Origin of the sequence: Stenotrophomonas sp. S49, from assembly GCF_016624905.1 — a bacterium.
Classification (GTDB): Bacteria; Pseudomonadota; Gammaproteobacteria; order Xanthomonadales; family Xanthomonadaceae; genus Stenotrophomonas.
The window spans coordinates 1-57,043 of record NZ_JACVUD010000009.1 but is presented as its reverse complement, the minus strand read 5'-3'; the positions used below and the strand labels follow the sequence as shown (position 1 = coordinate 57,043).

The window sequence follows — 57,043 nt, the reverse complement described above, 5'->3', positions numbered from 1 at the left end:
CGCCGTTTCCCCGACCTGCACGTGACCGGCGTGGACCTGAGCGAGGCCCAGCTGGCCACGGCGCGCGAGAACCTGGCGCGCACGCCCTGGTGCAGCGACCGCTACACCCTGCAGCAGGCCGATGCCGGTGAACTGCCGTTCGAGGCGCGCAGCTTCGATTCGGCCTTCCTGTGCTGGGTGCTGGAGCACGTGCCTTCGCCGGCCCGCGTACTGAGCGAAGTCCGCCGCGTGCTGGCGCCGGGTTCGCCGGTGTACATCACCGAAGTGATGAATGCCTCGTTCCTGCTCGATCCGTATTCGCCGCACATCTGGCGTTACTGGATGGCCTTCAACGACTTCCAGTACGACCACGGCGGCGACCCGTTCGTCGGCGCCAAGCTGGGCAACCTGCTGCTGGCCGGCGGCTTCCGCGACGTGCATACCGAAATCAAGACCATCCACCTGGACAACCGCGAACCGGCGCGCCGCAAGACCATGATCGCGTTCTGGGAACAGCTGCTGCTGTCGGCGGCCGACCAGCTGCTGCAGGCCGGTGCGGTGGATGAGGAGACCGTGGAAGGCATGCGCCGCGAGTTCCGGCTGGTGCAGAACGATCCCAACGCGGTGTTCTTCTATTCGTTCGTGCAGGGCCGCGCCACAGTGTATTGAGAACCCATCCACGCATGGCGTGGATCTACGGGGTGTGCCAGATGCGCTGCCACATCACTGCCAACCGACTCTTCATCGCGGCCCGCGCCTGCGGGCTGCTGTAATCGGTGCGGCGCTGCTCGGGCACGATCGGCTGCCACTGTCCGTCGGCCTGGCGGGCCACGGCGAAGTTGAAGGTGTAGTCCGGCTCCAGGCCCATGCGCAGATCGCTCAGCACCAGCGTGCCATCCACCACCTGCGCGCGCATGAAACCGCGATTGAACCACTGCAGGCGCTGCACCGCAGGCAGGTGTGCGGCCTGGCGCAGCGCCTGCACGTTCGAGGCATGCCCTTCGAACTGCATTGGGCCGCTGTCGGCCAACAACGAACGGTCGCCCACGACGTAGCCATTGGGCGTCATCGCCACTACCCGCCACAGCAGGGTGTTGAACGGCATCGGCACCGAGAAGCGCGGCGCGTCGCCCAGGCCCATCGCGGCCAGGCTCTGCTGCGCGGCCTTGTCCACCTGCGCCTTGGCCACCAGCCCCCAGCCCAGGTAAGCATTGCTGACCAGCAGCGCCACGCCCAGCACCTTGCCGGCCCACGGCCGCGCGCGACCGAACCAGGCCAGCACGCAGCCCAGCAGCAGCCACACCGTGTAGGCCGGATCGATGATGAAGACACTGGAGCCCATCGCAGGATGCGGCTGCAGCGGCCACCACAACTGCGTGCCGTAGACAGTGAACGCATCCAGCAGCGGATGGGTCACCAGCGCCAGCTGGATGGCCCAGAACCAGCGCACTGGCGACTCTGCCACGCGCCCATGGCCGAAGCGTTTGAACAGCCACCAGATCGCGGCGGCCACCCAGGGCAGCACCAGCAGCGAGTGGCTGAAGCTGCGGTGCTCGACCATGTTCGCCACCGGGTCGCTGGCGGTGAAGCCAAGCCAGAGCGCGTCCAGGTCCGGCAGAGTGCCCAGCGCCGCGCCAGCCGACAGGGCCGCGCGGCGATGGCCGGGCGGCGCGATGGCAGCAGCTACCGCGCCACCAAGTACGATCTGGGTCAATGAGTCCATGTCGCGATGCTAGCGCGAAGGCGCGCGCAGGGTCGACGTACGGCGGAACGGCGGAACGGCGGTAGAGTCGACTGTCAGTCGACTATCGCGCGCAGCGCGGGATTTTCGCGATGTGACGGAAGAGCAGTCGACTGACAGTCGACTCTACCCCTCGCGCGGCATCAGGCGGCCTGTCGAATGCGTGCGCCTGGCAGCTCGACCAGGGTCCGGCCGGTGTGGTCGAGCAGGCGCAAGGCGCCGTCATGGTCTTCGGCCAGCGCACTCAGGCTTTCCACCCAGTCACCATCGTTGGCATAGACCAGGCCATCGCGTTCGATCAGCGCCGCGCGATGGATGTGCCCGCAGACAATCCCGTCCAGCCCCCGCCGGCGCACGTCGTCCAGGCCGGCCTGCACGAAGCGCTGGATGTAGCGCTCGGCGGCACTGCTGCGCCGCTTCAGGAACTCGGACAACGACCAGTAACGCAGTCCCAACGGGCGACGTACCGCGTTGAACAGGCGGTTGCCGGTCAGGATGCGGTAGTACAGCCAATCACCGAAGCGCTCCTGCAGGCCGCCGAAGTGGGTCACGCCGTCGTAGTCGTCACCGTGCACCACCAGCAGGCGACGGCCGTCCGCGGTCACATGGATGGCACGCCGGCGCACCTGCATGGCCGGCAGCATCATGCCGCAGACCTGGCGCAGCGTGGCATCGTGGTTGCCCGGAATGTAGATGATGTCGGTGCCTGCCCTGCGCAGCGCGTGCAATGCCTGCACCACATCGCTGTGTGACTGCCGCCAGCGCGCGCTGCGGTGAGCCATCCACCACAGGTCGATGATGTCGCCCACCAGATACAGCTTCTCGCAGCGCAACCGGCCCAGGAAGCGCGCAAGTTCTGCGGCGTGGCAATGCGGCGAGCCCAGGTGCACGTCAGACACGAACACGGCCCGATGGCGCGGCGGCAGCGGCGCCACCCCGCTCATGCCACCACCCCGGCATCGCGCAGGTAGCGCTTGCGCTTGTGCGGCCGGATCGCCTGCAGGTCCACCTCGATCAAGCCGTCGATGGAATCGCTGAAATCCGGATCGACGCCGAAGGCCAGGAAGCGGGCACCACCGGGTTCGCACAGCTCGGTGTATTGCCGGTACAACGTCGGCACCGCCGTTCCCAGCGCGGCCAGGTTGGCCTTCAGCACGTCGAAGGCTGCAGCTGCGTCCAGTTCACCGTAGCTGGGCGGTGCGGCGAAATACTGGAACGGACGATGCGATTCGACAAGACCCTGCGCGCCACCGTGGTAGCGCTGGTAGTAGGCCACCAGCTGCTCGCGTGCATCGCGCGGCAATGCCGCACTGATGGACACCGCGCCGAACAGGTAGCGGATTCCCGGCTGGCACTGCAGGTAGGCACCAATGCCCTGCCACAGATAATCCAGGCTGCGGCTGCCCCAGTACTCGGGCACCACGAAGCTGCGGCCCAGCTCCAGCCCTTCGGCGATGCGTGGAATGGCATCGTCGGAATAGCGGAACAGCGAAGCGCTGTAGAGGCCGCCCAGACCGCGACGGGCCAGCGCCTGGGCCCCGCGCATGATGCGGTAGGCACCGGCGATGCGCTGCGCCACCGCATCCCAGATCACGATGTGCTGGTAGTCCAGGTCGAACGCGTCCAGATCACGCGCGCGACCGGTGCCCTCGCCCACGCGGCGGAAGGTCAGTTCGCGCAGGCGCCCCAGTTCCAGCAGCAGCGGGCAACCCGCTGCGCAGCGCGCCAGCAGGATCTGCTTGCCGTCACCGGTCTGGCCCAGCAGCTGGGCCGTCGCCACGGCCCGGGCCACCTCGGCCGGCGGCAGCGGCGCGGCCAGCGGTTCCTGCGCCGGCGCGGCCGCGTCGCTGCAGCGCAGTGCATACAGCGCGCGCCGCACGGCCAGCAGCTGGGCGCTGGCATCACCGTGGGCGAGCTGCATCGGCTGGCCGATCTGCAGCCGCAATGGGCGTCCGCGGCGGGCGAACATCTCGCGCGCCAGCAAGGCGGTGCCGGCCGGCTTGAACAAGGCCGAGGCGCTGTAGAACAGCAGTGAATTGCGCGCCTGCACCCGCACCGGCAGCACCGGCGCCGACGATGCGCGGGCGAAACGGACGAAGCCACGCTGCCAGCGCCCATCGCGGATGCCATGCACCGACAGCCGCGACACTTCACCGGCGGGGAACACGATCACACACTGTTCGGCGCCCAGCGCCTGTTCCACCGCCAGCAGACTGGCGCGCTGCACCTTGCCGCCCAGCATGCGCACCGGCAGCAGCAGCTCCTGCAGCGGCGCCAGCGCGCCCAGCAGGTCGTTGGCCACGATGCGGACATCGCGCCGCACCCGGCCCACCGCATCCAGCAGGGCTAGCGCGTCCAGCGCCCCGGACGGGTGGTTGGCCACGACCAGCAGCCGCCCCTGCGCCGGAATGCGATCCAGCGCGCCGGCTTCCAGCTGGTAGGGGCTGCCCAGGAAATCCAGGCTGGCGGCGACGAAGTCGAAGCCACGCAGGCCCTGGCTGCGCTGCAGGAAGGCCTCGATGCGGTCCAGCCGCGACCAGCGACCGATACCGCGCAGCAGGGGCCGGGCAAGCTGCCCCCGGCGGCCATGGAACCATTCGGGGAAGCGTTGCTGGAGGCGCTGCTGCAGTTCCTGCATGGCGTGCTCGCGGGTGCCCGGCGGCCGGATTGGCGCAGAGCCTGCGCCCCGGCCAAGGCAGGCAGATGGCGGTTTGGCGGCAGAAAAATGACGGCCCCGCCCCGCGCATCCCCCCGCCAGAGCGGCCCGCCAATGGTCACGCAGATGGAACACTGGCCCTGCAACATCAGGCACTTGCGCCCCGCAGGGCCCGTGAAGACGGGCACACCGCCTTAACCACCGGCAACCTGTCTGGGTTCACAATGCACAGGCGGCGCACCCCGTGTATCATGCGCGCCCATCTTTCCATCCGAATCAAGGGATATACCGCCTGATGTCCAGCTATCTCTTCACCTCCGAGTCGGTCTCCGAAGGCCATCCGGACAAGGTTGCCGACCAGATCTCCGATGCGGTGCTGGACGCGATCCTGACCCAGGACCAGCGCGCCCGCGTGGCCTGCGAAACCATGGTCAAGACCGGTGTTGCCATCGTCGCCGGTGAAATCACCACCAGCGCGTGGATCGACCTGGAAGCGCTGACCCGCAAGGTCATCACGGACATCGGCTATGACAGCTCGGACGTCGGCTTCGACGGCGCCACCTGCGGCGTGCTGAACCTGATCGGCAAGCAGTCGCCGCACATCGCCCAGGGCGTGGACCGCAAGAAGCCCGAAGAAATGGGCGCTGGCGACCAGGGCCTGATGTTCGGCTACGCCACCAACGAAACCGACAGCTACATGCCGGCGGCCATCCACCTGTCGCACCGCCTGGTGGAACAGCAGGCCAAGATCCGCAAGAAGCGCAACTCGCCGCTGTCCTGGCTGCGCCCGGATGCCAAGAGCCAGGTCACCCTGCGCTATGAAAACGGCGAAGTCTCGGCCATCGATGCGGTCGTGCTGTCGACCCAGCATGCCCCGGGCATCAAGCAGAAGGACCTGATCGAGGCCGTCCGCGAAGAGATCATCAAGCCGGTGCTGCCGGCCAAGTGGCTGCACAAGGGCACCAAGTTCCACATCAACCCGACCGGCAAGTTCGAGATCGGTGGCCCGGTGGGCGACTGCGGCCTGACCGGCCGCAAGATCATCGTCGACACCTACGGCGGCTGGGCCCGTCACGGTGGTGGCGCGTTCTCCGGCAAGGATCCGTCCAAGGTCGACCGTTCGGCTGCCTACGCGGCCCGCTACGTCGCCAAGAACGTGGTTGCCGCCGGCCTGGCCGACCGTTGCGAAGTGCAGGTCTCCTACGCCATCGGCGTGGCTGAGCCGACCTCGATTTCGGTCACCACCTTCGGCACCGGCAAGATCAGCGACGACAAGATCGAGAAGCTGATCCGCAAGCACTTCGACCTGCGCCCGTACGGCATCATCAAGATGCTGGACCTGATCCACCCGATGTACCAGCAGACCGCGGCCTACGGCCACTTCGGCCGCAAGCCGAAGGAGTTCAGCTACCTCAACGGCGAAGGCGAGACCGTCAACGCCACGGCCTTCTCCTGGGAGAAGACCGACCGCGCCGCCGCCCTGCGCGCCGACGCCAAGCTGAAGTAAAGCCGGCCGGTAGAGCCGACGGGTAGAGCCGACTGTTAGTCGGCTGACCTTGCAGAAGGGCCGCGCAAGCGGCCCTTCTGCTTTCTGTAGAGTCGAGCTTGCTCGACTGCTCCTGGCATCGGCAGTCGAGCAAGCTCGACGCTACGCGGTCCATGCCCGATACAATCAGGCCATGTCGACCGAACTCAAATCCCACCAGCTGTCCATGACCGTGTTGATGTCGCCGGACATGGCCAATTTTTCCGGCAAGGTACACGGCGGTGCGATCCTGCGCCTGCTCGACCAGGTGGCCTACGCCTGCGCCAGCCGCTACGCCGGCAGCTACGTGGTTACCCTGTCGGTGGACCAGGTGATGTTCCGCCAGCCCATCGCGGTGGGTGAACTGGTCACCTTCCTGGCCTCGGTGAACTACACCGGCACCTCGTCGATGGAAATCGGCGTGAAGGTGGTGGCCGAGGACATCCTCAAGCGCAGCGTGCGCCACGCCAACAGCTGCTTCTTCACCATGGTGGCCGTGGACGAGGCCGGCAAGCCCACCGCCGTGCCGCCGCTGCAGTTGGAGAACAGCGACGAGCGCCGCCGCCACGCCGCTGCTCTCATCCGCCGCCAACTGCGCCAGGAAATGGAACAGCGGCACCTGGAACTGCTGGCATCGAACCCGCCCTCTCCAGAGTAGAGTCGAGCTTGCTCGACTGTGTTCTGCGTCAGTCGAGCAAGTTCGACTCTACCGTTGCTAACCCGCCGTCGCCGCAAGATTGAGGCGGGCGCGGCAAGCCCCGAACCCGCCGGGGCCGGTAGCGCCGGGCCACACCCGGCGGATGCAGACGATCAACCGGTGTTCTGCACGCCCTGCGAAACGCCGTTCACGCACGCCACCAGCGCGCGCAGCAGATCGTCATCCTCGCGCCCGCTGGCCCGCCAGCGCTGCAGCAGGTCGACCTGCAGCACGCTGATCGGATCCACGTAGGGGTTGCGCAGGCGGATCGACAGCGCCAGCCGCGCATCGTGGTCCAGCAGCGTCTTCTGGCCCAGCAGCGCCAGCAGCCAGTGCCGGGTCAGTTCAAGCTCGCGCTGCACCTGCGGGAAGAACCGCCCGTGCAGATCGCCGGACAGCAGCGAGAACTGCTCGGCAATGGTGATATCGCCCTTGGACAACACCATGGCGATGTCATCCAGGAAGGTGCGGAAGAATGGCCAGTCGCGCGCCATGTCCCGCAGCGTCTGCTCATGGCCGGCATCCACAGCCGCCTGCAGGCCACTGCCCACGCCATACCAGCCGGGAATGACCGCCCGCGCCTGGCTCCAGGCGAACACCCAGGGAATCGCCCGCAGGTTGCCCAGCGCTGCGTCCTGGCCGAGCCGCCGCGAGGGCCGCGAGCCCAGCGTCATCCGCTCGATCACATCGATCGGCGTGGCGGTGCGGAAGTAGTCCATGAACTGCGGTTGGCCCACGAATGCCCGATAGACCTCACTGCTGGCGGCAGCCACCTGGTCCATCACCGGCCGCCAATCGTCTTCGCGCGGCTCGGCCGCACGCGGGCGCAGGCTGGCGCGCAGCACCGCGCCGGTGGACTGCTCCAGTGAGCGCAAGGCCAGCGCGCGGATGCCGTACTTGCGATGGATCACCTCGCCCTGCTCGGTCACCCGCAGGCGGCCATCGATGCTGCCACGCGGCGAAGCATCCACCGCATGGGTCGTCTTGCCACCGCCGCGGCTGATCGAGCCGCCACGGCCGTGGAAGAAGGTCAGCCCGATGGACTGCTCGGCGGCCACTTCCAGCAGTTCCACCTGGGCACGCTGCAGGCCCCAGCGCGATGCCGCGATGCCGCCGTCCTTGCTGCTGTCCGAATAGCCCAGCATCACCATCTGCACATCGCCCCGTGCGCGCAGGTGTGCGCGATACACCGGGTCGGCCAGCAGGTCCCGCAGGGTGGCAGTACCGCGCTTCAGATCGTCCACTGTTTCAAACAGCGGGGCGATATCCAGTGGCACCGCGCCCTCGTCATCAACCAGGCCGCCGCGCCGCGCCAGCGCCAGCACCGCCAGCACGTCGCTGCGGTCATGCGCCATGGAGATGATGTAGCTGCCCAAGGCATCGGCACCGTGGCGTGTACGGGCATCGGCCAGCGCCGCGAACACGGCATCCAGGCGCGCGTTGCCTTCATCGCTGCCGGCCGGCAACGGTGTTTCGCCGCTGGCGTGCGGGCCCAGCAACCGTGCCCGGCCCAGCGCGTCCAGCGCCTGCCATGCATCCTCACCGCCCAGCACCGCCGCCAGCGCGCGCGCATGCACGCTCGATTCCTGGCGCACGTCCAGCCGCGCCAGATGGAAGCCAAAAGTCTTCACCCGCCACAGCAGTCGCTGCACCGCAAAGCCACCGGCATGCTCGCCGCGGTTGCCACGCAGGCTGTCCAGGATCAGCTGCAGATCGTCGATCAGTTCATCCGGGCCGGCATAGGCACCGTGCGCATCGTCCAGCGTGGCCTGCAGGCGCGCACGCATGCGGTCGTTGAGCAGACGGTACGGCATGTCGGCATGGCGTGGCCGCGACTGCACCTGCGGCAACTGCTGCTGGTACTGCGCCACGCGCGCCTGCAGCGCCTCGCTCACCCCCACCCGCTCGGTGGACTGGCTGAGCAGGCTGGCCAGCTGCAGCAGTTCCTTCTGGTAACGGCCCAGCACCGCCTGGCGCTGCGCATCCAGGGTGTTGCGGATGGTGCCGGCATCCACGTTGGGGTTGCCGTCCATGTCGCCGCCTACCCAGGTGCCGAAGCGCAGCAGGCGTGGCAGCGGCAGTTCCTGTCCATAGGTATCGCGCAGCGCCTGCTGCAGCGATTCGTACAGCACCGGGATCACCCGGTACAGCACCTGCACCAGATAGAAACCCACGTGTTCGCGTTCATCATCCACGGTGGGCCGCACCGGCGATGAATCGGTGGTCTGCCATGAAGCGGTCAGCGCCATGCGGAAGCGCGCGGCGTCGGCGGCGGCTTCACCGGGCGTGCGCTGGCCATCCAGGTTGTCCACCAGGCTGGCCACCATCAACTGTTCCTTTTCCAGCAGCGCGCGGCGCACCGCTTCGGTGGGATGGGCGGTGAACACCGGTTCGATGTCGATACGCGGCAACCACTGTGCCAGTTCGTCCAGGCTCACGCCCTGCGCTTTCAGGTGCTGCAGCGCGTCCTGCAGACCGTCAGGCTGCGGCGCGGCGGTACCGGCACGCTGGTAATCGCGGCGGCGGCGGATGCGGTGCACGCGCTCGGCAATGTTCACCACCTGGAAGTAGGTACTGAACGCACGCACCATGGTTTCGGCCTGCTGCGGCGTGCGCCCGGCCAGGCCCTGCGCCAGTTCGGCCAGCGGCGCCTGGTTTTCGCGGCGGGCGATGGCGCGGGTGCGCACATCCTCCACATCATCGAGGAACGCGGCGGAGACTTGTTCCACCAGCAGATCGCCAACCAGTGCGCCCAGCCGGCGCACATCATCGCGAAGCGGAAGATCGGGGGAAGCGAATTCGATGCTGCTGCGGTACTCGTTCATCGGCGACGCACGAACCTCTGGGCATGATCCGTCGCCAAGCCTACCCCAGTTCGCCGCCGTTGCTGCGGCGCGAAAATGGTTTCATCTGCACGTATCGTCCGGCTACGGATACACCAATCGCGGAAATACCGACGGGGTAGAGTCGACCGTTGGTCGACTGCCGAAATCCCGCGCTGCGCGCGATAGTCGACCAACGGTCGACTCTACCCGCGGCGGGGCCCCGGGGGGGGGGGGCCCCCCCCCCCCCCCCCCCGCGGCGGCCCCCATTGCAGGGGCCGCCATCACACACGCCTCAGCGCTTCTTCTTCGCCTTGCCCTGCGGCACCGGGCCCAGGGTCTGTTCCAGCCAGCGCTCGCTTTCGGCCAGCATGGTCATGATCGATTCGCGTGCGCGGTAGGCATGCGATTCGTTGGGCAGCATCACCAGCCGCGCGGTGCCGCCCAGGCCCTTCACCGCTGCGAACATGCGCTCGCTCTGGATCGGGAACGTGCCAGAGTTGTTGTCGTCCACGCCATGGATGAACAGGATCGGGTCCTTGATGTCGCCGGCGTAATTGAACGGCGACATCTTCTGGTAGACGTCCTGCGCCTGCCAGTAGTTGCGTTCCTCGGCCTGGAAACCAAACGGAGTGAGCGTGCGGTTGTAGGCGCCGCTGCGGGCGATGCCGGCCTTGAACAGCCGCGTATGGGCCAGCAGGTTGGCGGTCATGAACGCACCGTAGGAATGGCCACCGATGGCGATGTGGTCACGATCGGTCACGCCACGGCGCACCACCTCGTCCACCGCGGCCTGCGCGTTGGCCACCAGCTGTTCGATGTAGGTGTCGTTGGGTTCCTTGTCGCCCTCGCCGATGATCGGCATGGTCGGGCTGGCCAGCACCACGTAGCCCTTGGCCAGGAACGCCTGCGGGCCCCAGTAGCTGACCGCGTTGAAGCGGTACGGCGAATCGGTCACCTGGCTGGCCGCGGCGGCACTCTTGAACTCACCCGGGTAGGCCCACATCAGCAGCGGGCGCGGGCCATCGCGCTTGGGGTCGTAGCCCGGCGGCAGCAGCAGCGTGGCGGTCAGGTCCACGCCGTCGGCACGCTTGTAGCGGATCTGCTCCTTCTGCACGCCCTTCAGCTGCGGCAGCGGGTGGGCGAAGTGGGTCAGCGCGCGCGGCGCGGCACTGGTATCGGCCAGCGACTGCACCTGGTAGTTGGCCGGCTCGTCGGGGCTTTCGCGGGTCAGCAGCAGCGAGGTGCCTTCCTGGTCCAGCAGCGCAACCGGCAACGAATAGGCCGGCGCCTGCGAATGGAACAGGCGCGTGGCCTGGCGGCTTTCGATATCGAAGCGGTCCACGAACGGACGGTCACCTTCCGGCGAAGCGCCCTGCCCGTACAGGAAGATGCTGCGGCCATCGGCGGTGGTCTGCAGGCGTGCGCGACCATTCACATCGCGCACCACGCCGGCACGGCCCGGATCGTTGTAGCGGTCCTGCGCATCGCGGTCCCACAACAGCTGCGGCGCCTGCGCAGCATCGTCCGGGGCGATGCGCCAGGTCTTGCTGTTGCGGGTCTTCCACCACGACTCATTGAGCAGGGCCAGGTCGCCGCGGCCCCAGGTGATGCCGGCGAAACGGCTGCCCAGCTGGGCCAGGGTCACCGGCGGCTTGTCGAACGGCGCGGCCTGCATGAACACCGCATCGCGCACCTTCGCTTCGCGGTTCGGATCGCCACCGTCCTGCGCCTCGGCCCAGACCAGGGTGGCGCCGGCGTCGGCGCGCCAGCTGATGTCACGCACGCCGGTCACTTCGGCATCGTTGCCGGTCGGCAGGCCTTCCACCAGCGGCCGAATAGCCACGGTGTGGGCCAGCTGGCCGTTGCGGTCCAGCACTTCGATGCGGCGTGGGAAGCTGCCTACCGGCACCACATAGGAATACGGACGCTGCACGCGCTGGCTGAGCAGGTAGTTGCCGTCGGGCGATACGCTGAAATCCAGATAGATGCCCGCCGCACCCAGCGCGCGGGTCTGCCCGTCCAGGCCGACCTGCATCGGCTGGGCCTTGGCGTAGTAGTCGAACAGGCGCGCGTCGGCCTCGTTCTTCAGCAGGTCCTGGTAGGTGCGGATGGACACCACGCCGCTGCTCTTGCCGGTCTGCTGCACGGCCGGGCCGGTGGGCACGCCGTCGGCCGGCGGCGGATCACCTGCGCCTGCCACGCGGGTCATGACGATCAGCCCACGGCTGTCAGGCAGCCACTGGTAGCCCTCGCCAAACACCGTGTTCAGACCGGCCTGTAGGCGGCGGGCGCTGCCAGCGGCCACGTCCACCAGCCACAGTTCGTTGGCACCGCTGGCCGCGTCCACCTGGTTGAAGGCCAGCCACTTCTGGTCCGGCGACCAGGCCAGACCGGCAATCGACAGCTGTGCCGGCAGGCCACTGATCTGCCGCTCCTTGCCATCGGCCACGTTCATCAGCCACAGCTTCTGGCCGAAGCTGAAACGGCTGTCGGAGAAGGTGCGCGGATTGATGCGCACGCCGGCCAGCTTCAGTTCCGGCTGTGCCACCACCTGGATCGACGGCAGCGACGGCATCTGCATCAGCGCGGCCACGTCGCGGCGCGGCGACAGTGACAGCGTGGGCGCACGCGGCGCGTCCACCACCGCCTGCAGCGCGGCCGACGGCAGTTCGTAGCCGGCGGCGGCCTGGGCGGTGGCGGCCGGCGCGGTACCGGCCGACCAGGCCAGCGGCGCTACGGTCAGCAGGGCCATCGACAGGACCAGACCGGTCCAGCGCCGCTGGCGGCGCGCGTGCTTGCTCATCGTTCTTCCTGTTTCGGTGCGTGAAGACCCCGACCTTAACAGGCAGCGCCACGGCCCCCATCTGCCGATGGTTGGGGGCCGCGATATACTGGGCGTTCTCCCCTGCCGAGGGGCGCTGCGACCGGAACCCATGAGGCCCGGCCAGGCTCGGTAAGGTGGTTTTGTAACAACGGCGCCCGGCTAGATGCGAGCACCCGCTCGTCCACAACCGGAGCTACTGCATGAACGCTGTTGCCAAGACCTTCTCCACCGAAGGCGACTACAAGATCCGCGACATCACCCTGGCCGACTGGGGCCGCAAGGAACTGGACATCGCCGAGCACGAAATGCCGGGCCTGATGTCGATCCGCCGCAAGCACGCCACCAGCCTGCCCCTGAAGGGCGTGCGCGTGACCGGTTCGCTGCACATGACCATCCAGACCGCGGTGCTGATCGAAACCCTGAAGGACATCGGCGCCGACGTGCGCTGGGCCTCGTGCAACATCTTCTCCACCCAGGACCACGCCGCCGCGGCCATCGCCGCCACCGGCACCCCGGTGTTCGCCTGGAAGGGCGAAACCCTGGAAGAGTACTGGGACTGCACCCTGGACGCGCTGACCTTCACCCTGGCCGACGGCACCCTGACCGGCCCGGAGTTGGTGGTGGACGACGGCGGTGACGTGACCCTGCTGATCCACAAGGGCTACGAGCTGGAAAACGGCAGCGACTGGGTCAACACCGCCTCGTCCTCGCACGAAGAACAGGTCATCAAGAACCTGCTCAAGCGCGTTGCCACCGAGCGCCCGGGTTACTGGGGCCGCGTGGTGAAGGACTGGAAGGGCGTCTCCGAAGAGACCACCACCGGCGTGCACCGCCTGTACCAGCTGGCCCAGGCCGGCACCCTGCTGATCCCGGCGATCAACGTCAACGACTCGGTCACCAAGAGCAAGTTCGACAACCTGTACGGCTGCCGCGAGTCGCTGGCCGACGGCCTGAAGCGCGCGATGGACGTGATGCTGGCCGGCAAGGTTGCCGTGGTCTGCGGCTACGGCGACGTGGGCAAGGGCTGCGCCGCCTCGCTGCGTGCCTACGGTGCGCGCGTGATCGTCACCGAGATCGACCCGATCTGCGCCCTGCAGGCGGCGATGGAAGGCTACGAAGTCAACACCATCGAATCGACCCTGGGCCGTGCCGACCTGTACGTCACCACCACCGGCAACAAGGACATCATCCGCATCGAGCACCTGAGCGCGATGAAGGACCAGGCCATCGTCTGCAACATCGGCCACTTCGACAACGAAATCCAGGTCGATGCGCTGGTGGCGTTCCCGGGCGTGAAGCACGTGAACATCAAGCCGCAGGTGGACAAGTACATCTTCCCCAACGGCAATGCGATCTTCCTGCTGGCCGAAGGCCGCCTGGTGAACCTGGGCTGCGCCACCGGCCACCCGAGCTTCGTCATGTCCAACTCGTTCGCCAACCAGACCCTGGCCCAGATCGACCTGTGGGCCAACAAGGACAGCTACGAGAAGAAGGTCTACCTGCTGCCCAAGCACCTGGACGAAGAAGTGGCCCGCCTGCACCTGGAAAAGATCGGCGTGAAGCTGACCACCCTGACCCAGGAACAGGCCGACTACATCGGCGTGCCGGTGCAGGGCCCGTTCAAGCCGGACCACTACCGCTACTGATCGTGCCGGGGTCGGATCCCTTTCCGCAGGAAAGGGCTCTGACCCCCGCAACGGATACACACGGAACGGGCGCCTTCGGGCGCCCGTTTTGTGTTCCGCGCGCCCTGTCACAGAGCCCTACGAAGTCGCTTGCTACGCTTTCCCCCCCTGCGGCCCCCGCCGCAGGTGTTCCAGTGCCCAGCCCGCTCCGTGCGGCCGCCACGGCGCCCCCGTTCCATGGTTCGCCCCATGCCTGCCGCCCGCAGGCCATGCGCCAGGACGCAGACATCAAAGGATCGACATGCAGCGCAGCAGTGAACGTATGACCCGGGCCCTGAAGCCCCTGATGACCCTGTGCTGGGTGGCCCTGCTGGCCGCCTGCACCCCGCCGTCCAGCGACGCCCAGGCCACCGCCCCGGCGGCGGCCAGCGAAGCGGCCGGTGCCGACGGCAAGGGCGCCACCGCCCCGGCTGCCGCCCCCGCAGGCAGCACCGCCTGTGCCGATGGCGCATCGCCGGCGCAGACCCTGATCTGCAAGGACCCGGCCCTGACCGGCCTGGACGCGGACCTGGGCAAGGCCCTGGCCACCGCACAGGCCACCCTGGACAGTGCAGGCCAGACCAGGCTGCAGGCCGAGCAGCAGCGCTGGATCCAGCACACGCGCGACCTGTGCGGCGACGCACAGTGCCTGCAGCAGGTGTTCGCCGACCGCATCAAGGTGCTGACCGCCACCCGTGACGGCCTGGTCGACCAGGACGCCTGCGAAACGCCCGACGGCCAGAAGCAGTGCGTGGACACGCTGGTCCTGCGCGACCCCAACAGCCAGCTGGCAGCCTTCAACACGCTGCTGGGCGAAAACGGTCAGGAAGGCCGGCTGCTGGGCTGCAGCGCCGCCACCAACATGGGCGGCGGCCCCAACGCCCTGCTGGCGGCCAACTGCACGCAGGAAACCACCGCCGGCAAGCGCAACGTGCAGCTGTGCAGCAACCAGATGGTGGGCCAGTTCGCGCTGGAGCCGGCACCGGCCGCCTACGGCATCCAGGCCACCCGCCAGCTGCTCGGCTTCACCCAGCAGCACTGCGCCGGCTGAGATCCGCCGGGCGCGCCCGGCTCTTTTTCCCTCTTTGAAGGACCATGACCATGGCAACGGATTCCACACTTACCCGCGAACAGCTGTCCACGCTGTTCCTCAACACCGAGCTGGGCGGCAATACCCGCCACCTGGACCACTTCGCATACGCGCAGAAGGGCGCCAGCACCTACTCGTTCGGGCTGGTGCAGTTCGACGTCGGCGGCAACCCGCAGGCCCGGCGCTTCCTGCGCGACAACGGCTTTACCGCCGGTGACATCGAACTGCTGTCGCAGCAGGGTGGGCTCAGCACCCAGCAGCTGGCGGCGCTCGACGCCAAGCTGCAGGCCATTCCGCAGGCGAAGATGGACGAGCTCACCAACGCCAAGCTGGACAGCGCCATCGAGCGCGTCGACGACGCCATCGCCAAGGTGCGTGCCACCAACCCGGCCGCCGCCGATGCCATCGCGGCCAACCCGGAACTGCAGCTGGCCATGGCCGACTACGACAACCAGTTCGGCAGCATGGGCCCGCAGTTCATCAACTATCTGGCCGGCAACGCGGAAAAGCTGCAGGGCGGCACCATCCAGGCCGGCAATCCGCCGACCCGCGGCGACGTGCAGAACTTCGTCGATGCCACCAAGTACGGCATCCAGGCGCCGGGCGCCGTGGCCAGCCGCGATGAGCGCTTCGACCGGGCCATGACCCAGCTCGGCATCACTCCCACCCATGCCCCCTCGCACGGTTCGCCCGGCACGCCTGCCGGCAACGGCGTGCTGGTCAACGGCAGCAAGGGCGATGAGGTGCAGGCCATGCAGCAGAAGCTGTCGGACCTGGGCTACCTGGGCAAGGACGGCAAGCCGCTGGTAGCCGATGGCGATTTCGGCCCCGGCACCCTGGAAGCGGTCAAGCAGTTCCAGCGGGACCACCAGCTGACTGTCGACGGCAAGGCCGGCGGCGGCACCCTGGGCGCGCTGGATGCAGCCACCCAGCAGCACGCGCAGGCGGTCGAACAGGAACGCGCAGCGGCCGAACCGACCATGGCCACCCCGGGCCACGCCGACAACCCGCGTTACCAGCAGGTCGTGGAAAAGCTGGAAGCGCTGGAAGACCAGCGCCGCCAAGGCGGCCTGTCGCCGCTGTTCAATGACCGCAACCAGCTCGAGAACGCTGCTGGCCAGGTGGCTTACGAGTCCAAGGTGGCCGGCATGAGCCAGGTCGACACCGTGCTGGCGCGGCCGGACAACCAGGGCGTGTTCGCGGTGCAGGGCCAGCTCGGCGATCCCGCCATGCACCGCACCTACGTCGACCTGTCGCAGGCGGTGAACCAGAACCTGCAGGACAGCACGCGGCAGAGCCAGGCGCTGGACAACGAACTGTCGCAGCGGCAGACCCAGGAACAGATGCAGACCCAGCAGTCGATGTCGCGCTGATTCCGCGTAACGGGGTCGGATCCCTTCCCAGCGGAAAGGGCTCCGACCCCGTGGCCTGGATCTACATGCGCTGCCGGTCATCGTGCAGCGCAGTCTGGCACCGTGCGGCGAAGTCGCGCCGCCAGGCCGCCAGGTCGAAGCCTTCGCGCTGCTGGAAGGAAACAGTCTCGCTGCTCAACACGTAGCAGCGGTTCTGGCTCACACGCAGTGCCGCCAGCGTGTCGCCAGCCTGCCAGCACTGATCAATGCACGCCTGCATCAGCGCATAGTCCGGGTTGGTCTTGGCGCCACCGAAGCCGAATCCCATCTGCTGGGCCATCACCAGCACGGGATCGCCGCTGGCATCGGCTGTCCGCAGGATACGCAGCACACCGGGCTCGGGAATGCCGAACGCCCAGTTCGCCAGAATGGCAAAACGTGCCGCCGCCACCGCCTCCGCATGCTGACCCAGGCGCATCTGCTGCCCTGCCAGCATGGCCCACGCGCGCTGCAGTTCCGGAAAGCGGCTGCAGGCATCTTCCAGCAGCGCGATTGCCTGGGCCGGCTCAGCGGCCTGCACATGCTGCTGCGCGCGATCGATCAAGGGCAACGGCGATTCCGCATCCGGGACCGCGTGCTCATGTGGCGCCCCGCCCTCATCGTCGTCTTCCTCCGCGCCACCGGCATCCAGCCACTGCGCGAAGACATCCAGCGAGGAATGGCGGAAGACCATGCGCCCTTCGTCATGGAACATTTCGCAGACCACGGGCGGCTCAGCCTCGCGACCCAATGGCCAGTACAGACCGAACTGATCACCGTTGCCCAGCGCAGCTTCGGCGATCGGCCAGAAGCCCTGCGGTGGGTAGGGCCCCGCGCACGGCTCGCTATCCAGGGTCAGGCCATGAAGCAGGTGCGGTGCGCGCATGATGAGATTCCAGACGGTGTGCAGCGCGCATTATCGCAGGGGCCCGCCAGTAGCCTCGGTCAAGGCAAGCCCATCCCTGCGCGCTACGATGCGTGCATGACCCCCGCCATCAATCTGCTCAAGCGCGAGAAGATCGCCCACACCGTGCGCAGCTACGTGCACGATGCCCACGCCGCCTCCTATGGCGGCGAAGCCGTGGAAAAGCTCGGCCTGGACCCGGCGCAGGTGTTCAAGACCCTGCTGGCCAGCAGCGAAACCCACGAGCTGCTGGTGGCCATCGTGCCGGTGGCCGGCCAGCTGGACCTGAAAGCGCTGGCCGAAGCCGCGGGTTGCAAGAAGTGCGACATGGCTACCGCCGATGCCGCGCAGCGCGCGACCGGCTATCTGGTCGGTGGCATCAGCCCGCTGGGCCAGAAGAAGCGCCTGCGTACCTTCCTCGATGCCAGTGCGCAATCACTGCACACACTGCACGTCAGCGCCGGCCGTCGTGGCCTGGAAGTGGAACTGGCCCCGACCGATCTGCTGCAGCTCACCGGCGGACACTTCGCCGCCATCGGCAGGGCGCGTTGATGCGTTGGCCGTGGTCTGCGGCGCCGGCACCCGGTCTCGACCATGCGCAGGCGCAGATGCTGCTGCAGGATCTGTTGTCAGGCGACGGCGAGCGCATCACCGACGCCGCGCGTACGCTCGCCCGACTGTTCGATGCCGCGCCGCTGGATGCACTGGCACCGCATGCGGCGTTGATCGAGCAGCGCAGCGCGGGCATTGCGCAGGGCGGCATGCTGGTCAGCAACCAGGCGCACCTGAAGGCGGCGCTGCAGCGGCTGCGCTACTGGCAGGCGGGCACCGGCTGCCTGTGTGCACTCAACCCCGGCTATCCGTTCTTCGACCCTCGTCGCCTGATCGAACACGGGCAGATGCAGCTGCTGTCGTTCGACGCAGCGGAGGATGGCTGGGGCGACTGCCATAGCGTCGCCTGCACCCACTGCGGTCAGCACTGGCAGGCCATCGACCGCGAGTATCACTACCCGTGGTGGGAGTGGAAAACCGTCAAACGGTGAAGCAGCCACGCATGGCGTGGCTCTACTGGCCTGCCCCTACGGCCGCCAGTTGGCGTTGTTTTCCCAGAATTCCACCGAACGCCGGTAGGCCTCGCGGTCCAGCGGCACGCCGGAACCGCCCTCCTCCACGCCCAGCGCATTGCGCATCATGGTGATCGGGGCCATCGGTACTTCTTCCGGCTCGGCGGTGTAGATGCAGCCGACGATGCCCCAGTCGGCCTCGATCGGCGAACCTTCCTTCGCCAGCTGCTCGGCGCTGTACAGGATCACCACCAGGTAGTTCGCGCGCGGCGATTCCACCCCCTCGAACCAGCGCACCAGTACCGGCAGCTCCTCGCGGTTGCGCGCTTCATAGCCGCTGCGCAGCAGGTGCCGGTTGGCCTCGGTCACCGGCACGGTCAGGCAGCGCGTGCTGGTCCAGTTCTCGTAGACGAACAGCTTGCAGAACGGCGCATAGCCATCCAGCACCTTGAACGGCGCGTGCGCGTTCAGGTGCGCCTGGAACTGCTCGGCGCTGACGTCCTGGATGGTGTTGCCACGGGGCACGCGTGGGAAGAGGCGGGGACGGGCGAATTCGGTGAGGACGATGGACATGGTGTGATGTAGGCAGACGGTACAGCACAGGGTAACCGCTGCGTCCGCCTACAGCGCCATCCGCTCGCGCAGCTCCCGCGCCTGCCGCCGTGATACTTCTACTTCGCTGCCATCATCCAGTGCCAGGTCGTAACCATCACCCACACTGGGGGTCACCGCGCGGATGCGGCGCAGGTTTACCAGCGTGTTGCGGTTGGCACGGAAGAACATATCTTGCGGCAGTCGCGCTTCCAGCGCACTCAGGCTGCGGCTGAGCAGGGCGTTCTCGCCGCGGAACCACAGGCGGGTGTAGTTGCCATCCACAACAAGGCGGCGGATCTCGCTGACCGCCACGAACCAGCAGCGCTCGCCGTCACGCACGAACACCTGGTCATGCGCGCCCAGCGTGCCACGCGCCGCCGGCACTTCGGCCTGCATGTCCTCGCGCTGGCGTGCCCGCTGCAGTGCTTCCAGCAGTCGCGGCGCCTCGACCGGCTTGACCAGGTAATCCAGCGCGTTGGCCTGGAAGGCGCGCACCGCATAGGTGTCGTAGGCAGTGACGAACACCACCGCCGGCACGCGTTCCAGCCCGTCCAGCACGTCGAAGCCGCTGCCGGAGGGCATCTGCACATCCAGCAGCACCAGGTCCGGTGCCAGCGTGGCGATCGCCGCGCGGGCGGCCGGCACGTCATCGGCCTCGCCCACGCACTGCACCCACGGCCAGGCCGACAACAGCGTGCGCAGTTCCTGCCGCGCCAACCGCGCATCATCGACAATCAATACACGCAGCATGCCGCTCATTGCGGAATCTCCAGCACGGCCTGCATGCCCTCGCCCACCGGCTGCAGGGTGAATCTTCCGTGGCTGCCAAGCTGCGCACGCAGATAGGCAAGGCCGACCCCGTGACTGTGGATGTCCCCGCTGCCGCTGGCCCGTGGGTTGTCCACCTGCAGGCGCAGCACGTCCTGGCCCAGCGCGGCATGAATCCGCACCTCGCCACCGCCCGGGCGCTGGGCGATGCCGTGCTTGATCGCGTTTTCCACCAGCAGCTGCAGCGCCATCGCAGGCAGCTGTGCCTGCAGGGCATCGGCGTCGATGTGGCGTTGCACCTGCAGGCGCTGTTCGAAGTGGATGCTTTCAATGGCCAGATAGTCATCAACCACGGCCAGCTCCTCGGCCAGGGTGACCTGCTCGCTGCGGTTGTGCGCCAATGCCTGGCGCAACGTGCGCGACAGCCGGGTCACCATATCGCGCGCGCGCTCGGGGTCTTCCAGGATCAGCGCGCGCAGGTTGTTCAGTGCGTTGAACACGAAGTGCGGATTGAGCCGGGCACGCAGCGCGTCGCGCTCCAGCGCACTGCGTTCGGCCTCGGCGCGCAGGCGGGCCAGTTCGGCATGGCGCGCACGGCGCACGCTGTGCAGACCGGCCCATACCGCCGTCCACAGACCCAGTACCAGCACGGTGTTGAGCCAGTAGAGCACGCGTGCGAGTGGGCGGAAATCGGCCGGTCGGCCAGCGAAATCCACCCAGCCCAGCGCCAGTGCCGGCTGTAGCACGGCGGTCAGCAGCAACTGCGCCAGGGCCGCACCCAGCAACACCGCCAGCGCCAGCCGCACGGCCAGCGCGCCAACCTCCAGCTGCCACCAGTGGCGCGCCACCGCCAGCGCGCGCACGGCGCCGCTGACGGCGCACAGCGCAATGGCCAGGCCCACGCTGATCAACGTGCCGCCACTGCTGGCGCCCGCGCCGAAGGCCCCGCTCATGGCCAGACTGAGCAGGCCGAACAGCAGCCAGCCGATGCCGTTGATCAGCCAGAAGCGCAGCGTGGAGGTGGGATCAGGCATGGTGGAACCCCAAGGCAGCAAGCATCAGCGGTGGCTGTCCAGGAACGCCTGCACCTGCGCCTGCAGCCACTGCGGATCATCCCACATCAGGAAATGGTGGCCGCTGGCGCTCAGTTCGATGCGCACATCTGGCAGTGCCGCGTACTGCGTCTGGAAGATCGTGCGCGCCGACGCTTCGGTGGCACCGAAGGCCTGGTACGACGCCCACGCACCGAGGACCAGGGTGGGCGAACGGATGCCGGCCACGTCCTGCCGCAGGTCATGCACCAGCAGCGAGTACATCGCACCCGCCGTGCTGGCACGGTCGCTGTCGCGGCCCCAGCGCTGCAGTTCCGGCAGCCGCGCGGCGACGTGGGTCAGCGGTGCCAGCGCCGCCTCGGCCTGCGCCTGGTAGCTGGCCGCGTCCGCCGCCAGCATGGACGTGCGCATCTGTCCGGCCAGCGCCCGCACGCTCTGCGCAGTGGCCTGCGGGTTCTGCATGCCGGCGTAGAACGGCACCGCGTCCACGATGATCAACGGCCCCAGCGCATCCGGCTCCTGCACGGCCATGGCCAGGGTCAGCACGCCGCCCAGGCTGTGGCCGATCACTGCCGGATGGTGCAGCTTCCGGGCGTGCACATAGGCCAGCACCTGATCGCGCATGGCCGACAGGAAGTCGTCCGGCAGCGGATCGGCTGGCGCCGCGCCGGCGAAGCCCGGCAGCTGCAGCAGATGGCACTGCACGTCCTTCAGCGCCAGGCAGGTCTCGCGCCAGACCTCCGCACTGCTGTTCAGGCCGGGAATCATCAGCAGCGGACGGCCGGTGCCGACGACCTCGACCTGGACGGTGCCGCTGGTCGCAGTGGCGGCGTGCGCCAGCCCGGGCCCCAGCGCCGTCATCGCCGTCATCGCCGCGCCCATCATCATCCGTCGTGCCAACAGGCTCGTCATCGCACTGCTCCTTCATCGGGCGAAATTGCCACGGCAGCAGCGTGCCGGCGGAGCGGGGTCCGCGGTTGCGATTCAGGAGCAACGGCCCGGCAGCCGGGTGAACGGTCGCGCGCGACGGGCCAGTTCTTCACACCATGAAACTTCACATCCATCTTGATGGAGAGATATACTCAATCGTACCCGCCGCCACTGCCCGTGCCATGACCGCCATCAGCTTCGAGTTCTACCCGCCCAAGACCGATGAGCAGCGTGGCCAGCTGGACCGTGCCGCCGCCCGGTTGAAGGCCTACGCGCCCGACTATGTGTCCTGTACCTTCGGCGCCGGTGGCTCCACGCTCAGCTACACCTCCGAAACGGTGCGCCACCTCAACCAGCACCATGGTTTCGACGCGGCACCGCACCTGTCCTGCGTGGGCGGCACCCGCCAGGAGATCCGCGAGCTGCTGAAGCTGTACCGCGCCATCGGCTGCCGCCGGCTGGTCGCACTGCGCGGCGACCTGCCCTCGGGCATGGGGTTTCCGGGTGACATGCGCTACGCCGCTGAACTGATCGCCTTCATCCGTGCCGAACACGGCGACGCCTTCCACATTGAAGTGGGGGCCTACCCGGAAACCCACCCGCAGGCGTCGGATGCGTTGGCCGACCTGCGGCACTTCAAGGCCAAGATCGATGCCGGCGCCGATGCCGCCATCACCCAGTACTTCTTCAATGCCGATGCGTATTTCCACTTCGTGGACGCCGTGCGCAAGCTGGGCGTGACCGTGCCGATCGTGCCGGGCATCATGCCCATCGCCAACTTCAGCCAGCTTCGCCGCTTTTCCGAACAGTGCGGCGCCGAAATCCCGCGCTGGATCAGCCGCAAGATGCAGGCATACGGCGACGATGCCGAATCGGTGCGGGCGTTCGGTGCCGAGGTGGTCGCCGGGCTGTGCCAGCGACTGGTGGACGGCGGCGCGCCGGGCCTGCACTTCTACACCCTGAACCTGGCCAAGCCGACGGTGTCGGTGCTGAAGCTGTTGCAGGGCTGATTACGCACAACTTTGTCGGCATCGGCGTTACGCTGGGCCCATGAACCTCGCAATTCCCGCCGTGCTGGCTGTCGTGCTGGCCAGTCTGCCGGTGCTGGCCCACGCGCAGGCCACACGCTTGAACCGCTGCACCGATGCGCAAGGCCAGAGCGTGTACACCGACCGCCCCTGCGACAGCCTGGGCGCGCGGTCGCGGCAACCGCCGCCCGCACCGGCCGGTGCCACCGCGCAGCGCGACACACTGGGTGCGCAGTGCCCGCGCCGGCTGAGCGAGCTGGTGCAGGCGGTGCAGACCGCCGTGGCGACCGGCGATGTGAATCGGCTGTCGTCGCTGTATCTGTGGGGTGCGGTGTCCGATGCAGGAGCGCAGCGCATCCTGGGGCAGCTGGAATCGGTTGTGCGGCGCCCGCTGGTGGATGTGGTGCCGGTGTACCCGCAGCAGGTGGTGGATGAGGGTCAGAGCCCTGCGGTGCAGGGATCCGACCCTGAGGAACCTGAGACGCCTGTGCGCCGCCACCCGGTGGGGCTGCGGCTGGAGCAGACGCTGCCGGGCAGCGCTACGCGCGCGGCCACGGTGATGGGGTTGCGGCGGCAGTACGGGTGTTTCTGGATCACCCTTTGAGATCGCATCCAAGGGTGGGGTCGGATCCGCGCGCAGCGCGGCTCTGACCCTGCCTCAACCTCTGGCAACCTCTGGGGTCAGTGCCGCGCTGCGCGCGGATCCGACCCCTCAGGCATCCGCTCAGGTGGGCCACAGGCCGCGGATCGCGGCAATGCCCTGCGCGCCGTGGCGGCGGGCGTCGGCCACGTGGCGTGGTTCCATCCCACCCAACGCATAGATCGGCAACGACACCTGCGCACGCAGCGCGGCGAATCCTTCCCAGCCCAGCGGCGCGGCGCCGGGATGGCTGGCAGTGGCCTGCACCGGCCCCAGCACTGCAAAGTCGCAGCCCAGCCGCTGCGCGGCCTGCAGCTGCGCCAGATCGTGGCACGAGGCAGCCACCAGCTGGCCGGCCGGCAAGGGGCGCTCGGCCAGGGCCAGCACCTGCTCACTGCCCAGATGCACCCCGACCCCCAACGCTACGGCCAGTTCGATATCGCGGTTGACCAGCCACTGCGGCCCACCTCGACGGTGGGAGCCGATGGCGCTTTCGATCAGCAACTGGCGCTGCGGGTGCTGCGGCGGCAGGCGCAACTGGATGCGCTGGTGGCCGGCGGCAACCGCCTGCTGCAGCTGCTGCTGCCACTGCTGTGCCAGTGCGTCATCGTCGGCCGGCGCCGGGGTGATCAGGTACTGGTCGGGCTGGCGTAGTGCAGCCACCACCGGCAGATCGGCCGGCGGCATCGAATAGCGGCCCAGCTTGTCCTGGGCTACCCAGGTGATGGCCTGGCCTTCGCGCCCGCGCGGGCTGCCCTTCCAGCTGCGCACATGGCGCACTTCCAGGGTCAGGTGCTTGTCGGGGTAATGCTGCGGCACATCCATCAGCCAGTCGCCGATGTCGGCCTCGATGCCCAGCTCTTCGCGCAGTTCGCGCACCAGGGCCTCTTCGGAGGTTTCACCCGGTTCGCGCTTGCCGCCGGGGAATTCCCACAGCCCGGCCATGTCCCGGTTCTCGGTGCGGCGGTTCAGCAGCACGCGGCCGCGGGCGTCGGTGATGACTGCGGCCACCACGTGAATCGATCGTTTCGGGGGAGGCATGGCCAGAGCATGCCCAATCGGCGGCGCCCAGCGCAACCCAAAAAAGGGGCCCCTTGCGGGGCCCCCGGTCTACATCCACGCAGTACGCGTGATCAGAACTGCACGTTCCAGGTCATCTGCGCGCCCAGCTCGTGCTGGCCGCCACCGGCGCGGCCCTGTGCACCCAGCGACAGACGGCTGTTGTCGCCGATGTTCACCGACACGCCCAGCTCGGCGATGCCGACGTTGCGGGCCAGCGGCACGCCATCGATGCTGAAGGTGCTGCTGCCCACTGCAAAGCGCTGGCGCGAGCTGCTGCGCACATCGCCGGCCGCGTTCTGCCAGGCCAGGCCGGCCACCAGGCGGGCGCCGTCGTCCTGGCCAGCGCTGATGTCCCAGCTGGCACGCAGGCCGGCGGTCGCGGTCCACACCTCGTCCTTGCTGGCATCGATCACCAGCGCGGTGCTGCCGCCGGTTTCCTGCGCCGCATCGGTGGACAGGCGGGTGTAGGCCACGGCCACGTACGGGGTCAGCACCAGGCGATCCAGGTCCATGTCCCAGCCACCTTCGGCGAAACCGGACACGGCATCGGCGCTGTAGCCGGCACGCAGGCGCTGCTGCATGCCACCCACGATGGACGTGCGGTCGGTATCCACGTCGTAGTCGGCATAGCTGGCACCGGCGGTGAACCAGGCCTCGCCCATGCGGTAGGAGGCGTACAGGCCACCGTGCACGGCATCGACATCGGCCTTGCTGCTGCGCGCGTCCACCTGCTGGCGCAGCGTCTCGGCACCGGCGGCCAGGCCCACCGTCCAGGCTTCACCGAAGGTCCAGTCCAGGCCGGCCATCAGGCCTTCGCGGTGCTGGCGGCTGCGGGCGCTGCCATTATCGCCGTCCTGGCTATTGGCGGCGCCACCGCCGGACAGCCAGAACCCACCGCCCTGCGCCTTGGTCGTCGGGTCGGTGCGCAGGCGCTGGGAAATGCCTTCACGCAGGAAGCGATCATCCAGCAGCAACGCACGGTTGCTGGCGTGGATTTCGCCCGACAGGTGATCGAAGGCCAGCCGCGCTTCGTCGGCGTCCAGCATCAGCAGCTGGTTGTACAGCGCCAGCGCCTGCCCGGACTGCTGCAGGGTATCCAGCGCGCCGGCAGTGGCCAGGTGGTTGCCGGTGGCGGCAACGGCACCGAACACGGCCGGCGGCGTCACGCCACCGCCCTCGCCCGGGGTACCCGGTGTGCCCGGCGTACCCGGATCGGGGTTCGGACCCGGGCCAGGACCCGGGCCGGTCTCGTCACTCTTCACCGCGATCAGCAGACGCACGTCGTTGCCGGCCTGCACCAGGCTGGGGTCGAGGAAGGCCGAACGCGAGATCACGTCATCGAACTGGCCTTCAATACCGCCGGCCGCGCTCAGGATCGTGTAACTCTGGCCATTCTGGTAGCTGGTGGCCGGGTCCAGCGCGGTGATGCGCACGCCGGTGGCACCGTGTTCACCGGCGTAGTTGACCTTGCCCAGGTAGGCCTTGCCGGCCACCGTCAGCAGGTCGGCCTGGCCGTTGCCCAGCACGTCCACGTCGTAGAACGCCTTGCCGGCGACCTGTTCGGCGGTGACGGCCATGTTGTTGAAGTACAGGTCACCATCGATGGTGATGGCACCCACACCGTTCTGGCCCGGCGACAGCACCGCGCCGTTGCGCACGAAGGTCTGGCCCACGGTGGCGTTGCCGGCCAGCACGCCGCCGTCGCGGATGTTGGCGGTCGAGCTGCGGATGACCGCGCTGCCCAGGCCCGTGCCGTAGTTGATCTCCTGCTGGAAGCCCGACGCGCCATTGAGCACCAGGGTGCCGCCGGTCACGATGATGTCCTGCGTCACCGCCTGGCTGCTGCCGGTGTAGCCCTGGCCAGTATAGGTATCGGAGTTGATGACCAGGGTGCCGCCGCTGACGTTGATGTCTCCGCCGAAGGCGGTCAGGTCACCGTCCAGCGTGGTGCTGCCGGCCAGCTGGTGCAGGCCACCGTAGGTCATCGACGCAGACGAGCTGGCGATGGTGTTGGACAGGGTGATGTCACCGGTGTGGTTGAACAGCAGGCCGCCCTGGCCGTTGTTCATGGTGATCGGCGAACCGTCCAGCTCACCGGCCGCTTCGGCCGCTGCCCAGGTCGGGCCGTCGGCAGCGGTCCAGTCCTGCAGGCCGCCACCGATGACCAGGTAGCCGCTGTTGTCCAGGGTATAGCCGGTGCCGGCGCTGAGCGTGGCACCGTTGTTCACCACCAGCACGCCGAGCGGATCGAAGGTGGTGCGGCCGACGGAGATGCCGTTGGCAGCGGTGATGGACGAGCCCTCGCCGCTGACCAGGACCTGTTCGGGGTACAGCGCGGCGGTGCCCTTCGGGAAGTCCGAGCCACCGGACACACTGAGGATGTCGGTGCTGATGCGGGCGCCGTCGAGCACCTGCAGGTCGGTGGTGACTTCCATCACGCCGGCGTTGATCCACTGGCTGTCGGCACCGGTCAGGGTGGCCTTGGCACGGCTGGCGCCGGTACCGGCACCGAACGAGTTCTTGATGTTGGCCACGTCCGAACGGATCGCGCCGCCGTTGTCGATCAACAGGCTGGCCGTGGCGTCCACGCGCGCCGATTCGATGGCCGAACCGGCACCGCTGACTTCAATGCGGCCGACCTGGCCCCGGTCACCCGACGAACCGTCCGGCGTTTCGGCGATCAGCGAGGTGGTGGCGCGCAGCACGCCACCGTTTTCCACGCGCAGCAGTGCATTGCCGCGTTCGCCCAGTTCGAAGGTGTCGGTCTGCACGGTGCTGGCGCCGGACACGCGCATGGTGGCGGTCGAGCCGGACTCCTGGCCGAGCAGAATGTCCTGGGCCACCAGGACGCCGTCGGTCACGTTGACCGTGCCGGTGGCGCCGTCGACGATGCCCACGGCCAGGGTCTGGCCGACGTTGACGATGCCGCCGCTGGCCACGTTCAGCTCGCCCTGGCCGCGCTGGCCGACGATCAGGTGGTTGTTGGCGATGTTCAGTACACCGCCGGTGTCGACCTTGACCGAACCGGTGCTGCCTTCGTCCGCGCCGATGCGCATGCCCTGCAGCAGGGTGGAACTGTTGACGGCGGTGGTGTCGACCACGCCACCATTGCTGATCACCAGACTGCCGCTACCGGCCTTGCCGATATCGATCTGGCGTGCGGTGAGCTTGGAACCCACGCCGCTGACCAGCGCTGCACCCTCGCCGCCGGACACGTTGCCCAGCACCACGTTACGGGCCACGGTCACGGTGCCGCCGTCGGTCAGGTTCAGCACGCCCTTGCCCGCATCACCCACGCGCATGTCGTCGAACGTGTTGGTCAGCACGACGCTGCTGCCGAGCCCGGTCACGTTCAAGGTGCCGATGCCGCCGACCGCCGTACCCAGCGACACCGGGCCATTGGAGGTCAGCACCGCGCCCGACACCAGGTCAATGGTGATCGGCGAATCAACACCGATGCGGAAGCCATCCACATAGCCGCGGCTGTCGGACACGGTCTCGTCGCTGGGGAAGTCATAGACGGCCGCCAGCGCAGACTGCGCGGGCAGCACGGCCAGCGCCAGCAGCAGTGCGCTGCGCAGCGACGACGGGCGGAGGGCGTGGCCGACGCTGGTGCGGCCCGGCGAATGTGACGTGGTGAGTTCAGATGCAACCTGCACCTGGCCGGTGGTGTGGTTGAACACCTGGCGATAGATCCTGTTCATGAAGCTCCATGTGTTTGTCGATCAGGGATGCGCGGTATCGCGGGGGCGACATCGACGCAGCTCCGCCGGCAGGTTCTGCAGTCCCACCGCAGAGCCCGTGCAACATACGGGCGCGAACGGGACCTGCCCATGGCGCGGGCCCTACTTTGGTGTGGGGGTTGCCCCGACACGCGGGTCAGATAAATCTGAAAACTCTCGTTATGGGCAATGGCTCACAAGACGCATCTGCCAGAACAAAAAAAGCCCCGCATTTGCGGGGCTTTTGCGACTCAGCTCGGTTTACTCAGCTCAGCTCAGCTGACCGTGGCAGTGCTTGAACTTCTTGCCACTGCCGCACGGGCACGGATCGTTGCGGCCGACCTTGGGCTCGTCGCGCTGGCGCTGCGCCACGCCCTGCTGTGCTGCCTGCACCTGGGCCGCTTCTTCGTCGGCGCTGTAGCCGCCCGCATCCTGGTGCTGGAACTGCGACTGGCTCAGGCGCGCCTGCGCCTGCTGGCGCTCGGCCGCTTCCAGTGCCTGCACTTCCTCGTCGCTGCGGATACGCACGCGGGCCAGCAGGGTCACCACTTCGCGCTTCACGTTTTCCAGCATGTCCGAGAACAGCTCGAAGGCTTCCTTCTTGTATTCCTGCTTGGGCTGCTTCTGTGCGTAGCCGCGCAGGTAGATGCCCTGGCGCAGGTAGTCCATGCGGGCCAGGTGTTCCTTCCAGCTCTGGTCCAGCACGGTCAGCATCACGTGCTTTTCCAGCGCACGCATGGTCTCTTCGCCCACGCCGGCTTCCTTCTCGGCGAAGTGCTGGTTCACGCGCTCCAGCACCTTGGCGGCAATGGCTTCGGCGTCCAGTTCTTCGTGCGACTTGACCATGTCGACCAGCGACATCTGCAGGCCGAAGTCCGATTCCAGGGTGGCTTCCAGGCCGCGCAGGTCCCACTGTTCGTCGATCGAGTTCGGCGGCACGAAGCGCGCCACCACGTCGAAGATCACGTCGTCGCGGATGCCATCGACGTTGTCCTTCACCGATTCGGCGTCCAGCAGTTCATCGCGCTGGGAATAGATCACCTTGCGCTGGTCGTTGTTGACGTCGTCGAAGTCCAGCAGGTTCTTGCGGATGTCGAAGTTGTGCGCTTCCACCTTGCGCTGCGCCTTCTCGATCTGGCGGCTGACCAGGCGGTCTTCGATGACGTCGTCTTCCTTCATGCCCATCATGCGCATGGCCTTCTGCACCCAGTCAGAGGCGAAGATGCGCATCAGGTTGTCTTCAAGCGACAGGTAGAAGCGGGACGAACCCGGGTCACCCTGGCGGCCGGAACGACCGCGCAGCTGGTTGTCGATACGGCGCGATTCGTGGCGTTCGGTACCGACGATGTGCAGGCCGCCCGCGGCCTTCACTGCATCGTGGCGCTTCTGCCATTCGGCCTTGATCGCGGCCTTCTGCTCGTCGGTCGCGCCTTCGCCCAGCTCGTGGATTTCCGCTTCCAGCGAACCGCCCAGCACGATGTCGGTACCACGGCCGGCCATGTTGGTGGCGATGGTCACGGCGGCCGGGCGACCGGCGTTGGCGACGATGGTCGCTTCGCGGTCATGCTGCTTGGCGTTCAGCACTTCGTGCTTCACACCGGCCTTGCGCAGGTGCTCGGACAGCATTTCCGAGGTTTCGATCGAGGTGGTACCCACCAGCACCGGCTGGCCGCGCTTGGCGCACTCTTCGATGTCGGCCAGCACCGCATTGAACTTGCCCTTGCGGTTCAGGAACACCTGGTCCGGGCTGTCCTTGCGGATGGTCGGGCGGTTGGTCGGAATGACCACCACTTCCAGGCCATAGATGCTCTGGAATTCGAATGCTTCGGTATCGGCCGTACCGGTCATGCCGGACAGCTTCTTGTACATGCGGAACAGGTTCTGGAAGGTGATGCTGGCCAGCGTCTGGTTCTCGCGCTGTACCGGCACGCCTTCCTTCGCTTCCACGGCCTGGTGCAGGCCGTCGGACCAGCGGCGGCCGGACAGGGTACGACCGGTGAACTCATCGACGATGACCACTTCACCATCGCGCACGATGTAGTCCACGTCACGCTGGTAGATGGCGTGCGCGCGCAGTGCGGCGTTCAGGTGGTGGACCACGGTCAGGTTCTGCGCCGCGTACAGGCCTTCGGTCTGGCCGTCGAGGATGCCGGCGTCGACCAGCAGCTGCTCGGCGTGCTCCATGCCCGCTTCGGACAGGTGCACCTGCTTGCCCTTCTCATCGACCCAGAAATCGCCTTCGCCGTCTTCGGCTTCCTGCTTCACCAGGTTCGGCACGATGCGGTTCACCCGGATGTACAGCTCCGGGGAATCGTCGGCCGGGCCGGAGATGATCAGCGGGGTACGGGCTTCGTCGATCAGGATGGAGTCGACTTCGTCGACGATGGCGTAGTGCAGGCCGCGCTGGTAGCGGTCGGCCTTGGACAGCGCCATGTTGTCGCGCAGGTAGTCGAAACCGAATTCGTTGTTGGTGCCGTATGTGATGTCGGCAGCGTAGGCTTCGCGCTTGTCGCTGTGCGGCATGCCCGGGTACACCACGCCCACGCTCAGGCCCAGCCAGTTGTACAGCTTGCCCATCTGGGCGGCGTCGCGGCGGGCCAGGTAGTCGTTCACGGTGACCACGTGCACGCCCTTGCCTTCCAGCGCGTTCAGGTACACCGGCAGGGTCGCCACCAGGGTCTTGCCTTCACCGGTGCGCATTTCTGCGATCTTGCCCAGGTGAAGCACCATGCCGCCGATCAGCTGCACGTCGTAGTGGCGCATGCCCAGCACGCGGCGGCCGGCTTCGCGGCAGACCGCGAAGGCTTCGGGCAGCACCTTGTCCAGGGCTTCACCGCCGGCGATGCGCTGCTTGAACTCCGGCGTCTTGGCCTGCAGCTGCTCGTCGGAAAGCTTCTCGATCTCCGGCTCCAGCGCATTGATCTTGGCGACGATGCGGTTGAGCTGGCGCAGCTGTCGTTCGTTACGACTGCCAAATACGCGGGTAAGCAGGCTGTTGATCATTGAAGGAACCGGGTTGGATGGACACAGCGGCCCGGTCGTCCCCCTGGGGATCCGTCCGCCGCAAACGAAACAGGGCGCCTGGCGCCCTGTCGATGGCAACACCCATTGTAGCTTGGGACGGGCGGCAGGGGTTTCAACCCTTGCGCGATGGGGTCAGAGCCCTTCCGCGTTGCGGTAGGGATCCGCCCCCGGACGAGGGCTCAGCCGCGGCTGATACGGCCCACCGGCGTGTTGCCGCCGTCACCCAGGAACTTGCGCGGGTTGACCACGTTGCCGTTTTCCCAGACTTCGAAGTGCACGTGGGCACCGGTCGAGCGGCCGGTGGAACCGGCCTTGGCCACTTCCTGGCCGGCGCGCACCAGGTCGCCCACCTTCACCACCAGGCGCGAATTGTGCGCATAGCGGGTCACGTAGCCGTTGCCATGGTCCACGTCCACCACGTTGCCGTAGCCGCCCTTCACCCCGGAGAAGCTGACCACGCCATCGGCCACGGACATCACCGGGTCACCGACGCGGGCGTGGAAGTCCATGCCCTTGTGGGTGGCGGCACCGCGACCGAACGGGTCGGCACGGGTACCGAAATTGGACGTGATGTAGGTGTTGCGGATCGGCATGCGCGAGGGCACGGCGTTCTGCTGCAGCTGGTGGTCGAACATCAGCGATTCCATCACCGACAACTGGCGGCCTGAAGCAGCGAAGCGCTGCTCCAGCACCTGTAAGTCGGCGTTGACGTCCTTCACCGGGATGTCCGCGGTCGGGCCGCCGGCATCGCCGTCACCCAGGCCGGGGGTCTCGTTGAAGTCGAATTCGCCGTCTTCCAGCTTGCCCATCTGGGTCAGCCGTTCGCCCAACGCGTTCAGGCGGGTGGCCTGGGCCTGCAGCTCGCCCATGCGAGCGGCCAGTGCGTTGACCTGGGTCTGCGCATCGCGCTGGACCTTGGCCAGCTCGGCCTCTTGGCGGTCGACCTTGGCCTGCAGGCGCGAGTCGTTCAGCGCGCTGGCGCCGAAGCCGCCGGCAAGGCCGATAATGCAGCCTACCCCGAGCACGCTGCCCAGCAGGGCGCGGGGGCGGTCCTCGAAGTAGAACCGCAGACGCGTGAGCGGCGATTTGGCCTGACGTTCACGCGTTTTGATTACGATCTTTTTGAATGCCATCAGTGAGTTTTCATGTCTGAGCCGAAATCCAGCGTTCGCCCTGCGTCCAAGCCGAAACCGGCCCTGGATGCAGTGATGGCGGACAAAAGCGGGAACCCGCTGCGGCGTGCCATGTGGCTCGACGCGCTGGACCGTCAGTTGCGCCCCCAACTGCCGCCCCCGCTGCGCAACCGTTGCCGGTTGGCCAATGTGGACGGCGAACACCTCGTTTTTCTCGTCGAATCCCCGGTCTGGCATGCCAAGTTGCGGCTTGCCGAAGCCCAGTTGCTCGACGCGGCCCGGTCCATCGGGCTGAAGGCCACCAAGGTGACCATCAAGACTGCGTCTCCCACTCCCTCGCGCTCCCCAGCGCACGACAACCGGAATGGCCCCCACGCAGTTTCAGCCGCCACGCACAAAGGGCTACGCGACGCCTTGGCAGCCTTGCAGGATGTCCCCGGTAAAACGGGAAAAGGGTCCTGATGGCAGCGGAGCATCCGGCTCCGCTCCCCGTCGCGCGTGTCACCGCTGCGTGAAACATTTTCGGGGGCCGGGTCGCATCCTAGCGGCACCCCGTGGTCGAGTCGTTAGATTGTTGTTAAAACAACGTTAAATTCAGGCTTTCGATCGGCCAGGTTCACAAAACCGTGACCCGGTGAGCGCATTCACGTCACGCTTCACGGCGCCCGCCGGCAGCGGCCACGGAAACGACAACGCCGCCCTGGAAGGCGGCGTCGTTTCTTTTCAATTCAACAACTTAGTCAGTTACGCGTACGCCGGCATGGCATACACCACCGGGTCTTCCACGCTGGGCGATTCGTAGGTCACCCACTCCCAGGCGGTGGCATCGGCCATCAGCGCCCGCACCAGCTTGTTGTTGAGCGCATGACCGGACTTGAAGCCCTCGTACGCGCCCAGCACCTGGCCACCGGCCAGATAGAGGTCGCCAATCGCGTCAAGAATCTTGTGGCGCACGAATTCGTCGGCGTAGCGCAGGCCGTCTTCGTTCAACACGCGGAACTCGTCCAGCACGATGGCGTTGTCCATCGAACCGCCCAGGCCCAGGTTGCGCTCGCGCATGTATTCCAGGTCGCGCATGAAACCGAAGGTGCGCGCGCGGGAGATTTCCTTGGTATAGGCCTGCGTGGAGAACTCGATTTCCTGGCGCGACTGCTTGGCCGGAATCATCGGGTGGTCGAACTGGATGGTGAAGCCCAGCTTGTAGCCCTCGTACGGGGTGAAGCGGGCGACCTTGTCACCTTCGGTCACTTCCACGGTCTTCAGCACGCGGATGAAGCGCTTGGGCGCGTTCTGTTCCACGATGCCGGCCGACTGCAGCAGGAACACGAACGGGCCCGAGGAACCGTCCATGATCGGCAGTTCGGGGGAGGACAGTTCGACAATGATGTTGTCCACACCCAGGCCGGCCAGGGCCGACATCAGGTGTTCGACAGTCTGGATCTTGGCGTCGTTGCAGGTCAGGCCGGTGCACAGGGTCACTTCGGTGACCAGCTCGGCCTTGGCGGGCACTTCCACTACCGGGTCCAGATCGACGCGACGGAACACAATGCCATGGTTGACCGGTGCCGGGCGCAGGGTCATGTAGACCTTGTCACCGCTGTGCAGGCCAACGCCGGTGGCGCGGATCGTGTTCTTGAGAGTGCGTTGCTGGATCATGGGGGGCAGACCGGAAGTGACACACTAGATTAACACGCAGGGTCCCATACCCCGGCTGAAACGCCGTGTAGACGCCGGTGGGACGCGCGAAGCGAGGCGGCCGGGCCCATCCTGGCCCGGCGCCTGCATTTCAGGACATGGTGGCGCAACCCAGGGGGGACAAGCCCCGGGTTACCCCGGTCAGTCCGCCTGGCGGCGCAGGAACGCCGGGATGTCCAGGTAATCGTTGGGCAGTTCTGCCGCCGCCGGCGACGAAGCGCTCGGTGCCGACGGGGTGGACGCCGCCACGCTGTCGCTGCTGGCACGGCGCAGGCCCAGGCCCATGCCGCCCACGGCCTTGGACACTGCATCGCCGCCGTTGTCGAAGTCGCCGAATTCCGGCTGGCCGGTGGTGGCGTTGCGCACCAGCTTGATCGGCGCACGCTCGCCCGGGCGCTGGCTCTTGCTGGCCGAGACGCGGTTCAGGCCGGTGGCCACCACGGTCACGCGCACTTCGTCCTGCATGTCCGGGTCCAGCACGGTGCCCACCACCACGGTGGCGTCTTCGGAAGCGAAGCCATCGATGGTGCGGCCGATCTCGTCGAACTCGGCCATGGTGAAGTCGGCGCCGGCGGTGATGTTGACCAGGATGCCATTGGCACCTGCCAGGTTCACATCGTCCAGCAGCGGGTTCTGGATGGCCGATTCGGCAGCGGCCTGGGCGCGGTCATCGCCACGGGCGGTGCCGGTACCCATCATCGCCAGGCCCATTTCGGACATGACGGTGCGCACGTCGGCGAAGTCGACGTTGATCAGGCCCGGGCGCACGATCAGATCGGCGATGCCCTGCACGGCGCCCTGCAGCACGTCGTTGGCAGCGCGGAACGCCTGGATCATGGTGGCGTTGCGGCCCAGCACGGTGATCAGCTTTTCATTGGGAATGGTGATCAGCGAGTCGCAGTGCTGGCTCAGTTCCTCGATGCCCTTCAGCGCCACCTGCATGCGGCGACGGCCTTCGAACGGGAACGGCTTGGTGACCACGGCCACGGTCAGGATGCCCATTTCCTTGGCCAGCTGGGCCACCACCGGTGCCGCACCGGTGCCGGTGCCGCCGCCCATGCCGGCGGTGATGAACACCATGTCCGCGCCCTGCAGGGCGTCCATGATGCGCTCGCGGTCTTCCAGCGCGGCCTGGCGGCCCACTTCCGGATTCGCGCCTGCGCCCAGGCCCTTGGTGACGTTGGTACCCAGCTGCAGCTGCAGCTTGGCACCGCAATTCTTGATGGCCTGCGAGTCGGTGTTGGCGGTGATGAATTCCACGCCATCCACTGCCGAGTTGACCATGTGCGCCACGGCATTGCCGCCGCCGCCGCCCACGCCAACCACCTTGATCACCGCATTGGGTGCCATCTTTTCGATCAGTTCAAAATGCGCCATGTCCGTGTCCTCGTTGTATCCGCTTTCGGTGGCATGGGCGTTCAGGCCTCCTGCCTTTGCGCGTCATGTTGCCGTTGCGGCTGTGTGGGTTGTGTGTTGCCTTGAAGCGGCACTGCAGGTGTTGCGGGTGTTGCGACCGGGCACGCCCGGGTGTTGCAGGTTGCGCGTCAGAACTCGCCGCGGAACCAGGTCTTCAATTTCTTGAACATGCTGCCGGCGCGCCCGGTGGGCAGCGACGGGCGACGCGGGTGTTCGTTCTGGCTGCCCATCAGCAGCAGGCCCACGCCGGTGGCATGCACCGGGTTGCCCACCACTTCGCCCAGCCCGGTCACGTGCTGCGGAATGCCCACGCGTACCGGCATCTGCAGCATTTCCTCGGCCAGTTCGACCACGCCTTCCATCTTCGATGCACCACCGGTCAGCACCAGGCCGGCACGCACCAGTTCCTCGAAGCCGGAGCGGCGCAGTTCGGCCTGCACCATCTCGAAGATTTCCTCGTAGCGGCCCTGCACCGCCTGCGCCAGCGAATGGCGCGGCATGCGGCGCGGCGGACGGTCGCCCACCGACGGCACCTGGATGCTTTCCTCGGCGGTGGCCAGCTGGGCCAGGGCGCAGGCGTAGCGCACCTTGATCTGCTCGGCTTCCGGGGTGGGCGTGCGCAGCATGTGCGCGATGTCGTTGGTCACGTGGTCGCCGGCGATCGGCAGCGATGCGGTGTGGCAGATCGCACCCTGCACGAACACCGCGATATCGGTGGTGCCCGCACCCATGTCCACCAGCACCACGCCCAGCTCCTTCTCGTCGGCGGTCAGCACCGCCACGCTGGATGCCAGCGAGGACAGCACCAGGTCGTCCACCTGCAGGCCGCAGCGCTGCACGCACTTGCTGATGTTGGCCGCGGCCGATTGCGCGCACACCACCAGGTGCGCATGCACCTCCAGGCGCACGCCGGTCATGCCCACCGGGTTGCGGATGCCTTCCTGCGAATCGTCCAGCACGTATTCGCGCGGGATGGCGTGCAGGATCTTCTGATCGGCCGGGATTGCCACCGCCTTGGCCGCATCCAGCACGCGATCCAGGTCGCCCCAGGTCACTTCACCGTCGCGGATCGGCACGATGCCCGGCGAGTTCTTGCACTGCACGTGGTTGCCGGAAATGGAGGCGTAGACCGAACGGATCTCGCAGCCGGCCATCAGCTCGGCTTCTTCCACCGCACGCTGGATCGACTGCACGGTCGATTCGATGTCCACCACCACGCCGCGCTTCAGGCCGCGCGACTCATGCGAGCCGATGCCGATCACTTCGATCGGGTTGCCCGGCGAATACTCGCCCACCAGCGCCACCACCTTGGAGGTGCCGATATCCAGGCCGACGATCAGCGATTTGTCACCCTTGCGATTCATGTCCTTTCCTGCGTCCTTCGTGCCGGGGTGGCCGGCGCGTCGGCCGGGGGCGGGGTGCCCCAGCTCAACGTGAAACCATTGGTATAGCGGAGGTCCGCCCGTTCAATCGGTGCGGCCTGGTTGGCCAGCTGCGGCAGCACGCGCACGAAGCGCTGCAGGCGCGAGCGGGCATCGTCGCGGCCCACCACCACTTCGGTGCCATTGCTCAGCAGCAGCGACCAGCTGCCGCGCGCGTCCATGCTCAACCGGCGCACATCCACGCCGGCCGGGGCAAACAACGCGCGCGAATCGTTGTAGAGCTTCACCACTTCTTCGGTCTGGCTGTCCGGGCCGTCCAGCTCCGGCAGCTGCAGGTCGGCCAGCTTCTTCGGCGTGGGGAACAGCTTGCCCTGCTCAGACAGCAGGCGGTCGTTGCCCCAGCGGGCGAACGGCTTGTGCTCAACCAGGGCCACTTCCAGCACATCCGGCCACTGCTTGCGCACGCGTGCGCTTTCCACCCAGGGCAGCTTTTCCAGTGCGTCCTGCGCATCCTGCAGCTTCACCGCGAAGAAACCGGCGTGCGCATACGGCAGCAGCACCTGCTGCAGCTGTTCCGGCGGCACGCGCTTGAACTCACCGTGCACGCGCAGCTTCGCCAGCGGCCAGCGCTCGGCGCCAACCCAGCCATTGACCACGGCTACCACCGGCAGTGCTACCACCGACAGCGCCAACAGCCAGACGAAGATGCGCAGCACCGCGTTCATGCGTGCGTTGCCTCCAGGGTCTGTTCCAGCACGCGCCACACCAGTTCCTCGAAACCGATGCCGGCCTGTGCTGCCGCCTTGGGCACCAGCGAATGGCTGGTCATGCCCGGGGCGGTGTTCACTTCCAGCAGGAAGAAGCGGCCGCTGGCGCGGTCACGCATCACGTCCACCCGGCCCCAGCCACGGCAGCCCGCCGCGCGGAAGGCGGCCAGCGCGATGCGGCCGATCTCTTCCTCGTCGGCGCCGTCCAGGCCCGGGCACAGGTACTGGGTGTCTTCGGCGATGTACTTGGCGTTGTAGTCGTACCACTGGCCCTTGGGCACGATGCGGATCGACGGCAGCGCCACATCGCCCAGGATGGCCACGGTCAGTTCGTCGCCCAGCACCATCTGTTCCATCAGCAGCTGGCCGTCGTAGCGCGCGGCCAAGGCCACTGCTTCGTCCAGGCCGGCGTCGTCGGTCACCCGGCTGATGCCCACGCTGGAACCTTCGTTGGCCGGCTTCACCACCACCGGCAGGCCGAGTTCGGCTGCGTTGGCATGCACGTTCTCCGCAGTCACCTTGCGGTACTGCGGGGTCGGCAGGCCCAGCGACAGCCACACCTGCTTGGTGCGGATCTTGTCCATGCTCAGTGCCGAACCCAGCACGTTGGAGCCGGTGTACGGCACGCCGAAGGCATCCATCAGGCCCTGCACGATGCCGTCCTCACCGCCACCGTTGTGGCCGTGCAGGATGTTGAACACGCGGTCGATGCCACCGGCGGCCAGGGCCTTGGCCAGCGCCGGAATGCCGTCGACGGCGAACGCATCGACGCCGCGCGCCTGCAGCGCTTCCAGCACGTTGCGGCCGGAATCGAGCGAAACTTCGCGTTCGCTGGACGTGCCGCCCAGCAGCACGGCCACGCGGCCGAACACGGCCGGATCGGTGCTGCGCAGCGGCGGGAAGGTCAGCGTGCTCACGCCTGGCCCTCCGTCTTGAAGCCTTCCACCGCGATCTGGCTGGCCACAGCGCCAATGTCGCCAGCGCCCATCATCAGCAGCAGGTCACCGTCCTGCAGCACGTCCGGCAGCACGCTGGCCAGCTCGGCGGCCTTGCCCACCACCACCGGCTCGCTGCGGCCGCGCGCACGGATGGCGCGGGCCAGCGCGTGCGAATCTGCACCGGCGATCGGTTCCTCACCGGCCGGGTAGACCTCGCTCAGCACCAGCGCATCCACGCTGGACAGCACCGCCGCGAACTTGTCGAACTGGTCGCGGGTACGGCTGTAACGGTGTGGCTGGAAGGCCACCACCAGGCGTTTGTCGGTCCAGCCGCCGCGCGCCGCGGCGAACACCGCTTCCAGCTCGCTGGGGTGATGGCCGTAGTCGTCGATGATGCGCACCTTGGCGCCGCTGGCGGTGGTCACCTCACCCAGATCGTTGAAGCGACGGCCGACGCCGGCGAAGCTTTCCAGCGCACGCGCAATCGCGTCCGGCGCCACGCCCAGCTGCCAGCCCACCGCCGCAGCGGCCAGGGCGTTCAGCACGTTGTGCTTGCCCGGCAGGGCCAGCACCACTTCCTGGCTGGTGCCCTGCGGCAGGCGCAGGGTGAAGCGCATGCGCGAACCTTCCTGCACCACGTTTTCCGCACGCACGTCGGCCTGCGGGCTCATGCCGTAGCTCATCACGTGGCGCGGGGTCTTGGCGGCCAGCGCGGCCACTTCCGGGTCGTCGATGCACAGCACGGCCAGGCCGTAGAACGGCAGGCGCTGCAGGAACTCGGCGAACGCGGCCTGCACGCGGGCGAAATCGTTGCCGTAGTTCTCCAGATGATCGGCATCGATGTTGGTGATGATCGACATCAGCGGGTTCAGGCGCAGGAAGCTGCCATCGCTTTCGTCGGCCTCGGCAACCAGCCACTGGCCACCGCCCAGCTTGGCGTTGGCACCGGCGGCCAGCAGCTGGCCACCGATCACGAACGTCGGGTCCAGGCCGCCTTCGCTCAGCACCGCCGCGGTCAGGCTGGTGGTGGTGGTCTTGCCATGGGTGCCGGCCACGGCGATGCCGCGGCGGAAGCGCATCAGCTCGGCCAGCATGGCCGCGCGCGGCATGATCGGAATGCGCTGGCTGCGCGCTTCCATCAGCTCTGGGTTGTCTTCGCGGATGGCGCTGGACACCACCACACAGTCGGTGCCCAGCACGTTGGCCGCCGAATGGCCGCGCATGATACGCGCACCCAGACCGGCCAGGCGGCGGGTGGCTGCGTTGTCGGCGTTGTCCGAACCGGACACTTCGTAGCCCAGCGTCAGCATCACTTCGGCAATGCCGCTCATGCCGGTGCCGCCGATGCCGACGAAATGCACGCGCGGGAACGCGCGCACCAGATCGTTGGTGTCATGCAGGCGGCGGATCATGCGCGGCCTCGCGCGTGGCAGGCGCTATGGCAGGCCTTCTTCATACTGCTTCCTCAAGAATGATATCGGCGATGCGCTCGGCGGCATCGACCTTGGCCAGGGCACGCGCGGCTTGCGCCATCTGCATGCGGCGGGCGGGATTTTCGGACAGTTCGCGCAGCAGTGCGGCAATGCCGTCGGCCAGCGTTCCGTCCTGCTTCAGCAACACGGCCGCGTTGCGCTCCACCAGGTACTCCGCGTTGCGGGTCTGGTGGTCATCAACGGCGGCGGGGAATGGAACCAGCACGCTGCCCACGCCCACCGCGCACAGTTCGGCCAGGGTGGACGCGCCGGAACGGCACACCACCAGGTCGGCCCAGGCGAAGGCATCGGCCATGTCGGCGATGAAGGGCGTGATCTCAGCCTGCACACCAGCCTTGGCATACGCCTCGACCGCTTCGGCGTGCATCTTCTCGCCGCTCTGGTGGCGCACCTGCACCGCCACGCCGGCGCCCAGCGCGGCAATGGCCTGCGGCACACCGGTGTTCAGCGCGCGCGCGCCCTGGCTGCCACCGACCACCAGCACGCGCAGCGGGCCGTGGCGGTCGGCAAAGCGCTGTTCCGGCGGTGCGATGGCGGCAATTTCCGCGCGCACCGGGTTGCCGACGAACTCTTCGCCCTTGGCGAAGGTGCCGGGGAAGCCTGTCAGCAGGCGGCGCGCATAGCGCGACAGGATGCGGTTGGTCAGGCCCGGCGCACGGTTCTGTTCATGGACGATCAGCGGCAGGCCATGCAGGCGCGTGGCCATGCCACCGGGACCAGAAGCGAAACCACCGAAGGCGACCACCGCACGCGGCTGGCGCTGGCGGATGATCATGCCGGCCGCGCGCAGTGCGCGCATCAGCCGCCACGGGGCGGCCAACAGAGCCAGCTTGCCCTTGCCGCGCAGTCCGGTGATGGCCAGCGTATCGATGTGGATGCCGTGCTGCGGCACCAGGCGGGTTTCCATGGCACCGTCGGCGCCCATCCAGGTAACCGGCACGCCACGTTCGCGCAACACGCGGGCCACGGCCAGGCCGGGGAAGATGTGACCGCCGGTACCACCGGCGAGGATCATCACCGGGCGGTGGCTGGCCGTGGTGGTCGGGGCGGCGCTCATGACAGCCTCCCGAAGGTCGGTTCAATGCGCGACTGCAGGCGGCTGGTGCCGCGCGCGGCTGCAGCCGGGGCCGCCGCGGCCGCCGTGCTGGCCGCAGCGTTGGCCACCGAAGGCGCCGCTGCCGGTGCGGACGGGGCTGCCGGCGCGCTGGCCGCTGCCACCGGCACGCCTTCGTCGGCCGCGCCGATGCGCACGGCCTGGCGGCGCTCGGCGCGCTTCAGTTCGTAGGACACGCGCAGCAGCAGGCCCATCGCCACGCAGGTCATCAGCACCGACGAACCGCCGGACGAGATCAGCGGCAGGGTCAGGCCCTTGGTCGGCAGGATGCCCAGGTTCACGCCGATCGAAACGAAGGTCTGCATGCTGATCCACAGACCGATGCCGAAGGCGATGTAACCGGAGAAGTGGCGCTTCATTTCCACACAGCGCATGCCCAGCCAGAAGGTACGACCCACCAGCAGCGCGTACAGGGCGATGATCACGCAGGTGCCCAGGAAGCCGAATTCCTCGGCGGTGACCGAGAAGATGAAGTCAGTATGCGCTTCGGGCAGGTAGTACAGCTTCTGCACCGAATTACCCAGGCCCACGCCGGTCCACTCACCGCGGCCCACCGCCATCAGCGCGTTGGACAGCTGGTAGCCGTCGCCCTGCTGGTCAGCCCACGGGTCCAGGAACGAGGTGATGCGGCGCATGCGGTACGGCTCGATGATGGCCAGTGCGCTCATGCCCACCAAGCCGATCACCACCGGCATCGACATGCGCGGCATGTTCACCCCGCCCAGCACCAGCATGCCGGCGGTGATGGCCAGCAGCAGGGTGGACGAACCGAAGTCGGGCTGCAGCAGCAACAGCACCACCAACGCACCGGCCACGCCCAGCGGCTTGAGCATGGCCGGCCAGGTCGCGTTCACTTCATCGCGGAAGCGCACCAGGTAGCTGGACAGCCAGACGATGTAGAGCACCTTCACCGCTTCCACGGTCTGGAACTTGGAAATACCCAGGTTGATCCAGCGGCGGGCGCCGTTCACGCTGCTGCCCAGGCCGGGAATGAACACCACCAGCAGCAGCGCGAAGCAGCCCAGCAGCAGCACCTGGTTGTACTGCTCGATCGACTTCAGTTCGGTGCGCGCGGCGATGACCGCCAGCACGATGCCCACCGCCAGGAAGATCAGGTGGCGGTTGAGGTAGTAGAACGGGCTGCTCATCAGCGCGATCGAACTGGACGCCACCATCACCACGCCCACGCCGGTGAGCGCGATGATCGCGCCCAGCAGCCACTTGTCGTAGCTGCCTTCGATGGCTTCAAGGCGGGTTGCCTGGCGGGACAGGTCGTTCATGCTCAGCGCACCTTCAACGTGGCCAGGCCGATCAGCACCAGCACCACCGAGATGATCCAGAAGCGCACGATCACGCGCGGCTCGGGCCAGCCCTTCAGTTCGAAGTGGTGGTGGATGGGCGCCATGCGGAACACGCGCTTGCCGGTCAGCTTGAACGAGGCGACCTGGATCATTACCGACAGCGTTTCGATGACGAACACGCCGCCCATGATCACCAGCACCAGTTCCTGGCGGGTGATCACTGCGATCGTGCCCAGCACCGCACCCAGCGACAGCGCGCCGATGTCGCCCATGAAGACCATGGCCGGGTAGGTGTTGAACCATAGGAAGCCCAGGCCCGCGCCGGCAATGGCCGCGCAGATGATGACCAGCTCACCGGCACCGGGAATCTGCGGAATCTGCAGGTAGTTGGCGAACACCACGTTGCCCGATGCATATGCGAACACGCCCAGCGCGCAGGCCACCAACACGGTGGGCATGATCGCCAGGCCGTCCAGGCCGTCGGTCAGGTTCACCGCATTGGAGAAGCCGACGATCCAAAAGTAAGCGATGGCCACGAAGCCGATGCCGGCCAGCGGCAGCGCCACCGACTTGAACATGGGAATGTAGAAGGTCAGCGCCGCCGGCACATCGGCGGTCTGGAACAGGAAGATGCCCGCGGCCAGGCCGAAGACCGATTGCAGCAGGTACTTCCAGCGCGACTTCAGGCCGTTCGGGTCGCGGCGCACGATCTTGATCCAGTCGTCGTACCAGCCGATGGCACCGAAGCACAGCATCACGGCCAGCACCAGCCAGACGTAGCGGTTGCGCAGGTCGGCCCACATCAGCACCGACAGGGTGACGGTGAGCAGGATCAGCGAACCGCCCATGGTGGGCGTGCCGGCCTTGGAGAAGTGGGTCTGCGGACCGTCGGTGCGGATCGGCTGGCCGCCCTTGAACTGGGCCAGCCGGCGGATCACCGCCGGGCCAAGCCACAGCGACAGGAACAGCGCCGTCAGCGCGGCCAGGATCGCGCGGAAGGTCTGGTAGTTGAACAGCCCGAACAGGCTCTCCAACTGCTGCAACCATCGAGCCAGTTCATACAACATGCGGGGATTCCTCTCCTTGCGCCAGCAGCGCTTTGACGATCAGGTCCATGGCACTGCCACGGGAACCCTTGACCAGGCAGCGCACACCAGCGTGCAACTCGTCCTGCAGCGCCTTCGACAGCGCATCATGGGTGGCGAAATGGCGGCCACCTTCACCGAAGGCAACCGCGGCGGCGGCGCTGAGCGGGCCCAGCGCGTACAGACGCTTCAGACCGGCCGCGCGGGCGCGCAGGCCGGCCTGCGCGTGCAGGGCCTCGGCATCGGGGCCCAGCTCGCGCATGTCACCCAACACCAGCCAACCCTCTTCCGGCGCAGCGGCCAGGGCATCGATTGCCGCGGCCAGTGAACCGGGGTTGGCGTTGTAGCTGTCATCGACCAGCACCGCGCCGCTGTGCAGGGTGTGGGCGATCTGGCGGCCCGGCACCGGCTGCGCGGCGGCCAGGCCGGCGGCCACCAGCTCCAGGCCGATGCCTGCACCCAGTGCCAGGCTGGCGGCGGCCAGCGCATTGCTGATGTTGTGGCGGCCCGGCAGACCCAGCACCACGCTCACCTCGCCCTGCGGCGACACCAGGGTGACTTGGCTGCCCTGCGTACCGGCGCGGATATCGCGCGCGGTGACGTCGGCGCTGTGTTCCAGGCCATAGCGCAGCACCCGGCAGCGGGCCGGGGTACCGATGAAGTGCTGTTCGAACCAGCGGCCGTAGGCATCGTCCACGTTGATCACCGCCACGCCATCGGCCGGCAGTGCCGCGTAGATCGCGCCCTTGGTGAGCGCGACGCCGAGCAGGCTGCCCATGCGTTCCAGGTGCGCCGGTGCGATGTTGTTCACCAGCGCGTAGCGCGGGCGGGCGATGTCGGTCAGGTAGGCGATGTCGCCCGGCTTGCCGGCGCCCATCTCGTAGACGGCGTAGTCGGCATCTTCCGGTGCATCGATCACCGCCAGCGGCAGGCCGATCTCGTTGTTGCGGTTGCCGGGGTTGGCGTACACCAACTTGTGGGCGTGCGCGGCCACCTGCTGCAGGATCGACTGCAGCAGGCTCTTCACGCTGGTCTTGCCGTTGCTGCCGGTAATCGCGAACACCTCGGTGCCACGGTCGCGCTGCATGCCGGCGGCGATCTTCGCCAAGGCCAGTTCGCTGTCGGCCACCAGCACCTGCGGCATGTCCAGCGGCAGCAGGCGCTCGACCAGCAGCGCACTGGCGCCGCGCGCCTGCGCGTCGGCGGCGAAGTCATGGCCGTCGAAACGCTCGCCGCGCAGGGCCACGTACAGGCTGCCCGCGCCCAGGCTGCGGGTGTCATTGCTGACCGCGTCGATGGCCACGTCGTCGCCGTGGATCTCGCCACCGGCCCAGTGTGCGATCAGCGAAAGCAGGGTGCGCTTCATGCCGCGCCCTCCCCTGCCAGCACACCGGCCTTGGCGGCCAGCGCGGCCGCCGACACTTCGGTGTCATCGAAGTCGTGGCGCACGCCCTTCACTTCCTGGTAGGGCTCGTGGCCCTTGCCGGCGATCAGGATGATGTCGCCCGCACCGGCGCGCTTCACCGCCAGACCAATCGCCCGCGCGCGGCTGCGCTGCACGGTCACGGCCGAGGCATCGGTGAAGCCGGCCAGAATATCGGCCACGATCGCGTCGCCGTCTTCGCCACGCGGGTTGTCGTCGGTCACGATGACCTGGTTGGCCAGGCGCTCGGCAATGGCCGCCATCTGCGGGCGCTTGCCGGGATCGCGCTCGCCGCCGCAGCCGAACACGCAGTACAACGTGCCCTGCAGGTGGCCGTGCAGGCTGTCCAGCGCCTGTTCCAGCGCATCGGGAGTATGTGCGTAATCAACCACCACGGTGGGCAGGCCGTTCTCGCCGCCCAGGCGGTTCATGCGGCCGCGGATCGGCTGCAGCGCCGACAGCACGGCGGCGATGCGCTGCAGCGGCTGGCCCAGCGCATGCAGGCTGCCGGCCACGGCCAGCAGGTTGTCCACGTTGAAGCGACCCAGCAGCGGCGACTGCACCGCAGCGCGCGCGCCGTCGATCACCAGTTCGAAACCGATGCCGCGGCCATCCAGCTGCAGGGCCTCGGCACGCACGCGGGCGCCCTCGGCGCCACGCGAACTCAGACCAATGGGCTGCACACCGGCCGGCAGACCGGCAAACAGCTGGCGACCGAACGCATCGTCCAGGTTCACCACCGCGGCCTTCAGGCCGGGGCGATGGAACAGACGTGCCTTGGCCGCGCCGTAGCTGGCCATGTCGCCGTGGTAATCCAGATGGTCACGGGTGAGGTTGGTGAACACCGCCACGTCGTAGTGCACCGCATCCACGCGCCCCTGGTCGAGCGCGTGCGAGCTCACTTCCATCGCCACGGCCTGCGCACCATCGGCGCGCAGCTGCGCCAGCAGCGCATGCATCTGCAGCACCAGCGGGGTGGTGAAGCCGGTCGGTTCCACCGCGCCATAAAGACCGGCACCCAGGGTGCCGATACTTCCACTGGGCGTGCCGAGCAGGTGCCAGGCCTGGGCCAGCAGCTGCACGGTGGAGGTCTTACCGTTGGTGCCGGTCACGCCCACCATGGTCATCGCGCGCGACGGCGCGCCATGGAACTGGTCGGCCATCGCGCCCAGGCGGGCACGCAGGCCGGGCACGGCGATGGCGTCGGCCGGCGCAGGCAGTTCGGCCGGGGCCGGCGGTTCAAACAGGATGGCGCTGGCGCCGGCGGCACGCGCCTGCTCGACGAAGCCGAGGCCATGCGCACCGAAACCGGCAATCGCCACGAAAGCATTGCCGGGGCGCACGGCACGGCTGTCCAGCACCAGGCCGGTCAGAACGGGATCATTGCCCGCCAGGGCAACGTCGGGAAGCAACTGCGAAAGCAACATCGAAGGGCTCATTGCGTGCCTCCCGCGGGCGGGGCCGGCACATGGTTCTGCGCGCTGGGCAGCGCGGCGTCGAATTCGGCGGCGGCATCGGCCGGCAACGCGGTTTCAGCCGGCGGCGCCGGCAGGATGGACGCCGAGTGGCCCATCTTTCCGGACTGCTGGGCGGCCAGCCACGACTGCAGGTCGTCCAGCGGCACATCCATCAGCCGCAGGGTGCCTTCCATCACGTTGTGGTACACCGGCGCCGAGACCAGACCGCCATAGAACTTGCCGCCCTGCGGGTCGTTGATGACGATGACGGTGGCAAAGCGCGGGTTGGTGGCCGGCACCACGCCGGCGAACAGCGAGTTGTAGTGGCCACGCTCATAGCCACCCGGGCCGGCCTTGCGCGCCGTACCGGTCTTGCCGGCCACGTGGTAGCCCAGCACCGCCGCCTGCTTGGCGCCGCCCTGGGTCACCACGGTTTCCATCATGGCCACCACTTCCTTGGCCACGGCCGGATCGATGATCTGCTTGCCCTCGTTGCGCTGGCCCTTCACGAAGGTCGGTGCGATCAGCTTGCCGCCGTTGGCCAGGGCCGAATAAGCCGTGGCGATCTGCAGCGGGGTGACGTTCAGGCCGTAGCCGTAGGACATGGTGGTCTTGGACGTACCCGACCAGCGCGCCGGGCGCAGCACCACGCCACCGGATTCACCGGGGAAACCACTGTGCGGCACCGAACCGTAACCAAAGCTGCGGATCGAATCGTAGAAGGTCTGGTCGGGCAGCTTGGCCGCAACCTTGGCAGCGCCCACGTTCGAACTGCGGGTGATCACGCCGGTCACGTTGAGCACGCCGTTGTTGCGTGGCACGTCGCGGATGGTGAAGCGGCCCAGGGTCATGTAGCCCGGGTTGGTGTCGATGATGGTGTCCTTGGTCACCACCCCGGCCTGCAGCGCCGTGGCAATGGTCAGCGGCTTCATCGTCGAGCCCGGCTCGACCAGGTCGGTCACGGCGCGGTTGCGACGCGTATCCGGCACCGCACCGTTCAGCGAATTCGGGTTGTAGGTGGGCAGGTTGACCATGGCCAGGATCTCGCCGGTGGCCACATCCATGATCACCATCGAACCGCCGGCGGCCTTGTTGGCCACCAGTGCATTGCGCAGTTCCTTGAATGCCAGGTACTGGATGCGGCGATCGATGCTGAGGGTCAGGTCCTTGCCCGGCTCGGCGGCGCGCAGCAGATCGCTTTCCACCGTTTCGCCCTTGCGGTTGCGGATCACCCGCTTGGCGCCGGCCTTGCCGCGCAGCCATTCGTCGAAGGCCAGTTCCAGCCCTTCCTGGCCGCGGTCGTCGATGTTGGTGAAGCCCAGCACATGCGCCATCGCCTCACCCTGCGGGTAGAAGCGGCGGAATTCGCGCTGTGCGGCCACGCCGGGAATCTTCAGCGCCACCACCTTCTCTGCCTCGTCCGGATTGATCCGGCGGCGCAGGTACATGAATTCCTTGTCCGACTTCTGCGACAGACGACTGCTCAGTTCGTCCACCGACATGCCCACGGCCTGGGCCAGCTCGGGAATGCGCTCGGGCGAGCGCAGCAGGTCCTGCGGGTTCACCCAGATCGAGGCGACCGGGGTGGACACCGCCAGCGGCTCGCCGTTGCGGTCGGTGATCATGCCGCGCGAGGTCTTGATCGGCAGCTCGCGCAGGTAACGCGCTTCGCCCTGGCGCTGGTAGAAATCGGCGTTGACGATCTGCACGTAGGCCGCGCGGCCGACCAGCGAGACCGAGCACAGGCCGAGCGCCAAAGCGACCCAGCGCAGGCGCTGGCGCAGGTTGAAGGCGTTGCGCGGGCGGTTGCGGCCGGTCTTGCTCATGGGCGCACCACCACCACGTCGGCGGCTTCAGGGAACTTCATGCCCAGCTTTTCGCGCGCGATGCGGTCCACCCGGTTGGCCTCGGCCAGGGTGGCCTGTTCCAGCTGCAGGCGGCCGAACTCCAGGTTGATGTCATCGCGCGTGCGCTCGGCGCGCGACAGCTCGATGAACGTCTGCCGGTGACGGTGACGCACGAACACGACGCCGATCGCCGAGGCCACGGTGCAGGCCAACAGTATGATCAGCAGCAGCCGGCTCATGCATCGGCCTCCCGCTTCTGGGCCACGCGCAGCACGGCGCTGCGGGCACGCGGGTTGGCCGCCAGTTCTTCGTCGGTGGCCTTGATGGCGCCGCCGATCAGATCCAGGGTCGGCACGAACACCTCGGCTTCGGGCAGGCGGCGGTTGGCCGGCGGCGCCTTGGCCAGGCGGTTCATGTACTGCTTGACGATGCGGTCTTCCAGCGAATGGAAGCTGATCACCGCCAGCCGGCCACCGGGCTTGAGCCGTTCCACGGCCGCATCCAGTCCGGCTTCCAGATCGGCCAGCTCGCGGTTGATGTGGATGCGGATGGCCTGGAAGCTGCGCGTGGCCGGGTGGATCTTGTCTTTCCCACGCGGCATCACCGAGGCGATCAGCTCGGCCAGTTCGGCGGTGCGGGTGAACGGCTGCTTCTCGCGGCGGGCCACGATGGCACGGGCGATGCGGCGGCTCTGCCGCTCTTCGCCGTAGGTCCACAGCACGTCGGCGATCTCGCGATCTTCCACGCGGTTGATCCACTGCGCGGCGCTTTCACCGCTGTCCGGGTCCATGCGCATGTCCAGCGGGCCGTCCTTGCCGAAGCTGAAACCGCGTTCGGCCACGTCCAGCTGCGGCGAGGACACGCCCAGGTCGAACAGCACGCCGTCCAGGCCTTCGGCCGTCTCGTTCCACTGCAGCAGCTGGGCGAAGCTGCCACGGAAGATGGACACGCGCGGGTCCGGCGCGAAATCGCGCTCGGCAACGGCAATGGCTTCCGGATCCTTGTCCATGACCAGCAGGCGCCCCTCGGGACCGAGCTGGGTAAGCACGCCACGTGCATGACCGCCACGACCGAACGTGCCATCCAGATAACGTCCGTTTTCGATCACCCTCAGGCCTTCAATGACCTGGGTGTACAGGACCGGCAGGTGCACCGCCGGCGACTGCGACACCGGAAGGTGACCGGTCTGCGCTTCTGGGCGCATCCGGGCACCCCGGCTCACAACTTCAGGTCGAGAAGCCCATCACCCAGATCCTCGTCAGACAATGTCTGCTGGATCAGGGCCCGATGCGCCTGCTCGCTCCACAATTCAAACTTGTCGCCCATACCGAGCAATACCGCCTTCTTTTCAATGCCCACCGCACCGCGGTGGCTGGCGGGAATGCTGATTCGACCGTTGCCGTCCAGCTCGAGGTGGGCGGCCGAGCCGACCAGCTTCTGCTGCAACAGGCGCACGACGCGCTGGGTGTTGGGCTTGGACATCACATCGTCGCGGACCCGTTCCCACTCCGACTCTGCATACAGCCACAGGCAGCCGGCTTCGAACGGGTTGTAGGTCAGGACAAGACGGTTGTTGCTGGCACGCGCGACCAGGTCGCGGTAGGCGGTGGGAACCGCCATGCGTCCTTTGTCGTCAACTGTGATGGCCGTCTCGCCCTGGAACACGACGCGTGCACCTATCCTTCGCCCGGTGAAACATTGAACCACGAAAACCCACAAAACACCCGGATTTCCCTCTGATGCCCACCTTAGCAGCGGGCCAAGGGTTGTCAACAACTTTTCAGCGAGGAAATCGCCTGCCGCATCAATGGCTTGCAGCAATGTTTAGAGAATTGTTCAAGGCTTATCCACAAGTTGCTGATCCGTCTCAATTTTTGAGATTGAACCGAAGTTCAGGGGCGTGTAGACGGCGTGAAACATTGACCGCGCATTCATCCGGAACGCGCTGAAAGCGACGCCAGACTGCGCAAACCGGGCACAATGACGCCATGTGCCTGCTTGCTCTTGGCTGGCTTCAGCACCCGCGCTGGCGGTTGGTGATGGCCGGCAACCGCGATGAGTTCCACGCCCGCCCCACGGCGGCGCTGGCCCCCTGGGACAACGAACCGGCGATCATCGGCGGGCGCGACCTGCGCTCGGGTGGTGGCTGGGCCGGGGTGGGCACCGCGGGCCGCATGGCGGTGGTGACCAACGTGCGCGACCCGCTGGCCGCACAGAGTGGGCCGTCGCGTGGCGCACTGGTGGCCGATTTCCTGCGCGGGCGCGATCCGGCCGGCGCGCACATGGACCGCCTGGCCGCCGTGGCCGGTGCCTACGCACCATTCAACCTGCTGCTGGCTGATGGCCAGACCCTTGAGTACCTGGGCAACCACCCCGTCGAACGGCAGACGCTGGACCCGGGCGTGCACGGCATGTCCAACGGCGCGCTGGACGCCCCGTGGCCGAAGACCCGCCGGCTGATGACCGCGCTCTCGGCCTGGCTGGAAGAAGAAGGGGTCGGATCCCTTTCGCAAAGCGAAAGGGCTCTGACTCCGGATCTGACCCCACTCTGGGTAGCCCTCGCCGACGAACACCGCCCGGCCGACAGCGACCTGCCCGACACCGGCATAGGCCTGGAGCGCGAACGCTGGCTCAGCCCCGCCTTCATCCGCGGTGACGACTACGGCACCCGCGCCAGCACCGTGCTGCTGATCGACCACGACGGCCACGGCCAGATCCACGAACGCCGCTTCGGCGCACAGGGCACGTTCCTGGGCGAAAGCCACGCCGCGTTCTAGGTAGAGTCGAGCTTGCTCGACTGTCTTCACGTGGCGCAATGCAGTCGAGCAAGCTCGACTCTACGCAGAAGCGGCACCATGCGTGGGCGTGCCTGGTAGATCCACGCCATGCGTGGATGGCCACTCGAAAAAGGAGGCGGAGCCGGCCGATAAGCCGGGTTCTGTCGTGGACAGTCATTCCTCTAGGCGTTACGTCACCGCAACGCTCAAGCAACCTACCCGGATCCAACGCGGGCCGCGCCAAAGGATCCCTATTTGGTCTTGCTCCAGGTGGGGTTTGCCGTGCCGGTCTGTTACCAGACTCGCGGTGCGCTCTTACCGCACCATTTCACCCTTACCGGCCTTCCGAAGAAGACGTAGGCGGTATCTTTCTGTTGCACTTTCCGTCGGCTTGCGCCGCCCAGGCGTTACCTGGCACCTTGCCCTATGGAGCCCGGACTTTCCTCGGCACCCCCGAAGGGATGACGCGACTGTCTGGCCGGCTCCGCCAACACGCATTCTAACGCACGCACGCCTTTTCTGCCGTGCTGATCGCGGCGCCTGCATGGGGCAGTAGACCCACGCCATGCGTGGCTGCAGGAATTTCCCCATCCACACATGGCGTGGATCTACTGATCCGGCGCTACAGCCTGAACCCGCACAACGGCAGCACCTGCGTTCCGAAACGTCGGTATTTATGTCATTTTGACAGACACTATGGAACACTCCGGCCATGGTTGATCCGTATGCCACTGCAAGGGAGCTGATCCAGCGCACGGGCACGGCGCGCTCGCGCGACATGGTGCGTGCCGGTGTGGCGCGCGCGCAGCTGTCCCGGCTTGTCGCGTCCGGCGATCTGCTGAGGCTGTCGCGTGGCATTTACACCCTGCCAGACCTTGCGCCTGCGGAAGGACGGGAAGGACTGCTGGTCATCGCAGAACGTCTGGCCACGCCCCGACTGTGCCTGCTGAGTGCCCTGAGCCTGCATGGCCTGACCACCCAGGCCCCGTTCGAAGTCTGGATCGCCATCGGCAACAAGGATCGCGCGCCGCGGATGGACTGGCCGCCTCTGCGTGTTGTCCGCATGTCGGAAAAGACACTGGGGGCGGGACTGGAACCCCTGCCGATCGGCCACGTCACGCTCCGCGTGACCGGCGTCGCCAAGACCGTCGTCGACTGCTTCAAGTACCGGAATCTCGTGGGTCTGGACGTTGCCATCGAGGCCCTGCGGGAGGCACTGGGAGCGAGCCTGACCACGATGGACGAGCTGTGGATGTATGCACGCCTCTGCCGCGTTGCCAGACTGATGCGACCTTATCTTGAAGCGCTGGCATGACTCCCACGCCTCCGGCAGACCGCGTCCGTTCCATCCGGCAACGGTTGCGTGATGGTGCACGTGCACGCAACGAAGACTTCCAGTACGTGTTGGACCGGTTTGCGGTGGAACGCATGCTCTATCGGTTATCGCAGTCGCCGTACCAGCAGCAGTTCCTGCTGAAGGGTGCGATGCTCTTCGCCATCTGGTTCGATGTACCCCATCGCCCCACCCGTGACGCCGACTTCCTGGGATACGGCCCAACCGACCCTGCGCATCTGACCCGCATCGTGCATGACCTGTGCGCGATTGAGCTGGACGACGGCCTGCACTTCGACGCCGCCTCCACCGTCATCGATCCGATACGCGAAGGATCCACCTATCAGGCCTCCGCATGCGCCTGCAGGCGCGCCTGGGCAACGCGCTGTGTCACGTGCAATGGGACGTCGGCTTTGGCGATGCCGTTCTTCAAGCACCACCGGAATGTGAGTACCCGGTACTGCTCGATGAGTTCCCGCCACCGCGCCTGCGGGTGTACCCGCGGGAGGCCGTCTTCGCCGAGAAGCTCGAAGCCATTGCGGCCCTGGGCATCGCCAACAGCAGGATGAAGGACTACTTCGACCTGTTGGCGCTCGCTCGTGAGGGTCAGATGGCGAGGACCGCACTGGTCGCGGCGATAAGCGCGACGTTCGAACGGCGAGGTACACGCTGGACGCAGCCAGTGCCCTTCGGCTTGTCGGAGGAATTTGCCGACGATCCCCACAAGCAGGCGCAGTAGACTGCATTCCTGCGCAGGAATCGCCTGCACGCTGAGTCTCTGGGCGCCGTAGTGAGGGACATAAGCGCCTTCGTCCGCGCCCTGAACGGGCTCCGACCCCCAAGGCCTTGGGGGTCGGAGCCCCTGCGGGGATCCAGAATCCTTGCATTCCCGCCGCGCTACGCGCTCGCCGGGCATGGCCCGGCGCTACCGGCCGTACAACGCCTTGCGCGGGGCGCCGGTCAGCTCGGCGGCCAGCTTGGCGGCGGTGGACGGCGGCAGATGTTCGCTCAGCTTGGCGTACACCCGGCGCCCCTCCGCCAGCTTGGCTTCTTCATCATCGCCGGCGCCCTGCACCATCACCACGAACTCGCCCTTGCGCTGGTTGTCGTCGGCTTCCACCCGCGCCAGCAGGTTGGCCAGATCGCCATCGAGCACGGTCTCGAACAGCTTGGTCAATTCGCGCGCCAGCACCGCCGGGCGCTCGCCGCCGAAGATCGCGGCCATGTCGGCCAGCGATTCGGCGATGCGGTGAGAGGATTCATAGAACACCATCGTGCGCACTTCACCGGCCAGCGCCTGCAGGCGGTCGCGGCGACCGCTGGCCTTGGCCGGCAGGAAACCCTCGAAACTGAAACGGTCGCTGGGCAGGCCGGCCACGCTCAGCGCGGCAATGGCGGCGCAGGCGCCGGGAATGGGGCTGACCTTGATGCCGGCCGCGCGGGCCGCGCGCACCAGGCGGAAGCCGGGGTCGCTGACCAGCGGGGTGCCGGCATCGCTCACCAGCGCCAGCGATTCACCGGCCTGCAGCCGCGACACCAGGCGCTGCGCCAGGGCCTCTTCATTGTGTTCGTGCAGGGCCACCAGCGGCTGCTGGATGCCGAAATGGGACAGCAGCTGGCCGCTGCGGCGGGTGTCTTCGGCACAGATGGCCGCCACCGAGCGCAGCACCTCCTGCGCGCGCGGGCTCAGATCGGCCAGGTTGCCGATCGGCGTGGCGACGACGTACAGGGTTGGCACACTCATTTCAGCGGTACTCACGGGGCAAGGGTAGAATCGTAGCGTGTACCTGGCCAAGGCCGCTGCCCTCATCGCATGGACCCGATCATGAACAAGCCCGCCGCACGGATCTCCGCCCTGTCGCTCTCGCTGATGCTGCTGGCCGGTTGTGCCACCACCAGCCTGACCAGCGCCCCTGAATCGCCGGCCCAGAGCCAGGCGCTGGCGCTGATCGATCAGGGCAAGCCGCGCGACGCCGCCCTGCAGCTGGAAGCGCAGGCCGCGACCCTGCGCGGCACCGCCCGCAGCAATACTCTGGCCGATGCGGCCTGGGCCTGGCACCTGGCCGGTGACAGCGCCCGCGCGCGCAGCCTGCTGGGCCAGCTGACCGCCCGCCAGCTGAGCGGTGCCAGCCTGCAGCGCTTCCAGCTGGCCAGCGCCGAGCTGGCCCTGGCCGACAAGCAGCCGGCGCAGGCCCTGGCCCTGTTGAAAGAGCACGGCGACAGCGTGCTCCCCAGCCTGCGTACCCGTTGGTACCTGGCCCGCGCCAGCGCCCTGCAGGCCAGCGGTGACAGCTTCGCCGCCGCCACCGAGCGTGCCCGCGCCCATGCCGGTCTGACCGGCACCGCCCGCAACGAGAACCAGGCTGCGATCGCCGGTCTGCTGGGCACGCTGGACGATGCCACCCTGCGCAGCCGCGCAGCCGCACTGCCGGCCAACGACCCGCTGTACAACTTCGCTGGTCGCGCCTTGATTGCGCGGGGCCTGCCGCTGCCGCGCCCGTTCGACCGCGACGGCGCGGCCCAGTTCGACACCAGCAAGCGTCCGCCGGCCATGAGCGATGGCTACCGCCCGCCGGCGAAGATGGCCGTGCTGCTGCCGCTCAGCGGCCGCCTCGCCACCGCTGCACAGCCGGTGCGCGATGGCCTGCTTGCCGCGTACTACGGCGAAAGCCGCCGCCGCCCGGAAATCAACTTCTTCGATACTGCCGGCACTCCGGCCGGTGCACTGGCCGCCTATGACAAGGCGGTCGCCTCGGGCGTCGATTTCGTGGTCGGCCCGCTGGGCCGCGACGAAGTGGACGCGGTGTACGGCCGCGCGCAGCTGCCGGTTCCGGTGCTGGGCCTGAACCGCGGCAAGGACGCTCCGCCGGCCGGCAGCGCCGGGTTCTCGCTGGCGCCGGAAGACGATGGCATCGTGGCCGCCGAATACCTGCGTGGCCGCGAGCGCAACCGCGCCCTGGTCATCAGCAGCAACGACGACACCGGCCGCCGTGCCGCCGCCGCCTTCGCCCAGCGTTTCGCCCAGCGCGGTGGCCAGGTGGCCGCCACGGTCTCCGTTGCCGAAGCCGTGGGTGATGTCAGCGCGCAGGTGCGCAATGCCGGCCAGATCGATGCCGTGTTCCTGGCCGTGCGTGCGCCGCAGGCGCGCCTGCTGGCCCCGCAGCTGGCCCTGGCCGGTGCCGGTGGCGCAACGCGCGTCGGCACCAGCCAGCTGACCACCGGCAGCGGCAAGGCCGAGGAAGACGTGGCGCTGGACGGCATCATCTACCCGAACGAAGCCTGGAACGTGCGCAGCGTGTCCGGCCTGCCCTCGGCCGCCCAGGTGGCGCAGACCCTGCCCAGCGCGCGCGGCGCGGCCAGCCGCCTGTTCGCCTTCGGAGCCGACGCCTGGAAGATCAGCGCCTACCTGGAAAAGCTGTCCAACGAAGGCGGCCTGGATGGCGCCACCGGCACGCTGTACCTGGACAGCAACGGCAACATCCTGCGCCAGCCGGCGTGGTCCACCTTCAGTGGTGGCCGCCCGATGCCGATCGCCGGTGGTCGCTGAGCATCTGCAACGGGGCTCGGCGGTGGAAGCCGCCGCCGAGCAGCACCTGCAACAGGCCGGATTGCAGCCGCGCGCACGCAACGTGCGCTACCGCGGCGGTGAACTGGACCTGGTGATGGACGATTCGGGCACCGTGGTGTTCGTGGAAGTGCGCTACCGCGCACGCGCGGATTTCGGCGGCGGCGCGGCCTCGGTGGATGCGCGCAAATGCCGGCGTCTGGCCCATGCCGCGCTGCTGTACCTGCAGGACCATCCTGCCCTGGCCAATGCGCCCTGCCGTTTCGATGTGGTGGAAGCCACGGGCGAGCCCCCACAGTTGCAGTGGCTGCGCGACGCCTTCCGTCTGGACGATTGCTGATGCCTTCTATCATGACCCACGCTGCCGTGCCACTGGCATTGTGGTGCGCTGCCGATCGCGGCCGAATTCCGCCGTGGCTGGTGGCTGCCGGCGTGGTGGCGGCGATGCTGCCCGATGCCGATGTGCTGGCGTTCGTCCTGCACATTCCCTATGCCGATGCGTTCGGGCATCGCGGGGCCAGCCATTCGCTGCTGTTTGCCGGGGTGTTGGCGGCGCTGGCAGCGTTGGTGGCGTTCTTCGGTAGTCGCCGACCTTGGTCGGCGGTTTCGTGCCAACCAAGGTTGGCACCTACCAAGGCGCTGCCAACGTGGGTATCCACCGTGCAGGCGATGGCGTTCGTATTCGTCTGCGCGGCCAGCCATCCGCTGCTGGATGCAATGACCTCCGGCGGGCTGGGCGTCGCCCTGGCCTGGCCGTGGAGCGAGCACCGCTTCTTCGCACCGTGGCGACCGATCCGCGTTTCGCCGTTTGCCCCGCAGTTCTTCAGCGCGCGCGGCCTGGCCACGCTGCTGTCCGAGCTGCGCTGGGTGTGGCTGCCGCTGGCCACCGCCGTGGTCGCCTGGAAACTGATCCAACCCGCCCCTGCCGCCCCCGGAATCCCTCATGAGCACTGCCCTGCCCGCCGCCCTCGTTGCCGAACTGTCCGCCCTGCTGGGCGCGGAGGGCTGGCGCATGGATGACGGTGCGCTGGAGGCCAACGCGCAGGACAACTCCTGGCGCCCGGGGCCCCCCCCCCCCCCCCCCCGCCGCGCCCCCCCCCCCCCCCCCCCCCCCCCCCCCCCCCCCCCCCCCCCCCC

At 67.6% G+C, this 57,043-nt stretch carries 46 protein-coding genes, 1 other RNA gene, 1 pseudogene and 1 riboswitch (1 of these 49 cut by a window edge); of the genes and pseudogenes, 17 read left to right on the top strand and 31 right to left on the bottom strand.

Annotated features, from left to right (window positions below):
* Positions 1–648 carry the 3' portion of a class I SAM-dependent methyltransferase gene (locus IAE58_RS03530; RefSeq protein WP_108755440.1) on the top strand. Its footprint begins 180 nt before the window's first position, so only the last 648 of its 828 coding nucleotides appear in the window; its start codon lies beyond the left edge, outside the window; the stop codon is at positions 646–648.
* A 25-nt stretch (positions 649–673) separates the two neighbouring features.
* Here IAE58_RS03530 and IAE58_RS03525 read toward each other — a convergent pair whose 3' ends face one another.
* The 3 genes from IAE58_RS03525 to IAE58_RS03515 all read right to left on the bottom strand — a co-directional run bounded on the left by IAE58_RS03525 (position 674) and on the right by IAE58_RS03515 (position 4,358).
* A complete protein-coding gene (locus IAE58_RS03525) occupies positions 674–1,702 on the bottom strand; it encodes a metal-dependent hydrolase (protein WP_199933742.1) in 1,029 nt (342 codons plus the stop codon).
* Positions 1,703–1,863: 161 nt separating this feature from the next.
* Complete coding sequence (locus IAE58_RS03520) at positions 1,864–2,664, bottom strand: UDP-2,3-diacylglucosamine diphosphatase (protein WP_199933743.1); 801 nt, start codon at positions 2,662–2,664, stop codon at positions 1,864–1,866.
* Positions 2,661–4,358: a GNAT family N-acyltransferase gene (locus tag IAE58_RS03515; RefSeq protein ID WP_199933744.1), complete on the bottom strand. Its 1,698-nt coding sequence runs from the start codon at positions 4,356–4,358 to the stop codon at positions 2,661–2,663. Before IAE58_RS03515 ends, IAE58_RS03520 begins: the two co-directional genes overlap by 4 nt.
* Before the next feature lie 313 nt (positions 4,359–4,671).
* Between IAE58_RS03515 and metK the strand changes: the two genes are divergently transcribed.
* Together metK and IAE58_RS03505 are read left to right on the top strand one after the other, a co-directional pair.
* Positions 4,672–5,883 (top strand): methionine adenosyltransferase, encoded by a 1,212-nt coding sequence (metK, locus tag IAE58_RS03510; RefSeq protein WP_108748558.1) that lies wholly within the window; start codon positions 4,672–4,674, stop codon positions 5,881–5,883.
* Between the two features lie 172 nt (positions 5,884–6,055).
* Entirely contained in the window at positions 6,056–6,559 is a 504-nt protein-coding gene (locus IAE58_RS03505) for an acyl-CoA thioesterase (RefSeq protein WP_108761260.1), read from the top strand.
* A 152-nt stretch (positions 6,560–6,711) separates the two neighbouring features.
* On the opposite strand, the gene ppc is transcribed toward IAE58_RS03505, so the two are convergent.
* Together ppc and IAE58_RS03495 are read right to left on the bottom strand one after the other, a co-directional pair.
* Positions 6,712–9,423 carry a phosphoenolpyruvate carboxylase gene (ppc, locus tag IAE58_RS03500; RefSeq protein ID WP_199933745.1) on the bottom strand — a complete coding sequence of 904 codons (2,712 nt, stop codon included), beginning with the start codon at positions 9,421–9,423 and terminating at the stop codon, positions 6,712–6,714.
* 292 nt (positions 9,424–9,715) lie between these two features.
* Positions 9,716–12,226, bottom strand: a complete 2,511-nt coding sequence (locus IAE58_RS03495; RefSeq protein WP_199932214.1) for a prolyl oligopeptidase family serine peptidase — start codon at positions 12,224–12,226, stop codon at positions 9,716–9,718.
* Between the two features lie 101 nt (positions 12,227–12,327).
* A riboswitch (S-adenosyl-L-homocysteine riboswitch) is annotated at positions 12,328–12,411 on the top strand.
* A 36-nt stretch (positions 12,412–12,447) separates the two neighbouring features.
* Between IAE58_RS03495 and ahcY the strand changes: the two genes are divergently transcribed.
* The 3 genes from ahcY (at position 12,448) to IAE58_RS03480 (ending at position 16,374) form a co-directional block, all read left to right on the top strand.
* Complete coding sequence (ahcY, locus tag IAE58_RS03490) at positions 12,448–13,893, top strand: adenosylhomocysteinase (protein ID WP_108761257.1); 1,446 nt, start codon at positions 12,448–12,450, stop codon at positions 13,891–13,893.
* Positions 13,894–14,194: 301 nt separating this feature from the next.
* Positions 14,195–14,962, top strand: coding sequence for a lysozyme inhibitor LprI family protein (locus tag IAE58_RS03485; RefSeq protein WP_233614489.1), 768 nt, complete (start codon positions 14,195–14,197; stop codon positions 14,960–14,962).
* A 50-nt stretch (positions 14,963–15,012) separates the two neighbouring features.
* Positions 15,013–16,374, top strand: a complete 1,362-nt coding sequence (locus tag IAE58_RS03480; protein WP_233614493.1) for a peptidoglycan-binding domain-containing protein — start codon at positions 15,013–15,015, stop codon at positions 16,372–16,374.
* Between the two features lie 61 nt (positions 16,375–16,435).
* Here IAE58_RS03480 and IAE58_RS03475 read toward each other — a convergent pair whose 3' ends face one another.
* Entirely contained in the window at positions 16,436–17,278 is an 843-nt protein-coding gene (locus IAE58_RS03475) for a tetratricopeptide repeat protein (RefSeq protein ID WP_199932217.1), read from the bottom strand.
* A gap of 96 nt (positions 17,279–17,374) precedes the next feature.
* Between IAE58_RS03475 and ybaK the strand changes: the two genes are divergently transcribed.
* A complete protein-coding gene (ybaK, locus tag IAE58_RS03470) occupies positions 17,375–17,848 on the top strand; it encodes a Cys-tRNA(Pro) deacylase (RefSeq protein WP_199932218.1) in 474 nt (157 codons plus the stop codon).
* Complete coding sequence (locus tag IAE58_RS03465; RefSeq protein ID WP_199932219.1) at positions 17,848–18,339, top strand: hypothetical protein; 492 nt, start codon at positions 17,848–17,850, stop codon at positions 18,337–18,339. The genes ybaK and IAE58_RS03465 overlap by 1 nt, the downstream gene beginning before the upstream one ends.
* A 36-nt stretch (positions 18,340–18,375) precedes the next feature.
* Here the strand turns inward: IAE58_RS03465 and IAE58_RS03460 are convergent, their stop codons facing one another.
* The 4 genes from IAE58_RS03460 to IAE58_RS03445 are packed head-to-tail and all read right to left on the bottom strand — an operon-like array spanning position 18,376 to position 21,686.
* Positions 18,376–18,933, bottom strand: coding sequence for a DUF3228 family protein (locus IAE58_RS03460; protein ID WP_108761253.1), 558 nt, complete (start codon positions 18,931–18,933; stop codon positions 18,376–18,378).
* A 48-nt stretch (positions 18,934–18,981) separates the two neighbouring features.
* The gene (locus IAE58_RS03455; protein ID WP_199932220.1) at positions 18,982–19,713 is read right to left on the bottom strand and encodes a LytTR family DNA-binding domain-containing protein; all 732 of its coding nucleotides are present in this window, start codon (positions 19,711–19,713) and stop codon (positions 18,982–18,984) included.
* Positions 19,710–20,756, bottom strand: coding sequence for a histidine kinase (locus IAE58_RS03450; RefSeq protein ID WP_199932221.1), 1,047 nt, complete (start codon positions 20,754–20,756; stop codon positions 19,710–19,712). The genes IAE58_RS03455 and IAE58_RS03450 overlap by 4 nt, the downstream gene beginning before the upstream one ends.
* A gap of 24 nt (positions 20,757–20,780) precedes the next feature.
* Entirely contained in the window at positions 20,781–21,686 is a 906-nt protein-coding gene (locus tag IAE58_RS03445) for an alpha/beta hydrolase (RefSeq protein ID WP_233614495.1), read from the bottom strand.
* A gap of 200 nt (positions 21,687–21,886) precedes the next feature.
* Here IAE58_RS03445 and metF point away from each other — a divergent pair, with 200 nt between their 5' ends.
* Positions 21,887–22,714: a methylenetetrahydrofolate reductase [NAD(P)H] gene (metF, locus tag IAE58_RS03440; RefSeq protein WP_108748541.1), complete on the top strand. Its 828-nt coding sequence runs from the start codon at positions 21,887–21,889 to the stop codon at positions 22,712–22,714.
* Between the two features lie 40 nt (positions 22,715–22,754).
* Positions 22,755–23,336, top strand: a complete 582-nt coding sequence (locus IAE58_RS03435) for a DUF4124 domain-containing protein (protein ID WP_199932222.1) — start codon at positions 22,755–22,757, stop codon at positions 23,334–23,336.
* A gap of 120 nt (positions 23,337–23,456) precedes the next feature.
* Here IAE58_RS03435 and IAE58_RS03430 read toward each other — a convergent pair whose 3' ends face one another.
* The 4 genes from IAE58_RS03430 to IAE58_RS03415 form a co-directional block, all read right to left on the bottom strand.
* On the bottom strand, positions 23,457–24,413 hold the full coding sequence (locus IAE58_RS03430; protein ID WP_199932223.1) for a Nudix family hydrolase: 957 nt from the start codon (positions 24,411–24,413) through the stop codon (positions 23,457–23,459).
* Between the two features lie 92 nt (positions 24,414–24,505).
* Positions 24,506–28,138 carry an autotransporter domain-containing protein gene (locus IAE58_RS03425; protein ID WP_199932224.1) on the bottom strand — a complete coding sequence of 1,211 codons (3,633 nt, stop codon included), beginning with the start codon at positions 28,136–28,138 and terminating at the stop codon, positions 24,506–24,508.
* A gap of 288 nt (positions 28,139–28,426) precedes the next feature.
* Complete coding sequence (gene secA, locus IAE58_RS03420) at positions 28,427–31,159, bottom strand: preprotein translocase subunit SecA (RefSeq protein WP_108752184.1); 2,733 nt, start codon at positions 31,157–31,159, stop codon at positions 28,427–28,429.
* A 200-nt stretch (positions 31,160–31,359) separates the two neighbouring features.
* A complete protein-coding gene (locus tag IAE58_RS03415; protein WP_108752183.1) occupies positions 31,360–32,313 on the bottom strand; it encodes a M23 family metallopeptidase in 954 nt (317 codons plus the stop codon).
* A gap of 12 nt (positions 32,314–32,325) precedes the next feature.
* On the opposite strand from IAE58_RS03415, the gene IAE58_RS03410 reads away from it, so the two are divergent.
* Positions 32,326–32,775 (top strand): DUF721 domain-containing protein, encoded by a 450-nt coding sequence (locus IAE58_RS03410; protein ID WP_199932225.1) that lies wholly within the window; start codon positions 32,326–32,328, stop codon positions 32,773–32,775.
* 282 nt (positions 32,776–33,057) lie between these two features.
* Here the strand turns inward: IAE58_RS03410 and lpxC are convergent, their stop codons facing one another.
* The 15 genes from lpxC to mraZ all read right to left on the bottom strand — a co-directional run bounded on the left by lpxC (position 33,058) and on the right by mraZ (position 49,896).
* Positions 33,058–33,969: a UDP-3-O-acyl-N-acetylglucosamine deacetylase gene (lpxC, locus tag IAE58_RS03405; protein WP_108748534.1), complete on the bottom strand. Its 912-nt coding sequence runs from the start codon at positions 33,967–33,969 to the stop codon at positions 33,058–33,060.
* 180 nt (positions 33,970–34,149) lie between these two features.
* Positions 34,150–35,385: a cell division protein FtsZ gene (ftsZ, locus tag IAE58_RS03400; RefSeq protein WP_108748533.1), complete on the bottom strand. Its 1,236-nt coding sequence runs from the start codon at positions 35,383–35,385 to the stop codon at positions 34,150–34,152.
* Positions 35,386–35,552: 167 nt separating this feature from the next.
* Complete coding sequence (gene ftsA / locus IAE58_RS03395; RefSeq protein ID WP_079220634.1) at positions 35,553–36,788, bottom strand: cell division protein FtsA; 1,236 nt, start codon at positions 36,786–36,788, stop codon at positions 35,553–35,555.
* Positions 36,785–37,531, bottom strand: coding sequence for a cell division protein FtsQ/DivIB (locus IAE58_RS03390; protein WP_199932226.1), 747 nt, complete (start codon positions 37,529–37,531; stop codon positions 36,785–36,787). The genes ftsA and IAE58_RS03390 overlap by 4 nt, the downstream gene beginning before the upstream one ends.
* On the bottom strand, positions 37,528–38,490 hold the full coding sequence (locus IAE58_RS03385; RefSeq protein ID WP_199932227.1) for a D-alanine--D-alanine ligase: 963 nt from the start codon (positions 38,488–38,490) through the stop codon (positions 37,528–37,530). Before IAE58_RS03385 ends, IAE58_RS03390 begins: the two co-directional genes overlap by 4 nt.
* Positions 38,487–39,923 carry a UDP-N-acetylmuramate--L-alanine ligase gene (gene murC, locus IAE58_RS03380; RefSeq protein ID WP_108752181.1) on the bottom strand — a complete coding sequence of 479 codons (1,437 nt, stop codon included), beginning with the start codon at positions 39,921–39,923 and terminating at the stop codon, positions 38,487–38,489. The genes IAE58_RS03385 and murC overlap by 4 nt, the downstream gene beginning before the upstream one ends.
* A gap of 40 nt (positions 39,924–39,963) precedes the next feature.
* Positions 39,964–41,061: an undecaprenyldiphospho-muramoylpentapeptide beta-N-acetylglucosaminyltransferase gene (gene murG / locus IAE58_RS03375; RefSeq protein ID WP_199932228.1), complete on the bottom strand. Its 1,098-nt coding sequence runs from the start codon at positions 41,059–41,061 to the stop codon at positions 39,964–39,966.
* Entirely contained in the window at positions 41,058–42,398 is a 1,341-nt protein-coding gene (ftsW, locus tag IAE58_RS03370) for a putative lipid II flippase FtsW (protein WP_199932229.1), read from the bottom strand. The genes murG and ftsW overlap by 4 nt, the downstream gene beginning before the upstream one ends.
* Before the next feature lie 2 nt (positions 42,399–42,400).
* Positions 42,401–43,486 (bottom strand): phospho-N-acetylmuramoyl-pentapeptide-transferase, encoded by a 1,086-nt coding sequence (gene mraY / locus IAE58_RS03365; RefSeq protein WP_199932230.1) that lies wholly within the window; start codon positions 43,484–43,486, stop codon positions 42,401–42,403.
* Positions 43,476–44,870, bottom strand: a complete 1,395-nt coding sequence (gene murF / locus IAE58_RS03360; RefSeq protein WP_199932231.1) for a UDP-N-acetylmuramoyl-tripeptide--D-alanyl-D-alanine ligase — start codon at positions 44,868–44,870, stop codon at positions 43,476–43,478. The genes mraY and murF overlap by 11 nt, the downstream gene beginning before the upstream one ends.
* Entirely contained in the window at positions 44,867–46,366 is a 1,500-nt protein-coding gene (locus IAE58_RS03355; protein ID WP_199932232.1) for a UDP-N-acetylmuramoyl-L-alanyl-D-glutamate--2,6-diaminopimelate ligase, read from the bottom strand. Before IAE58_RS03355 ends, murF begins: the two co-directional genes overlap by 4 nt.
* Positions 46,363–48,210, bottom strand: a complete 1,848-nt coding sequence (locus IAE58_RS03350) for a penicillin-binding protein 2 (protein WP_108752175.1) — start codon at positions 48,208–48,210, stop codon at positions 46,363–46,365. The genes IAE58_RS03355 and IAE58_RS03350 overlap by 4 nt, the downstream gene beginning before the upstream one ends.
* The gene (ftsL, locus tag IAE58_RS03345; RefSeq protein ID WP_108748523.1) at positions 48,207–48,470 is read right to left on the bottom strand and encodes a cell division protein FtsL; all 264 of its coding nucleotides are present in this window, start codon (positions 48,468–48,470) and stop codon (positions 48,207–48,209) included. Before ftsL ends, IAE58_RS03350 begins: the two co-directional genes overlap by 4 nt.
* Positions 48,467–49,435 (bottom strand): 16S rRNA (cytosine(1402)-N(4))-methyltransferase RsmH, encoded by a 969-nt coding sequence (gene rsmH, locus IAE58_RS03340; protein ID WP_108755412.1) that lies wholly within the window; start codon positions 49,433–49,435, stop codon positions 48,467–48,469. The genes ftsL and rsmH overlap by 4 nt, the downstream gene beginning before the upstream one ends.
* Positions 49,436–49,449: 14 nt before the next feature.
* Positions 49,450–49,896, bottom strand: coding sequence for a division/cell wall cluster transcriptional repressor MraZ (gene mraZ, locus IAE58_RS03335; RefSeq protein ID WP_004143635.1), 447 nt, complete (start codon positions 49,894–49,896; stop codon positions 49,450–49,452).
* Between the two features lie 323 nt (positions 49,897–50,219).
* Between mraZ and IAE58_RS03330 the strand changes: the two genes are divergently transcribed.
* Positions 50,220–51,008 (top strand): NRDE family protein, encoded by a 789-nt coding sequence (locus IAE58_RS03330; RefSeq protein ID WP_199932233.1) that lies wholly within the window; start codon positions 50,220–50,222, stop codon positions 51,006–51,008.
* A gap of 134 nt (positions 51,009–51,142) precedes the next feature.
* Here IAE58_RS03330 and rnpB read toward each other — a convergent pair.
* Positions 51,143–51,494, bottom strand: an RNA gene (rnpB, locus tag IAE58_RS03325) — RNase P RNA component class A.
* Positions 51,495–51,720: 226 nt separating this feature from the next.
* On the opposite strand from rnpB, the gene IAE58_RS03320 reads away from it, so the two are divergent.
* Positions 51,721–52,323: a type IV toxin-antitoxin system AbiEi family antitoxin domain-containing protein gene (locus IAE58_RS03320; protein ID WP_199932234.1), complete on the top strand. Its 603-nt coding sequence runs from the start codon at positions 51,721–51,723 to the stop codon at positions 52,321–52,323.
* A 352-nt stretch (positions 52,324–52,675) separates the two neighbouring features.
* Positions 52,676–53,080: a nucleotidyl transferase AbiEii/AbiGii toxin family protein gene (locus IAE58_RS19940; protein WP_325166827.1), complete on the top strand. Its 405-nt coding sequence runs from the start codon at positions 52,676–52,678 to the stop codon at positions 53,078–53,080.
* A gap of 186 nt (positions 53,081–53,266) precedes the next feature.
* On the opposite strand, the gene rsmI is transcribed toward IAE58_RS19940, so the two are convergent.
* Positions 53,267–54,085, bottom strand: coding sequence for a 16S rRNA (cytidine(1402)-2'-O)-methyltransferase (gene rsmI, locus IAE58_RS03310; RefSeq protein WP_199932236.1), 819 nt, complete (start codon positions 54,083–54,085; stop codon positions 53,267–53,269).
* Positions 54,086–54,166: 81 nt separating this feature from the next.
* On the opposite strand from rsmI, the gene IAE58_RS03305 reads away from it, so the two are divergent.
* The 3 genes and pseudogenes from IAE58_RS03305 to IAE58_RS03295 all read left to right on the top strand — a co-directional run.
* Entirely contained in the window at positions 54,167–55,888 is a 1,722-nt protein-coding gene (locus tag IAE58_RS03305) for a penicillin-binding protein activator (RefSeq protein WP_199932237.1), read from the top strand.
* Complete coding sequence (locus tag IAE58_RS03300) at positions 55,851–56,246, top strand: YraN family protein (protein WP_199932238.1); 396 nt, start codon at positions 55,851–55,853, stop codon at positions 56,244–56,246. Before IAE58_RS03305 ends, IAE58_RS03300 begins: the two co-directional genes overlap by 38 nt.
* Positions 56,246–56,827 (top strand): annotated as a pseudogene (locus IAE58_RS03295) (metal-dependent hydrolase); the annotation flags it as partial. The gene IAE58_RS03300 and the pseudogene IAE58_RS03295, both read left to right, overlap by 1 nt.
* Between the last annotated feature and the right edge of the window lie 216 nt (positions 56,828–57,043).

What these genes read in the sequence shown, in the direction of transcription:
- IAE58_RS03475 (WP_199932217.1), bottom strand. Translation starts at nt 17,278, where the DNA reads ATGCGCGCACCGCACCTGCTTCATGGCCTGACCCTGGATAGCGAGCCG.
- IAE58_RS03430 (WP_199932223.1), bottom strand. Translation starts at nt 24,413, where the DNA reads ATGCCTCCCCCGAAACGATCGATTCACGTGGTGGCCGCAGTCATCACC.
- ppc (WP_199933745.1), bottom strand. Translation starts at nt 9,423, where the DNA reads ATGAACGAGTACCGCAGCAGCATCGAATTCGCTTCCCCCGATCTTCCG.
- IAE58_RS03455 (WP_199932220.1), bottom strand. Translation starts at nt 19,713, where the DNA reads ATGAGCGGCATGCTGCGTGTATTGATTGTCGATGATGCGCGGTTGGCG.
- IAE58_RS03525 (WP_199933742.1), bottom strand. Translation starts at nt 1,702, where the DNA reads ATGGACTCATTGACCCAGATCGTACTTGGTGGCGCGGTAGCTGCTGCC.
- ahcY (WP_108761257.1), top strand. Translation starts at nt 12,448, where the DNA reads ATGAACGCTGTTGCCAAGACCTTCTCCACCGAAGGCGACTACAAGATC.
- IAE58_RS03515 (WP_199933744.1), bottom strand. Translation starts at nt 4,358, where the DNA reads ATGCAGGAACTGCAGCAGCGCCTCCAGCAACGCTTCCCCGAATGGTTC.
- IAE58_RS03435 (WP_199932222.1), top strand. Translation starts at nt 22,755, where the DNA reads ATGAACCTCGCAATTCCCGCCGTGCTGGCTGTCGTGCTGGCCAGTCTG.
- metK (WP_108748558.1), top strand. Translation starts at nt 4,672, where the DNA reads ATGTCCAGCTATCTCTTCACCTCCGAGTCGGTCTCCGAAGGCCATCCG.
- IAE58_RS03320 (WP_199932234.1), top strand. Translation starts at nt 51,721, where the DNA reads ATGGTTGATCCGTATGCCACTGCAAGGGAGCTGATCCAGCGCACGGGC.
- metF (WP_108748541.1), top strand. Translation starts at nt 21,887, where the DNA reads ATGACCGCCATCAGCTTCGAGTTCTACCCGCCCAAGACCGATGAGCAG.
- ybaK (WP_199932218.1), top strand. Translation starts at nt 17,375, where the DNA reads ATGACCCCCGCCATCAATCTGCTCAAGCGCGAGAAGATCGCCCACACC.
- IAE58_RS03330 (WP_199932233.1), top strand. Translation starts at nt 50,220, where the DNA reads ATGTGCCTGCTTGCTCTTGGCTGGCTTCAGCACCCGCGCTGGCGGTTG.
- IAE58_RS03460 (WP_108761253.1), bottom strand. Translation starts at nt 18,933, where the DNA reads ATGTCCATCGTCCTCACCGAATTCGCCCGTCCCCGCCTCTTCCCACGC.
- IAE58_RS03480 (WP_233614493.1), top strand. Translation starts at nt 15,013, where the DNA reads ATGGCAACGGATTCCACACTTACCCGCGAACAGCTGTCCACGCTGTTC.
- murF (WP_199932231.1), bottom strand. Translation starts at nt 44,870, where the DNA reads ATGAAGCGCACCCTGCTTTCGCTGATCGCACACTGGGCCGGTGGCGAG.
- ftsA (WP_079220634.1), bottom strand. Translation starts at nt 36,788, where the DNA reads ATGAATCGCAAGGGTGACAAATCGCTGATCGTCGGCCTGGATATCGGC.
- IAE58_RS03305 (WP_199932237.1), top strand. Translation starts at nt 54,167, where the DNA reads ATGAACAAGCCCGCCGCACGGATCTCCGCCCTGTCGCTCTCGCTGATG.
- ftsL (WP_108748523.1), bottom strand. Translation starts at nt 48,470, where the DNA reads ATGAGCCGGCTGCTGCTGATCATACTGTTGGCCTGCACCGTGGCCTCG.
- IAE58_RS03355 (WP_199932232.1), bottom strand. Translation starts at nt 46,366, where the DNA reads ATGAGCCCTTCGATGTTGCTTTCGCAGTTGCTTCCCGACGTTGCCCTG.
- lpxC (WP_108748534.1), bottom strand. Translation starts at nt 33,969, where the DNA reads ATGATCCAGCAACGCACTCTCAAGAACACGATCCGCGCCACCGGCGTT.
- IAE58_RS03410 (WP_199932225.1), top strand. Translation starts at nt 32,326, where the DNA reads ATGTCTGAGCCGAAATCCAGCGTTCGCCCTGCGTCCAAGCCGAAACCG.
- ftsZ (WP_108748533.1), bottom strand. Translation starts at nt 35,385, where the DNA reads ATGGCGCATTTTGAACTGATCGAAAAGATGGCACCCAATGCGGTGATC.
- IAE58_RS03495 (WP_199932214.1), bottom strand. Translation starts at nt 12,226, where the DNA reads ATGAGCAAGCACGCGCGCCGCCAGCGGCGCTGGACCGGTCTGGTCCTG.
- murG (WP_199932228.1), bottom strand. Translation starts at nt 41,061, where the DNA reads ATGAGCGCCGCCCCGACCACCACGGCCAGCCACCGCCCGGTGATGATC.
- mraY (WP_199932230.1), bottom strand. Translation starts at nt 43,486, where the DNA reads ATGTTGTATGAACTGGCTCGATGGTTGCAGCAGTTGGAGAGCCTGTTC.
- murC (WP_108752181.1), bottom strand. Translation starts at nt 39,923, where the DNA reads ATGATCCGCCGCCTGCATGACACCAACGATCTGGTGCGCGCGTTCCCG.
- IAE58_RS03390 (WP_199932226.1), bottom strand. Translation starts at nt 37,531, where the DNA reads ATGAACGCGGTGCTGCGCATCTTCGTCTGGCTGTTGGCGCTGTCGGTG.
- IAE58_RS03505 (WP_108761260.1), top strand. Translation starts at nt 6,056, where the DNA reads ATGTCGACCGAACTCAAATCCCACCAGCTGTCCATGACCGTGTTGATG.
- IAE58_RS03465 (WP_199932219.1), top strand. Translation starts at nt 17,848, where the DNA reads ATGCGTTGGCCGTGGTCTGCGGCGCCGGCACCCGGTCTCGACCATGCG.
- IAE58_RS03425 (WP_199932224.1), bottom strand. Translation starts at nt 28,138, where the DNA reads ATGAACAGGATCTATCGCCAGGTGTTCAACCACACCACCGGCCAGGTG.
- IAE58_RS03485 (WP_233614489.1), top strand. Translation starts at nt 14,195, where the DNA reads ATGACCCGGGCCCTGAAGCCCCTGATGACCCTGTGCTGGGTGGCCCTG.
- IAE58_RS03520 (WP_199933743.1), bottom strand. Translation starts at nt 2,664, where the DNA reads ATGAGCGGGGTGGCGCCGCTGCCGCCGCGCCATCGGGCCGTGTTCGTG.
- secA (WP_108752184.1), bottom strand. Translation starts at nt 31,159, where the DNA reads ATGATCAACAGCCTGCTTACCCGCGTATTTGGCAGTCGTAACGAACGA.
- IAE58_RS03415 (WP_108752183.1), bottom strand. Translation starts at nt 32,313, where the DNA reads ATGGCATTCAAAAAGATCGTAATCAAAACGCGTGAACGTCAGGCCAAA.
- rsmI (WP_199932236.1), bottom strand. Translation starts at nt 54,085, where the DNA reads ATGAGTGTGCCAACCCTGTACGTCGTCGCCACGCCGATCGGCAACCTG.
- IAE58_RS03350 (WP_108752175.1), bottom strand. Translation starts at nt 48,210, where the DNA reads ATGAGCAAGACCGGCCGCAACCGCCCGCGCAACGCCTTCAACCTGCGC.
- IAE58_RS03445 (WP_233614495.1), bottom strand. Translation starts at nt 21,686, where the DNA reads ATGACGAGCCTGTTGGCACGACGGATGATGATGGGCGCGGCGATGACG.
- ftsW (WP_199932229.1), bottom strand. Translation starts at nt 42,398, where the DNA reads ATGAACGACCTGTCCCGCCAGGCAACCCGCCTTGAAGCCATCGAAGGC.
- rsmH (WP_108755412.1), bottom strand. Translation starts at nt 49,435, where the DNA reads ATGCGCCCAGAAGCGCAGACCGGTCACCTTCCGGTGTCGCAGTCGCCG.
- IAE58_RS03450 (WP_199932221.1), bottom strand. Translation starts at nt 20,756, where the DNA reads ATGCCTGATCCCACCTCCACGCTGCGCTTCTGGCTGATCAACGGCATC.